This window comes from Syntrophaceae bacterium (genome assembly GCA_013177825.1).
Taxonomy (GTDB): Bacteria; Desulfobacterota; Syntrophia; order Syntrophales; family PHBD01; genus PHBD01.
Genome location: JABLXX010000012.1, coordinates 1 through 52,549, shown reverse-complemented (window position 1 = coordinate 52,549; position 52,549 = coordinate 1). Strand labels below are relative to the sequence as shown.

General features: G+C 55.1%; 60 protein-coding genes, 1 tRNA gene and 1 pseudogene. 25 read left to right on the top strand and 37 right to left on the bottom strand.

Going from position 1 to position 52,549, the window contains the following annotated elements; all coding sequences use genetic code 11:
- The 6 genes from HPY65_18080 to HPY65_18055 form a co-directional block, all read left to right on the top strand.
- Nucleotides 1-188, top strand: a 188-nt coding sequence (locus tag HPY65_18080; protein NPU86390.1) for an HAD family hydrolase, incomplete at its 5' end; no start/stop codon positions are given.
- Between the two features lie 129 nt (nt 189-317).
- A complete protein-coding gene (locus HPY65_18075) occupies nt 318-845 on the top strand; it encodes a YeeE/YedE family protein (protein ID NPU86389.1) in 528 nt (175 codons plus the stop codon).
- Between the two features lie 92 nt (nt 846-937).
- On the top strand, nt 938-1,510 hold the full coding sequence (locus tag HPY65_18070; protein ID NPU86388.1) for a hypothetical protein: 573 nt from the start codon (nt 938-940) through the stop codon (nt 1,508-1,510).
- 166 nt (nt 1,511-1,676) lie between these two features.
- A complete protein-coding gene (locus HPY65_18065; protein ID NPU86387.1) occupies nt 1,677-2,081 on the top strand; it encodes a DUF2177 family protein in 405 nt (134 codons plus the stop codon).
- A 27-nt stretch (nt 2,082-2,108) separates the two neighbouring features.
- Entirely contained in the window at nt 2,109-2,864 is a 756-nt protein-coding gene (locus tag HPY65_18060; protein NPU86386.1) for a 1-acyl-sn-glycerol-3-phosphate acyltransferase, read from the top strand.
- Between the two features lie 60 nt (nt 2,865-2,924).
- Nucleotides 2,925-3,704, top strand: a complete 780-nt coding sequence (locus HPY65_18055) for a DUF1295 domain-containing protein (protein ID NPU86385.1) — start codon at nt 2,925-2,927, stop codon at nt 3,702-3,704.
- Nucleotides 3,705-3,862: 158 nt separating this feature from the next.
- Here the strand turns inward: HPY65_18055 and HPY65_18050 are convergent.
- The 5 genes from HPY65_18050 to HPY65_18030 form a co-directional block, all read right to left on the bottom strand.
- Nucleotides 3,863-3,939, bottom strand: a tRNA-Arg gene (locus HPY65_18050).
- Between the two features lie 2 nt (nt 3,940-3,941).
- Nucleotides 3,942-5,012: a tyrosine-type recombinase/integrase gene (locus tag HPY65_18045; GenBank protein ID NPU86384.1), complete on the bottom strand. Its 1,071-nt coding sequence runs from the start codon at nt 5,010-5,012 to the stop codon at nt 3,942-3,944.
- A gap of 88 nt (nt 5,013-5,100) precedes the next feature.
- Nucleotides 5,101-5,550 (bottom strand): hypothetical protein, encoded by a 450-nt coding sequence (locus tag HPY65_18040; protein NPU86383.1) that lies wholly within the window; start codon nt 5,548-5,550, stop codon nt 5,101-5,103.
- Nucleotides 5,547-5,963 carry a hypothetical protein gene (locus HPY65_18035; GenBank protein NPU86382.1) on the bottom strand — a complete coding sequence of 139 codons (417 nt, stop codon included), beginning with the start codon at nt 5,961-5,963 and terminating at the stop codon, nt 5,547-5,549. Before HPY65_18035 ends, HPY65_18040 begins: the two co-directional genes overlap by 4 nt.
- Nucleotides 5,953-6,219 carry a hypothetical protein gene (locus tag HPY65_18030; GenBank protein NPU86381.1) on the bottom strand — a complete coding sequence of 89 codons (267 nt, stop codon included), beginning with the start codon at nt 6,217-6,219 and terminating at the stop codon, nt 5,953-5,955. Before HPY65_18030 ends, HPY65_18035 begins: the two co-directional genes overlap by 11 nt.
- Nucleotides 6,220-6,699: 480 nt before the next feature.
- Between HPY65_18030 and HPY65_18025 the strand changes: the two genes are divergently transcribed.
- The 6 genes and pseudogenes from HPY65_18025 (at nt 6,700) to HPY65_18000 (ending at nt 12,625) form a co-directional block, all read left to right on the top strand.
- Complete coding sequence (locus HPY65_18025; GenBank protein ID NPU86380.1) at nt 6,700-8,487, top strand: AAA family ATPase; 1,788 nt, start codon at nt 6,700-6,702, stop codon at nt 8,485-8,487.
- A gap of 29 nt (nt 8,488-8,516) precedes the next feature.
- Nucleotides 8,517-9,014: a hypothetical protein gene (locus HPY65_18020; protein ID NPU86379.1), complete on the top strand. Its 498-nt coding sequence runs from the start codon at nt 8,517-8,519 to the stop codon at nt 9,012-9,014.
- A gap of 187 nt (nt 9,015-9,201) precedes the next feature.
- Entirely contained in the window at nt 9,202-9,666 is a 465-nt protein-coding gene (locus HPY65_18015; protein NPU86378.1) for a hypothetical protein, read from the top strand.
- A gap of 13 nt (nt 9,667-9,679) precedes the next feature.
- Nucleotides 9,680-9,751, top strand: a pseudogene (locus HPY65_18010) (nucleic acid-binding protein).
- A gap of 829 nt (nt 9,752-10,580) precedes the next feature.
- Complete coding sequence (locus tag HPY65_18005) at nt 10,581-11,855, top strand: NgoFVII family restriction endonuclease (GenBank protein ID NPU86377.1); 1,275 nt, start codon at nt 10,581-10,583, stop codon at nt 11,853-11,855.
- Nucleotides 11,856-11,878: 23 nt separating this feature from the next.
- Entirely contained in the window at nt 11,879-12,625 is a 747-nt protein-coding gene (locus HPY65_18000; GenBank protein NPU86376.1) for a hypothetical protein, read from the top strand.
- 71 nt (nt 12,626-12,696) lie between these two features.
- Here the strand turns inward: HPY65_18000 and HPY65_17995 are convergent, their stop codons facing one another.
- The 5 genes from HPY65_17995 to HPY65_17975 form a co-directional block, all read right to left on the bottom strand.
- Nucleotides 12,697-12,924, bottom strand: a complete 228-nt coding sequence (locus HPY65_17995) for a hypothetical protein (protein ID NPU86375.1) — start codon at nt 12,922-12,924, stop codon at nt 12,697-12,699.
- 472 nt (nt 12,925-13,396) lie between these two features.
- Complete coding sequence (locus tag HPY65_17990; protein ID NPU86374.1) at nt 13,397-13,993, bottom strand: hypothetical protein; 597 nt, start codon at nt 13,991-13,993, stop codon at nt 13,397-13,399.
- Nucleotides 13,994-14,036: 43 nt separating this feature from the next.
- On the bottom strand, nt 14,037-15,299 hold the full coding sequence (sppA, locus tag HPY65_17985; GenBank protein NPU86373.1) for a signal peptide peptidase SppA: 1,263 nt from the start codon (nt 15,297-15,299) through the stop codon (nt 14,037-14,039).
- A gap of 11 nt (nt 15,300-15,310) precedes the next feature.
- Nucleotides 15,311-15,550 (bottom strand): hypothetical protein, encoded by a 240-nt coding sequence (locus HPY65_17980; GenBank protein ID NPU86372.1) that lies wholly within the window; start codon nt 15,548-15,550, stop codon nt 15,311-15,313.
- A gap of 14 nt (nt 15,551-15,564) precedes the next feature.
- Entirely contained in the window at nt 15,565-15,903 is a 339-nt protein-coding gene (locus HPY65_17975; protein NPU86371.1) for a hypothetical protein, read from the bottom strand.
- A gap of 291 nt (nt 15,904-16,194) precedes the next feature.
- Here HPY65_17975 and HPY65_17970 point away from each other — a divergent pair, with 291 nt between their 5' ends.
- On the top strand, nt 16,195-17,073 hold the full coding sequence (locus HPY65_17970) for a hypothetical protein (protein NPU86370.1): 879 nt from the start codon (nt 16,195-16,197) through the stop codon (nt 17,071-17,073).
- A 323-nt stretch (nt 17,074-17,396) separates the two neighbouring features.
- Here HPY65_17970 and HPY65_17965 read toward each other — a convergent pair whose 3' ends face one another.
- From HPY65_17965 to HPY65_17895, 15 genes are all read right to left on the bottom strand, one after another.
- The gene (locus HPY65_17965; protein NPU86369.1) at nt 17,397-17,612 is read right to left on the bottom strand and encodes a helix-turn-helix domain-containing protein; all 216 of its coding nucleotides are present in this window, start codon (nt 17,610-17,612) and stop codon (nt 17,397-17,399) included.
- Entirely contained in the window at nt 17,609-18,307 is a 699-nt protein-coding gene (locus HPY65_17960) for a hypothetical protein (GenBank protein ID NPU86368.1), read from the bottom strand. The genes HPY65_17965 and HPY65_17960 overlap by 4 nt, the downstream gene beginning before the upstream one ends.
- Before the next feature lie 118 nt (nt 18,308-18,425).
- Nucleotides 18,426-19,205, bottom strand: coding sequence for a hypothetical protein (locus HPY65_17955; protein NPU86367.1), 780 nt, complete (start codon nt 19,203-19,205; stop codon nt 18,426-18,428).
- A complete protein-coding gene (locus HPY65_17950) occupies nt 19,159-19,482 on the bottom strand; it encodes a hypothetical protein (protein NPU86366.1) in 324 nt (107 codons plus the stop codon). The genes HPY65_17955 and HPY65_17950 overlap by 47 nt, the downstream gene beginning before the upstream one ends.
- Entirely contained in the window at nt 19,476-20,159 is a 684-nt protein-coding gene (locus tag HPY65_17945; GenBank protein ID NPU86365.1) for a hypothetical protein, read from the bottom strand. Before HPY65_17945 ends, HPY65_17950 begins: the two co-directional genes overlap by 7 nt.
- Complete coding sequence (locus HPY65_17940; protein NPU86364.1) at nt 20,156-20,356, bottom strand: hypothetical protein; 201 nt, start codon at nt 20,354-20,356, stop codon at nt 20,156-20,158. Before HPY65_17940 ends, HPY65_17945 begins: the two co-directional genes overlap by 4 nt.
- Nucleotides 20,349-20,570 carry a hypothetical protein gene (locus tag HPY65_17935; protein ID NPU86363.1) on the bottom strand — a complete coding sequence of 74 codons (222 nt, stop codon included), beginning with the start codon at nt 20,568-20,570 and terminating at the stop codon, nt 20,349-20,351. Before HPY65_17935 ends, HPY65_17940 begins: the two co-directional genes overlap by 8 nt.
- A 526-nt stretch (nt 20,571-21,096) precedes the next feature.
- Nucleotides 21,097-22,026 (bottom strand): MerR family transcriptional regulator, encoded by a 930-nt coding sequence (locus tag HPY65_17930; protein NPU86362.1) that lies wholly within the window; start codon nt 22,024-22,026, stop codon nt 21,097-21,099.
- A 661-nt stretch (nt 22,027-22,687) separates the two neighbouring features.
- Nucleotides 22,688-24,586, bottom strand: a complete 1,899-nt coding sequence (locus HPY65_17925) for a sigma 54-interacting transcriptional regulator (GenBank protein ID NPU86361.1) — start codon at nt 24,584-24,586, stop codon at nt 22,688-22,690.
- Between the two features lie 207 nt (nt 24,587-24,793).
- Nucleotides 24,794-25,402: an electron transfer flavoprotein subunit alpha/FixB family protein gene (locus HPY65_17920; protein NPU86360.1), complete on the bottom strand. Its 609-nt coding sequence runs from the start codon at nt 25,400-25,402 to the stop codon at nt 24,794-24,796.
- The gene (locus HPY65_17915; GenBank protein ID NPU86359.1) at nt 25,399-25,758 is read right to left on the bottom strand and encodes a hypothetical protein; all 360 of its coding nucleotides are present in this window, start codon (nt 25,756-25,758) and stop codon (nt 25,399-25,401) included. Before HPY65_17915 ends, HPY65_17920 begins: the two co-directional genes overlap by 4 nt.
- Before the next feature lie 110 nt (nt 25,759-25,868).
- Nucleotides 25,869-27,014: an acyl-CoA dehydrogenase gene (locus HPY65_17910; protein NPU86358.1), complete on the bottom strand. Its 1,146-nt coding sequence runs from the start codon at nt 27,012-27,014 to the stop codon at nt 25,869-25,871.
- A gap of 61 nt (nt 27,015-27,075) precedes the next feature.
- Nucleotides 27,076-27,516 carry a 3-aminobutyryl-CoA ammonia lyase gene (locus tag HPY65_17905; GenBank protein ID NPU86357.1) on the bottom strand — a complete coding sequence of 147 codons (441 nt, stop codon included), beginning with the start codon at nt 27,514-27,516 and terminating at the stop codon, nt 27,076-27,078.
- A 27-nt stretch (nt 27,517-27,543) separates the two neighbouring features.
- A complete protein-coding gene (locus HPY65_17900; protein NPU86356.1) occupies nt 27,544-29,415 on the bottom strand; it encodes an acyl-CoA synthetase in 1,872 nt (623 codons plus the stop codon).
- A gap of 81 nt (nt 29,416-29,496) precedes the next feature.
- A complete protein-coding gene (locus tag HPY65_17895) occupies nt 29,497-29,664 on the bottom strand; it encodes a hypothetical protein (protein ID NPU86355.1) in 168 nt (55 codons plus the stop codon).
- 286 nt (nt 29,665-29,950) lie between these two features.
- Between HPY65_17895 and HPY65_17890 the strand changes: the two genes are divergently transcribed.
- Nucleotides 29,951-30,520, top strand: a complete 570-nt coding sequence (locus HPY65_17890) for a DUF4337 domain-containing protein (GenBank protein NPU86354.1) — start codon at nt 29,951-29,953, stop codon at nt 30,518-30,520.
- A 204-nt stretch (nt 30,521-30,724) separates the two neighbouring features.
- Here HPY65_17890 and HPY65_17885 read toward each other — a convergent pair whose 3' ends face one another.
- From HPY65_17885 to metF, 5 genes are all read right to left on the bottom strand, one after another.
- The gene (locus tag HPY65_17885; GenBank protein ID NPU86353.1) at nt 30,725-30,898 is read right to left on the bottom strand and encodes a hypothetical protein; all 174 of its coding nucleotides are present in this window, start codon (nt 30,896-30,898) and stop codon (nt 30,725-30,727) included.
- 198 nt (nt 30,899-31,096) lie between these two features.
- A complete protein-coding gene (locus tag HPY65_17880; GenBank protein ID NPU86352.1) occupies nt 31,097-31,693 on the bottom strand; it encodes a hypothetical protein in 597 nt (198 codons plus the stop codon).
- Nucleotides 31,690-31,893 carry a helix-turn-helix transcriptional regulator gene (locus tag HPY65_17875; GenBank protein ID NPU86351.1) on the bottom strand — a complete coding sequence of 68 codons (204 nt, stop codon included), beginning with the start codon at nt 31,891-31,893 and terminating at the stop codon, nt 31,690-31,692. The genes HPY65_17880 and HPY65_17875 overlap by 4 nt, the downstream gene beginning before the upstream one ends.
- 249 nt (nt 31,894-32,142) lie before the next feature.
- Nucleotides 32,143-33,603: a coniferyl aldehyde dehydrogenase gene (locus HPY65_17870; GenBank protein NPU86350.1), complete on the bottom strand. Its 1,461-nt coding sequence runs from the start codon at nt 33,601-33,603 to the stop codon at nt 32,143-32,145.
- Between the two features lie 644 nt (nt 33,604-34,247).
- A complete protein-coding gene (gene metF, locus HPY65_17865; protein NPU86349.1) occupies nt 34,248-35,165 on the bottom strand; it encodes a methylenetetrahydrofolate reductase [NAD(P)H] in 918 nt (305 codons plus the stop codon).
- A 168-nt stretch (nt 35,166-35,333) separates the two neighbouring features.
- On the opposite strand from metF, the gene HPY65_17860 reads away from it, so the two are divergent.
- Genes HPY65_17860 through HPY65_17850 form a run of 3 tightly spaced genes read left to right on the top strand, consistent with a single transcriptional unit; the run spans nt 35,334 to nt 38,337 of the window.
- The gene (locus tag HPY65_17860) at nt 35,334-37,073 is read left to right on the top strand and encodes a LysM peptidoglycan-binding domain-containing protein (protein ID NPU86348.1); all 1,740 of its coding nucleotides are present in this window, start codon (nt 35,334-35,336) and stop codon (nt 37,071-37,073) included.
- An 8-nt stretch (nt 37,074-37,081) separates the two neighbouring features.
- A complete protein-coding gene (locus tag HPY65_17855) occupies nt 37,082-37,651 on the top strand; it encodes a hypothetical protein (protein ID NPU86347.1) in 570 nt (189 codons plus the stop codon).
- 41 nt (nt 37,652-37,692) lie between these two features.
- Nucleotides 37,693-38,337, top strand: a complete 645-nt coding sequence (locus HPY65_17850) for an MBL fold metallo-hydrolase (protein ID NPU86346.1) — start codon at nt 37,693-37,695, stop codon at nt 38,335-38,337.
- A gap of 3 nt (nt 38,338-38,340) precedes the next feature.
- Here the strand turns inward: HPY65_17850 and HPY65_17845 are convergent, their stop codons facing one another.
- The 7 genes from HPY65_17845 to HPY65_17815 all read right to left on the bottom strand — a co-directional run bounded on the left by HPY65_17845 (nt 38,341) and on the right by HPY65_17815 (nt 45,882).
- On the bottom strand, nt 38,341-38,856 hold the full coding sequence (locus tag HPY65_17845) for a hypothetical protein (protein NPU86345.1): 516 nt from the start codon (nt 38,854-38,856) through the stop codon (nt 38,341-38,343).
- Between the two features lie 116 nt (nt 38,857-38,972).
- The gene (locus HPY65_17840) at nt 38,973-40,607 is read right to left on the bottom strand and encodes a peptide-binding protein (protein ID NPU86344.1); all 1,635 of its coding nucleotides are present in this window, start codon (nt 40,605-40,607) and stop codon (nt 38,973-38,975) included.
- 51 nt (nt 40,608-40,658) lie between these two features.
- The gene (locus HPY65_17835; GenBank protein NPU86343.1) at nt 40,659-41,831 is read right to left on the bottom strand and encodes an FtsX-like permease family protein; all 1,173 of its coding nucleotides are present in this window, start codon (nt 41,829-41,831) and stop codon (nt 40,659-40,661) included.
- Between the two features lie 78 nt (nt 41,832-41,909).
- Nucleotides 41,910-42,566 carry an ABC transporter ATP-binding protein gene (locus tag HPY65_17830; GenBank protein NPU86342.1) on the bottom strand — a complete coding sequence of 219 codons (657 nt, stop codon included), beginning with the start codon at nt 42,564-42,566 and terminating at the stop codon, nt 41,910-41,912.
- 26 nt (nt 42,567-42,592) lie between these two features.
- On the bottom strand, nt 42,593-43,807 hold the full coding sequence (locus tag HPY65_17825; protein NPU86341.1) for an efflux RND transporter periplasmic adaptor subunit: 1,215 nt from the start codon (nt 43,805-43,807) through the stop codon (nt 42,593-42,595).
- Nucleotides 43,808-43,818: 11 nt separating this feature from the next.
- Nucleotides 43,819-45,111, bottom strand: a complete 1,293-nt coding sequence (locus HPY65_17820) for a TolC family protein (protein ID NPU86340.1) — start codon at nt 45,109-45,111, stop codon at nt 43,819-43,821.
- A 390-nt stretch (nt 45,112-45,501) separates the two neighbouring features.
- Nucleotides 45,502-45,882 (bottom strand): DUF2845 domain-containing protein, encoded by a 381-nt coding sequence (locus tag HPY65_17815; protein ID NPU86339.1) that lies wholly within the window; start codon nt 45,880-45,882, stop codon nt 45,502-45,504.
- Between the two features lie 151 nt (nt 45,883-46,033).
- On the opposite strand from HPY65_17815, the gene HPY65_17810 reads away from it, so the two are divergent.
- The 8 genes from HPY65_17810 to HPY65_17775 form a co-directional block, all read left to right on the top strand.
- Nucleotides 46,034-46,636, top strand: a complete 603-nt coding sequence (locus tag HPY65_17810; protein NPU86338.1) for a TetR/AcrR family transcriptional regulator — start codon at nt 46,034-46,036, stop codon at nt 46,634-46,636.
- Nucleotides 46,637-46,754: 118 nt separating this feature from the next.
- On the top strand, nt 46,755-47,360 hold the full coding sequence (locus tag HPY65_17805; protein NPU86337.1) for a hypothetical protein: 606 nt from the start codon (nt 46,755-46,757) through the stop codon (nt 47,358-47,360).
- A gap of 96 nt (nt 47,361-47,456) precedes the next feature.
- Nucleotides 47,457-48,602: a thiolase family protein gene (locus tag HPY65_17800; protein NPU86336.1), complete on the top strand. Its 1,146-nt coding sequence runs from the start codon at nt 47,457-47,459 to the stop codon at nt 48,600-48,602.
- A gap of 12 nt (nt 48,603-48,614) precedes the next feature.
- Nucleotides 48,615-49,811, top strand: coding sequence for a hypothetical protein (locus HPY65_17795; GenBank protein ID NPU86335.1), 1,197 nt, complete (start codon nt 48,615-48,617; stop codon nt 49,809-49,811).
- Nucleotides 49,812-49,821: 10 nt separating this feature from the next.
- Nucleotides 49,822-50,991, top strand: a complete 1,170-nt coding sequence (locus tag HPY65_17790) for a hypothetical protein (protein NPU86334.1) — start codon at nt 49,822-49,824, stop codon at nt 50,989-50,991.
- An 18-nt stretch (nt 50,992-51,009) separates the two neighbouring features.
- On the top strand, nt 51,010-51,474 hold the full coding sequence (locus HPY65_17785; GenBank protein ID NPU86333.1) for a Zn-ribbon domain-containing OB-fold protein: 465 nt from the start codon (nt 51,010-51,012) through the stop codon (nt 51,472-51,474).
- A 62-nt stretch (nt 51,475-51,536) separates the two neighbouring features.
- The gene (locus HPY65_17780) at nt 51,537-52,406 is read left to right on the top strand and encodes a 3-keto-5-aminohexanoate cleavage protein (protein NPU86332.1); all 870 of its coding nucleotides are present in this window, start codon (nt 51,537-51,539) and stop codon (nt 52,404-52,406) included.
- 16 nt (nt 52,407-52,422) lie between these two features.
- Nucleotides 52,423-52,549: acyl-CoA dehydrogenase (locus tag HPY65_17775; protein ID NPU86331.1), on the top strand; the 127-nt coding region annotated here is incomplete at its 3' end.

Sequence of the window (52,549 nt, the reverse complement as noted above, 5' to 3'; positions counted from 1 at the left end):
GGGTCCTGGTCGGATCCGCCGTGATGGTGGTCCTCCAGATGCTGTTTACCTACACACCCGTCATGAACCGGCTCTTCCAGACGGCTCCCATTTCCGCCCGTGACTGGGGGATGATCCTTCTCATCTCATTCGGGATTTACCTGGCGATCGGCCTCGAAAAGAAGGCAAGAAACGCAGCGCGTTCCTGACGCGGAATCCCGGGGAAGTGATAGATTAGAGCGGCAACGAAAGCGTCTCGGCATCATGTGGGAACCGAGCCGAAGACAGGCTTGGAATGTAGCTTTTGGAACCGGACAACGACGAGGAGGTGAGTGACGATGAACGAACTGTTGACAGGAGCCGTCACGGGCCTCCGTTTCGGGTTCATCATGCAGAAGGCCCAGGTCATCCGTTACGATAAACAGTTGGAGGCCATGCGCCTGAAGGACATGACCATCGTGAAGTTCATGTTAAGCGCCATCCTGGTTGCAATGGTCGGGATTTACCTACTCCTGGACCTGGGTATGGTAAAACTTTCCATCAAGACCACAATCCTGGGGGCAAACATACTGGGCGGGCTGATCTTCGGCATCGGCTGGGCCATAGTAGGTTACTGTCCCACCACGGGCGCAGCCGCCCTCGGCGAGGGGCGCTACGACAGCCTTTTCGGCCTGGCGGGAATGGTCCTCGGGGCGGCTATTTATGCAGAGGCCTTTCCATTCCTCAAGGAAACGGTCCTGACGTGGGGCAATTATGGAAAGATCACGGTCCCGGGCGTCCTGGGAATCAGCCACTGGATCGTCATCATTGTCTTGATCGCCGCCTTCCTTGGAATGTTCGGCCTGTTCGAGAAGAAAGGGCTTTAAAGATCCGGAAGATGGCCGCACGTTCCTGCCTGCATTCGAGTTGGCTTTGCCGGCAAAGACAATTGGTCCGACACTCACTGACGAGGATGGTCATGAAAAGACTCAATCACATCGTTGCAGGGTCTGTTGCCAAGAAGATAATCGGCGCACTCCTGGCAGCACTATTTCTCTCAGGTTGCAGTGCCAAACTCACGCCGATTAAGGCCGTGACATACGTCGACATAAATCGCTTCATGGGCGACTGGTATGTCATTGCGAGCATTCCAACCATTATTGAAGAAGGGGCTCACAACGCAGTGGAGAGCTATAAGCTCGACCCGGACGGAACCATTGCCACAACGTTCACGTTCCGTCAGGATTCGTTTGAAGGCCAGTTGAAAACATACAGGCCGCGGGGGTTCATCCATGACAAGGCAAGCAACGCCGTTTGGGGGATGCAGTTCTTATGGCCAATCAAGGCAGAATATCTGATTACTTACCTCGATGAAGGATATACCCGTACAATCATCAGTCGCACCAAACGGGATTACGTGTGGATCATGGCGCGGAAACCAGCGATTCCCGACGAGGATTACAAGAGGCTTGTGGAGGAGGTGTCCCTTCAGGGTTACAATATCGACAAGTTGAAGAAAGTGCCGCAGCGCTGGCCGGATACCGGCAGATGACGCGGGTGTATTTATCCTGTTCGCATGGGTGCCGAATGGCGGCGCACTCAACATAGGCATACGGGTCCGTGAAACCCGGAAAGATCGAAAACTCCATATGTAGCGGTTATCTGCATTACCTGCTGCAAATCACGGATATTTCATGGCCGGGAACGGGGAGGAAGCGATGAAAAACCTGATATACCTCTATCTGCTGACAGTGCCGGTTTTTTTTGCAATTGACATGATTTGGCTGGGGTTCGTGGCCAAGGGCTTCTACCGCAACAATCTGGGCCACCTTCTTCGCCCGGATGTCAACTGGGTGGCAGCCTTTCTCTTTTACCTCCTGTACATCGCAGGCATCCTGATCTTTGCGACCATGCCGGCCCTTGAAAAAAGCTCCCTGAGACAGGCGATTGTGTCGGGAGGTCTTTTCGGTCTTTTCACCTATGCCACGTATGACCTTACCAACCTGGCGACATTGAAGGACTGGCCTCTCAACGTCGTATTCGTGGACATCGCCTGGGGCATCGTGCTCACCGCCACCGTCGCCGCGGCAAGCTTCTTCATCGGAAAGTGGGTTATGGCGTGAGCCCCCCGTCCTCCGGAGGAGTGCCCCATGATGAACGGAAGAGTCCTCCGCATCCTTTACCAGCCCTACAAGTGGCTTGTTTACCTGCCGCTTTTCGTCATTTCGACGGTCTCTTTCATCCTCCTGGGCATGCCGATCATCGCCCTGTTCGGTCCGGACGCTGGAAATCGTATCGCCGGCCGCGGATGGGCACGATTCAACGGTTTCATAACCCCCATGCGGGTCACCCTCGTCGGCAGGGAGAACATCCAAAAAGGTCAGTCCTATGTGGTCGTTGCGAATCACCAGAGCTCCTATGACATTTTTGTCCTCTGGGGTTATCTGGGAATCGATGCCCGCTGGGTCATCAAGAAGGAACTGCGCAGGATACCTCTGTTCGGCCTCGCCGGGAAGTTGGGCGGCAACATCTACATTGACCGGAGCGAAGGGAGGTCGGCCCACGAAAGCCTGGCGGGGGCAGGAAAAATCCTGAAGAATGGTGTTTCCGTGATCATGCTTCCCGAGGGCACGAGAAGCCGCGACGGAAAATTGCGGGAGTTCAAGAAAGGCGCCTTTGCCATGTCTTTGGCCCTCGGAATCCCGGTGCTTCCGGTTTCCATCGTCGACACGAGGCACATCCTGCCACCCGGAACGCTGAACCTTTTTCCCGGCCGTGTCACGCTGGTCGTCCACAAACCCTTGTCCGGCGATGAATACGGGGAAGACCGCCTTGACGATTTCATCCTGCACGTGAGGGGCGTCATCCAGCAGGGTATCGACCGTCATGCCCGGTTCGAAGCGTGACGTTGCTTACCTGCCGCCCGTGAAACTGCATCGCGTTCGGCCTGTGCACAAGGAAACGAAATGGAAATCGCAGAAACCATCCGATTCGCGGCCTTGCTTGTATTCATCTACATGACCGCACTCTTTTTCGTGGCCTTAAAACGCCATGACAACAGCATCGCCGATGTGGCGTGGGGCATGGGTTTTGTCCTTGTGTCCTGGACAACGCTCCTGCTCTTCGGTGAGTTCACGAATCGGCAGGTGATCGCCAACGTATTTGTCCTGATTTGGGGAGTGAGGCTCTCCAGCCGCATTTATTTCCGAAACCACGGGAAGGGGGAAGACGTTCGATACCGACGATGGAGGGAAGAATGGGGCCGTTCCTTTATCGTGCGGAGCTATTTCCAGGTATTCATTCTGCAGGGATTCCTGATGCTTCTGAACCTTTCCTCCGTGCTCTTCATCAATGCGGGTGATGCGGCTACCCTGACACTCATGGATGGATTCGGCGTGCTTGTCTGGGTGGTGGGTTTCTGTTTCGAAGCTGTCGCGGATTGGCAATTGGACCGATTCATGAAGGATCCCTGCAATAGGGGGATCATTATGGACCGCGGCCTGTGGCGTTATTCGAGGCACCCCAACTATTTCGGTGAGGTCGTTATGTGGTGGGGCATTTACATGATTGCACTGTCGGCGCCTTGGGGATGGATATCCTTCTTTGGTCCTGTAACGATCACTTTCCTGATCATCTTTGTCTCGGGCATACCAATGACAGAAAAACTGATGGAGAAAAATCCTTCATTTGCAGAATATCGAAAAAGGACCAGCGTATTCATTCCCTGGTTTCCTAAAGATTCTTGACCTGTTATGAATTCTTAAAAGTTAGCATTCATCAAGAAGACCGATTCAGCCTTTCTCTCAGAAGATATGTTCAAACTTCAGATCAGAAGGGAGCTTTAGTATTTTTCAAACAAAAAACAAGGGATCAGACGGAACGTCTAACCCCTCGTTTTTATTAGTGGTGGGCGATCCGCGACTCGAACGCGGGGCCTTTGGTTCCGGAGACCAACGCTCTATCCACCTGAGCTAATCGCCCTTTTAATCTTTTCGGATACTTACGACCTTCCTGTTTTCCCCGTCAGATGCCCTGGTGTGAAAATTGGTGTGACTCGATCCCAAAATTTCGACGGCCTTCATTTTGTGCTCAGAAGTGGGGTGTGAATACCGCATGGTCATCGAAATGTCCCTGTGCCCCATGAGCTCCTGGATGGTCTTGATGTCCACCCCGGCCATCCCCAGGCGCGATCCGAAAGTATGCCGGAGATCATGGAACCGAAAGTTGTCAATACCCGCCTTCCGGAGGGCCGCCCACCAACCCGTCTTGACATCTCCGTAGGGCTTTCCATCCTCCGAGAATACGTAATCAAAACGGGAACCGCTTTTGACATTTTTCAGAACCGTTGTCAACCGCTTATTCATGGGGATTCTGCGGATCTCCCCGTTCTTCGTGTGCTCTACGGTGATCACCCGGTTATTCAAATCGACGTTGTCCCATTTCAGGTTCAGGATCTCGCTTTTCCGCATGCCGGTGTTTAGGGCCGTAATGATGATCGCCTCGAGGTGCTTTGACTTCGCGCCGGTCCGGACCACTTCCAACAGCCGTTCCTCTTCCTCGGCCGAGAGGATCCGATCCGCCTCTTTGGGCTCCTTCAGGAACTTCACCTGCCGGACCGGGTTGCCCTGGGCTTTACCCCACTTCTCGGCCATGGTGAACATATGCCGCATGCACCCCATTTCCCGGTTGATCGTTGCCTCCATCGCACCTTCCCTCTTCCGGTCCATCTTGTACTTCTCAAGCAGGAACGGGCTTATCTCGGACAGCTTTTTCCCCGAGAAATACCGGCTCAGGTGCTTCATGGAAGATTCATCCCGGAGGGACGAGGAGGGTTTTTTATTGTCCTTGGAGAACTTCAGGTACTGCTCGCTGAACTTGTCGAACGGGACCTTGAGGGGCTTCGGCTTGTACTTGCCCCGGATAACCTGTTCCCTGATGAGCGTCAGCTTTTCCTTGGCAATCGTCTTGTTGACGGGGCCGACGCTTTCTTTGTACCTCTGGCCATCATAGACGAAATCGACGTACCAGCTTTTCCCTCGCTTGTAGACGCCCATGCGGTCACCTCATATCTCTTCGGTTCGTTTCTGCAGGGCCAGGGAGCGGGCTTGTCACACACCCCCTGGCCTTCAGAATCAGCCGTGGTTAAACGATCTGCCCGCGGAACGATACTTCATCTGTACCGGCGTTGGCAACCCCTTGCACCTGGAATGCCGACAACTCTGCCTTCATGGCGCGGATCTGTAAGGCCAACAGGGAATCCATTACCCTGGGCGCGTTCATGATCAGATATTCCAGCATGGCGAACATCTGTTCACAGAAGGCGAAGTCCGGTGACTTCTTCGGGTCCTCGCCCCTGGGCACCATGCCCGCCTTCTTCATCTCCGCGAACAGGTGGCCAAGCTCTTCCATTCTCTCGCCGTGCATCACGTCTTGGAGGGCGTAGGGTTTCCCGTACCATGCCCCGCCGAAGTTCCGGGCCTCCACCATGTCGTCGACTGTCCGGCTCTTTTCCTCGGCCAATTCCGCCTTCAGTTCCCGGACTCTCCGCGCCAGTTTCCCCACCGGCATTTCCCGCTTCGTTTTCTGCATCATTTTGCCCTCACCTCCTTCGACATGACCGATCCTTCATCCTGGGGGGAGAAAATCTCTAGCGTATGACAATTTGTCATGCGCGGGAGCAAACAAGGGGTATTCTGACGCTTCGCATTGAGCACCTTTTGCATCCGATCTCTCATTGCTTGACGTCGCTCCTCTGAAATCTCCCGTTTCGGTTTCTCCTCTTGGGACTCTCGATAGGGCATGAAGGGGTGAAGGGGGCAACGGGTCACCCGGCAGTCTTCCTTGCCGTCTACAAAGCGCCCGCAGCAGTCGTAACACTTGGCTAAGATGGCTTCCCTCGCGGTCAGCCTGTCGCCGTCCAGGTGCCTGATCAATTCCTTTCTGCCCTGGGCGGACTTTCCATGTTCCCTGATTTCCTCGGCCGGTGACAGCTTGTCATTTCGCATCGCCGTCACCTCCTCCGTCCAGTACGTTCAGGAGGTTTTCAATCTGCTCGTCAACCTCCTTCTCCCATTCCCGGACCGATTCGATCAGCCGTTCCAAGGCCTCCGGATCAACCTCCACTTCCAGATCCGCAAGCTCTTCATCGGTGACCGCCGGGAATTTCCCGATCACGTCTTCCAGGTCGTCCAGCTTCTTCCCTACCGCTGCTAACGCCTGATCCTGCAACACCTCCAACCGCTCTTGTTTCTGTTCTAGCATTGAGGTCCCCCATAAACGAAAAATGCTCGTGGAATTGCTAAGGCTTCATCAAGCCCCCCGGCTCTTGCGAGTGACGGATTCCACGAGCAAATTTGTGTTTATGGCAAAAACAGAAATAGCCATTAACGGATGGCCTTCCGGATGAAATTTTAGCACCAGCAGGATACCAAAGCGGCAGAGAATGTCAAGGGGGAGTTGGAGGGGTGAGATTACCTGGATGGATATAGACCATCCTCGTAGTATGCTAATGACAAAACACTTGACTATGCCGGAGATTTTTGTTTCCGTTCATGCGGTAATCAGCCTTGTCATAGGGGGGAACCGTGGTAAAGGCGACAATCCGTCAGGTCTTTTCTTCTTCCTGTTGTCAGGCTCCTCTAAACTCTATTATCTCCCGATTCTTAAACATTGCTACTGGAAAGGAATGGATTTTGGTAATGTTATAGTTCAAAGGTTCATTCCTGCCAAAAGGAGAGAACAATGAAGATCCGAGAGGTAATTATTCAAAACTGGCGTTCTATTGGAAACATAAAACTTTCTGTCCAAGATTTAATGATATTCATTGGTCAGAATAACCATGGGAAGTCTAATATTTTATCAGCTTTGTTATTCTTCTTCGGTGAAATAGGGCTAGATGACCTCGATTTTAAAAAAGACACCAAAGAGTTGTTTGTTGAAGTCTTATTTGGTGACCTTGATAATTCAGACAGAACAACTTTTAAGAAATATGTGACGGCCAACAATACAATCAGAGTTCAAAAGGTTGCAACCAAAGAACAAATTTCCTCTTATCATGGCTACACAGAAACTCCAATGGAAGATTGGCTTAAAGAAGCCAACATTGCTGCATATGCGAAGCGTGAAGATGCAGAAAAGTTGCCATTGGCTCAACTACTTCCCGGAGGGGGCCGTATTACAAAGGATATTTTCAGGGAAGCACAAGAAAGATATATTGAGAATAACCGGGATAATTTGATATTTTCGTATGAGCTTGAACAAGGTCCTTTTCTTGGAGCCAAAAATGTAGCTAAAGGTATTTTTGGAGAGGTTTATTTTGTGCCGTCAGTGAAGAAGGCTGAAGAAGATCTCAGCACAAGAGGAAGGTCCGTTTTCAGTGCACTCTATGCAAGAGTTATAAATAAAATGTCAGAGACAAACAAAGAATTTAGCGATGCCAAAGAAAGAATAGCATCACTCATGAGAATACTAAACAGAGTCAACGAAGATGGTACAGAGAATGAGGCTAGACCGATTGAGTTAACATCATTTGAGAAATCTCTTGCCGATGAATTACGTAACTGGGCCGCAACAATAGATGTAGAAATAACTCCACCGGATCTTGATGACATATTTAAAGTCGGTGCGACAGTTTGGGTTGACGATGGAATTAGAACTAATGTCGGGCGAAAAGGACAGGGCCTACAGCGGGCGTTAATCTTTGCTCTCGTTCGATCTCTTGCAAAACTAGCGATTCAGGAGGAAGATCGGGAAGATTCACAAGAAGAGAACAAGGATGGGGGAACTTCTCGTAAGGCGTCCAGATCCTCATATTTCATTTTAGAAGAACCAGAACTTTATCTTCACCCACAAGCACAGAGAGAACTCTTTGATTCCGTAGTTGAACTATCCAAGGCTGAAAGCCAGGTCTTAATCTGCACCCATTCAAGTTCTTTTATTAATCTTGATCGTTATCGTTCAATCTGCATCGTTAGAAAGAATAGTGTTGAGGAAGGAACAACTACTTTTCAATGCGTAGAAGAACTTTTTCCCGACCCCAAAGAGAAAGATTTATTCAACATTGCCTATTGGATCAATCCTGATCGCGGAGAGCTATTCTTTGCTCGAAAGGTTATTCTTCTTGAAGGTCCAACAGATAAAACAGTCCTCCCTTTGCTGGCCCACAGGCTGGGTATATTTAGACATGACTACACGCTTATAGACTGTGGATCGAAAGACTCAATGCCAAACTATATCCAGCTTCTCAATAAGTTTAATCTCCCTTACATTGTTGTTTACGACAAAGATCACCAACCGGGCAAGTCAGCTGATGCAATAGCAGCAGCGGATAAAGTATCGAAACGGATCAATTCACAGATCGACAAAACATTGGGCCAATGTATCGAATTGATAAACGATATAGAGGAGGAACTTGGAATTGCAGATCCCAGCAAAAAGAACAAGCCATATGCAACTCTTACACATGTTGAAACAGAGGGATTCTCTATAGAGAATTCCCTCCGAGATAAAATTAATACAATCTATGCGTAGTCGATAACCGTTACAGTTCGCATTATACAATGAAACAGAAAGACAAGCTTGAATATCATGCCGTTATCAACTTTGTTAAGATATACAACTGTAAGCACAAAAGGTTACTGCATTTTATTCGTCAATGCCAACCGCCATTTCCTGACACCATTTGTCGACTCAATAACAAAGAAATTGGAATTGAAGTGGCACATAGCTATGGAACGGGTGTGGAAGCGGCCGTGCGTCTAGGGAATCGCAAGATGAAAGACTTCCCTGAAAAATTACATCAAATGCGTCGGTTAACACACTTAGATGTGCGCGCACTGGGTTCTCTTAATAATATTCTCGCAGGAAAATCGTCAAAGACTTATCAGTTTTCACCTACATGGTTAATTGTACGAAATGCCTTTATGTTATGGTCACTGACTGACTATCGAAAACACAAGAAACAAATTGTTATTCCCAATGTGAATCCATTTAAACAAATATGGCTCTTATGTGATGAGAACTCGATTGCCCCACAGGGCATTATGAGGCTTCAATAAATACTATGCCCTTCAGCACTTCCATGAAAGCCCGGCAGGCCCTTGGCCTGAAGAATGATGATCTGATCGGTGAGCCAGGGCAGGACGCCAAGAGCTTCAACGAGTGGTACTGCCACCTGATCACCTTGGATAGGCATTCCGAATGTCAGAACACCTGAAATACTCGTCAATATCGGAGGAAGACTAGATGAAAAAAAAGAGTGTTCTAGGCATTATTTATATTTGTATGCTTTGCCTGCTTGGTACACAGGCATGGTCAGAAAATATTCTGAATTCTGATTCAGACTACAGTATAAAAATAGCGGTCACAATTAATGAAGACGACTTCATTATGGGGAAATTAGAGTATTCCAACAAATCTCTTCAATTAGTAACATTTAATCCGATTGTCGGCATCATTCATGTTGAACCATATCTATTTATAGTTCTTGAAAAGGCCATAGTTTCGAGAAATGTACACAGAATTAAATGCCGTCCTCTTAATGATAAATATGGAAGCTCGGAGATTACAGGAGTTATTGATTTTAGCAATGAGCTAAAACCAAGAATACATTTAGTTAATGCAAGTGGGTATACTTATGTCAGTAATATGTCTGATGTTGGTAAAAGAAATCACGAGAAGTACATACCAAATGTTTGGTTGGGACATTGATTATTAAGTAATTATGACTAAAATTGGAAGAAATAAACCTTGCCCTTGTGGAAGTGGACTTAAATATAAGAAATGCTGTCTTGATAGAAAACCGCGGGCACGAACGATAATTATAGGTTCACCTGAACCTCTTCATGGATTTTATTACGATAAAGATAAAATGGAGTTAACTGGATTAACTTATGATGATCAATTGATAAAGCCTTCTGTTACATATTCTCAAATTCATTATGAATCGAGTTCAGGAAAGGAGAAGGTAACTTCACGAATCCAAGACAAAGTCATTCCTAATGAAGCCGATCTTATGAGACATCTGTCCTCGATGGAAATGATCATATCAATCGACACGAACACCCGAGAAATTGGAAGTGACAGAATATCAGTAGCTGGAATCGTTCATTGCATAGTTCGCCCCACATCCGAAAATAACCGTTTCTTTGCAGATTTTCAGTGGCAGGGTGCAATTATATTTCGTAATTGTCCGAATGAGTTGTCACCTGAAAAATTCAGTTGGATAAACGCAATAGCAAGAATCAACAATCAGCCATCTAACAGGCCGAAAAAATATGCCCTTGTGTCGGATCATGATCTTGACAATCACACATTATATAACAACAAAGAAAGAGCTTTATTTCGTGATGTTTACTTGCCAGACAACTTTTCGCTTATGTATGGAAGAGGGGATGGTGCAACGGAGAACATCTTAAATTATCTGGTGAAGATGTGTGATAAAAAGTCGACTGATGTACTCAAGCAGATTAATGAAACAGGGTATTTTCAAAACGGTAATGATAGATTATTAATCAGTCAAATCCCTGTGCCTCGTTTATAACAGTAGGACTATATCAATCAGGATGATTATCTGATTGGTGAGCCAGGGCAGGACTGAATAAATAATAAGGAAGGCTTCTGTAATGAATTTACGAATCTACACTAACAATAAGTTACGCAGTGATTTCATTTTTAATGGAATTGATAATCTAATGCGTAAGACCGATACAATTAATATTGCCGTTGCATTTCTCACTGACACAGACATCTTAAAAGAATTAAACAAAAGAGGTTGTAATATTAGAATAATTGTGAGACTTGGATACCCAACATTACCATATGCTTTGGAAAATTTATTAAAAATGGAACGTGTTGAAGCACGATTCTATTCTGATAGAACCTTTCATCCTAAGCTATACATATTTGGATCGTCGGGAGCTTTGGTTGGTTCAGCGAATTTGACAAAATCGGCGATGTTCACTAACCAAGAAATCATGATACAAATAGATCCCGAAGATAATGTATTCAGTCAACTTCTAGATGTTTTTTCTGAATATTGGGCAGAGGCAAATGTTCTAACCAAAGACATCGTTAAGAAATATGATGATATATATAACCAATATAAATCATTAAATGGTGATGAATCGAGGCTTGAAGAAAAGGTTCAAAAATACATAGGAAAGGTAATATTTTCAAATATAACGAGGGATAAAGAAAATAAAACAAAAGAGAATATATTTATCGAAGATTACAGAAAAACATATCAAGAAACGGTTAATGCATTCCGCGCCGTGCGTTCTGTATATGAGAATGTGGGTGCAAGGAAAGTAGATGAAAAACATATACCATTAAGATTAGAGATCGATTCTTTTATTAGCTTTGTAAGGGAAGCACATGCCAAAAAAGACAAGTGGGAAACAACACCCATTATATCGGGAGAAAAGCAAATAAAACAAATTAGAGAACTGATAGAAGAATGGCACGAAACTCCTAGGCTATATTTTGAAAATACAATTGTTAATGAAAATTATCCGAGATTATTATCAGTGTTCGATTCAGAAGACTCTATATGTAAGTCCACACCGGATGAGATGTTTCATGCTCTGTGCACGTTACATTCATTTCATGATCGTTTAAGATATTTTGATGGAGGTTTAGATACACTTAAGAATGAGTTTCTTGGAAAGAATAAAATTGATAAAATTAAGAGCAGTCTATCTTATCTGGTTTTTGGTAAAGAAGATGTAATCGAAAGAATGGCAAAGTTAATATTTGATATTGAATATAAACTTAATGTATTTGGACAAGCAAATGTCCAAGAATTGATCGGATGGCAAAATAAAGAAGAATTACCTGTGGTGAATTCTCGTACTACAAAGGTATTGAGATATTTGGGATTTGATGTTCGTCAATTATGACTAGGTAATGAGGAAAGTTCATAATGAAGGAATTAAAATTTACATTTGCCTATCAATTTATCGCCCGCATTGCTTCAATGGTTGATGACAACAAATCAGAAGAATATATCGAAGATTATTTTGATCCTTCGAGTTTGGAATTTCTCGACAGGATTGCTTTACCGAAAAAGAAGACTTTATTGCACACCTTTATAACGGAGGTGGGTTGTAATGATTGGGAGTGGATTATGCGTCATACAGGAGAAGAAAATATCGAACAATTTAGAAAAATGTGCCGTGATGCTGAGGTAGATATACCGTCTTGGCTTAACGAGAACGAGTTTCATGATCATAGGGATGATGCTTATGAACTACTTGAGATAATAATGGAAAGAATCGCGGAACCGGCATTTCATATTCTGTTCTCGGATCATGAATGTCTTTTTAGGTTTCAGATGATAGTATCTAGCGTGGTAAAGAAAATGAAGAAAGAAGACAACCCTAAAATATTTAAGAAAGATGGGGTATTGTCGCGTCTTAATTATTTGCCAAAATGGTTGACAAATGCTGTATATCATAGAGATAAAGGTCATTGCCAAATATGTAGAAGGGATTTGACAGGATTATTGACCCCAATGTCGCAACATGGATTACATTATGATCACATAATTCCATTACATCAAGGAGGCACAAATGATCCTACAAACTTCCAATTGACATGCGAAAAATGTAATACAAGTAAAAAAGCGGCAATATCTATGCCCAAACCGGTAACTTTTACCTATTGGTAATAACGGGATAAATGAAAATTCTTATTGGTCTGTGCATCAAGAAGTGACATACGCATCAGAATAAATGAGAATTACTTGTTCAACATCGTTGTCAAATTCGTCTTTCCATAAATCCTCGACACCATTTCCCGCAAATCCTCTGGTTCACGCCCCAGAATCTCCGCCATATGGTCAAAAATCCCGCCCCGTTCCTGAACGAACCTCCGGGCCAACTCCTGATCCTCGCGGTCCTGGCAGGTCCGGGGTTCCTTCTGTAGGGTCTCGATCACGTCCAGGAGCAGATAAAGCCACAGGCCCACCTCTCCATGCAGGGAAGGTTCCCTACGGATAATCTCTGGGAGTTCCGCCTTTGTGATCATGGGTCGCTTGGATCGGTGATGTTGACGTGAGGGGTGTTTCATTGATCGACAAGTAGGGGTGTTGGGTGGGAGTTATCCGGCCTAGAATTGATTTTCTCCCCCTGGGATGACTCTACACCCGTCCGGGAAGAGAAAACCATTTCTAGCGTCCGAAATGGCCGTCCATGCTCCTGGTCCATGACAAAATTTTAACGGGCACCTTCGTTGATGCACCTTGACTGAAATGCCGGTTTCAGTTTCAATTGATTCGGATCCGTTTCGCCTGGACGTACCTCCTTCATGGTCCCGGTCTCCCTTTCTGAAACGCGATCCAGAAAGCCCGGCCATGCAGGGAACATGGTCCGGGCTTTCGCTTTTCTTGCCGCCTCTGTTGCATCGGTAAGCATGCATCCGCGGGAATCCCCAGGGGGGATCAATACGGCGGGATATGAGCCCTGGCTTTTGTGGGTGTTAACAGTAGCAAGGAACAGTGGTTGGCAACGTCGCCATTCGTTCTGCTTGCCTTGTCTACGGCCCAACAGGCCCGATCCCACGCCTGAAGTTCCGCCCAAACCGATTCTTTCATGATTTGGTCCAGGCGTGCCTTAACTTCGGCTTTGATGGCAGAAACCTTCGGCGAGACGAGATGGGAAATTTTATTACGGGCTTCTTCGCGATCCTGTTCCAGGCGGAGCAGGGCATCTTCCAAGTCTTCCACAATCCGCTTATACCCGCCAGCGCGCGAGGCGATTTCACCTTCCCGTGAAGCGGCTTCCGCGTACTCCTGTTCGCTGTCACCCTCGATGATCGCATCCAAGTTGTATGTCCGGATCTGATCCAGCTTCTTCTTCTCCGCCGTATGCCGTTCCTTGCATGCCGAGATTTTCTCTCTGCACCTCGCTATCCTGTTTTCGACCATTTCAAGCTCAGCGATAGCGGCCTTGACATCGTCGTCAAAGGTGCCGAGCATCTGCTGTAGAAGCTGTTCCGTCCGCTGCTTAATCAAGGTTTCCATGTCCATCGTTTTCATACCCATTGACTGCCCCTTTCTTCTCGGTAGTGGCATTTGATGATCACACATTGACTTTCCGGAGGTATGCCTTGTGGGCCTCCGGGTTCGCCTTGATGACCTGCTTCATGGCCTCCGTCCGGCTGCAATTTGTGGCGACAACGGTTTCCGCAACCAGGGTTATGAAATCTTTTCCACCCTGTTCCGTTCTCGACTCCTTCAGCGCGGCCAGCATTCTTGCCATTGTCCTATCCTCTTCGGTCTGGGCAGAAGCAGCTGGTGTCGGGGTGGCCTGCCGAACCGTCGCGTACTGTTCGACGGTGACGCCGGACTCCACAAGGATCTTGAACCTCTTTCCGTCCTCCTCGCCTAAATGGTGCATTGCCAGCCCCATGATCCGCTGCCGTTCGGTCTTGCCCGCTTCGGTACCGGTGATCGATGTTTCCACTGCCCGCTCCACCTTGGTTGAGATTCCCCCCTTGCTGCCGCTCCCTGCGGCAAAGACAAGGGCCGTATTGACAGCCGCTTCGATGTTGCCGGTCCGATCCGCCAACCCGACATCAACGGCCTGTTTCCCGATGAACACCCGCCCGTCCGCCATGCCTTCCAGGACCGCCTGCACATCGGTCTTTCGGTTCCTGGCCACGGCATCCACGAAAAGGCTGTAATAGTGGTTTAGCTGCGCCTCGATCTCGTCCCTGGCTTCCCGCGAAAGCGGTTCGGCATCGTTGCCCATGGCCTTGTAACGACCTGCGGCAACAAAGGTCCTCTTCAGCCCCATCTTCCGGTCATTCTCCGACCAGTCGTAATGGACCATCAGGACTCCGATGCTTCCCACCTGGGCCGTGTTCTCCACGATCACCGACCGGGCCGCGCTCCCGATCCAGTAGGCCGCGCTCGCCATCATGCCGTTGCCGAAGGCCACGACCGGCTTGACAGCATCGGCGTTCCGGACCGCTTCTTCCAGGGATTCAACACTGCTGACGGTTCCCCCGGGGGAGTCGATAGACAGGACGACGGCCTTCACTTCCGGGTCCGCCTGGGCGGTCTTGAGGGAATGGATGATTCCTGCAGCCGATGCACCGCCGTAGATCATGGACATGAAGGACGCCCGTTTCGTGATTGTGCCGTTGACGGGGATTACCGCCGCCCCGTTCAACATCGTGTAAGGCTTCTCTTCAGTACTCGGCCCGGAAGCGATGTACCGGGCCGCCTCGGCGGGTAAATCCTTGCGGTCCCGAATGTCGAGGTAACTCCGAATGAGTATTTCCAGGTTGTCCGGAAGGATTCCCCAAATCTGACCATTGCTGAAATCGGTGGCTTCCATTGTCGTTCCTGTCACGCTCCTTCGCTGAGGCGGATCAACTCTGCCCAGATGTCGATACACGGCTTTGTATTCAACCAGCTAAAGCGTCCCGGGGGGGAGAGCTCGAGCATTTCAACTTTCAATTCCGCCAGCCGCCGGTAATCATCCTCGGTGAGAAACGGCTTCGTCCGGATCCGCTTTACTTCATCCAAAATCTCCCGGGTTCGTGTGACGGGACCTCGGAGAAGTTCGGCAACGTCGTTGTTGATCATGGCTGTGGACCTCCTCACCGGTTAAGATCGAACCGGACATGCTCACCGTTCCTCAGGCGGAGCAGGTACTTCTGGTATGCCTCCGGATGGCTCTGCATTGCAGCCTTCACCGAGTCCGCTTTGCTCTTGCCGGTCTGGTAGTGGCTGCTGACGGCCTGTTCGAACGTTGTTTCTTTTCCCTCGATGCCCAGGGCCGCGAAATAATCAGGCCCGCCCGCTTTCATCCTGGCCGAGAATTCCAGGAAAAGGTCGGGGTAGCTGTCCCGCGCCTCTTCCATCGCGGAAACTTTGTTCTTCCCTGTTCGGCCCATAATCAGCGCCACGGCTACTTCAAACGTCTTCGGTCGATCCATTTTGCACCTCCGTTTAGTTCGTTTCCCCTGGGGGTCCCAGCCGGCGGGGGCATCAACCGGCCAGGACCCGAAAGGAGATCAGATAATCACGGCAGGAAGGATACAGGGGAGGGTGGGAAGATGTCGAATCACCCAGGCACACCCAGGCACACGTGGACACAAAATATTGACAACGTCCGCTTCCTACTGTAATCAGAAATTAATTCTGAGATACATTTTCGAGAAATAACGATAATCATAATCGCTACTGAATACAAAATACCTCAATTTATATTTCTGAAATAAATCATTATGAATCAGAAATTGTTTATAAAAATCTATGAAACTGCCAGAAATGAAAGATACCGCTTTTTGTTTTGGGGATTTACATTTGGATTTGTTATTAGCTTATCTATTAAAGAATCCATGTTTCTTTGGGTTGTCTTTGGAGCTTTCTTAAGCGTAGTGTTTTCTATTATATATGAATTTACGATCCCATGGGCAAAAAAGATATACTTATCCGCAAAATTAAGTAAATTGCTAGGCCCCATGTTTGAATCAAGAGACGAGTGCATAATATTTATTACAGAATTCAAGAGAGATATTACTGAAAAAAGCCTGCAGGACTACAAGGGGCATTATGTTGTCGCTACAAGTCGTTTGATTGGATCAGGTGATGCAGAAGCTCTACCATATTTATATAATTTGTTGCTCAAAGCAAGAAAACCATATGACAAGATTAGGCTTGTTAGATCTTTTGAAAATGTGAACGATTACTATACTAGTAACTTTATATCAATTGGAGGATTAACTAATAGAGTTACAAGATCTCTGATGGAAAGTCATAGAGATGTATTTGACTACTATTTTTCAAAAAATGGCAGAGCTATAATTAAGAAATATGACTCTTACTATAAGTATATAGAAAATTCTCCTCGGTATGACTATGGAATAATTACGAAAGTTTCAAATCTGAACCATCAAGGTAGGGTAATTATCATCGTAGCAGGAATTAGTGATATGGGTACAGCTGGGGCAGCATTCCATTTGTTCGATAACTGTGAAAAAATCGTTGATGAATATGGTGAAAGTGATTTCTCAATAGTTGTTCAAGTATCAAAGGAAATTGGTGCTAAATCTGCAAGGGAGTTTAATTTTGAAAAAGAATCTAGAGAATGTGTGGAGGAATAGAAATGTATGGAGAAAGCGGTCATAAATGTAGGATATGTGGTTCTAATATGGAATGGGTAGAGAATATACCAACGCCTACTACATCTTCTGAAGCAAGTGGTGAAGTTCATGTTACTAGCACTATAGATGGCTCTTTATACAATCAATCAATAGCGAGCGGATCTTCTTATTGTGTTGATGACAGTGGATATGATGGTTCCGCTGGAAGATACCTAAAGGGAGCAAAACAGACGTACAGATGCCCTAAATGTCGAAATGAAATAGATGTCTTGATCAATTATTAGATGTATGATTGCGGAATGCATAATAATATCTTGTTTTGATTAATTGCTTGACGTAGTCGACAAATCTATCGCATTATCTTCTTGGTACTTTTCAATTTGTCGGCACCGATACGAATTTAAGCTTTCATGGGTTATCCTGAGGCAGGATCTAACCTTAAACCCGACCAACTCGCCGGTCATCAAAAGACGATAAACTGTTCTTCTACTTGTCCCAAGAACATCTGCGGCTTCATCAATCCGAAAATTTCGCTTCATCGTTTTCGCATCTCCTTTCTGGCCTTCTTCCCCTGGATGTTTCTTGATGGCTGCGGCGTCCATCGGCCTGTCCGGGAAAATCTGCTTAACAGGTAATAAACTTCATCCCGCAGAACGGTGCCTATCTCCCGCTTGTCTCGACCGTGCAACAACGGCGGTAATTTGTTCGCCCAGGCCAGAAGGGCGGTTTTCAGTTCGATGTTCCGGGCGGACCATTCCATCTGGACCTCGTCACGGGAAATGAGCTCACCCTGTTCTCTGGCAAGATTCATTTCTGCAGAAGTCGCCTTGGCAAGACGAAAGCGAAGATCCGCAGCCGCCTTTTGCTCACCCAGGCTGCCCGGCTCTTCCGTCTTCCGGCCATACTTCTCGAGGAACCGATCAAGTTCCGATCGGTCAAAGCTCCCGTCCGGATTCTGCCGAAGGTGTCCCTTCTTGATGTGATAGCTCAACATGCGCCTGGAACTGCCGACATAGAGGGCAGCCGCTTGCATTCCATCGATCCGCTCCGGCGGTTTCTCCCCTTCACCGTCGACCGGCGAGGGGCTTAATTCCCTTTCCAAGCGTTCCATGAGCTTCATTTCTGAGGGCTTCAGCGGCTTGCCTGCGCGAATCATCTCAATCAAATTCTGATAAGCCCGCACCCTGGCCACCTTCCCGGCCTTCATGAGGCGATTAATCACGTTTTCGTCCATTTGCTGCTCCGGTGAAAATTTAAGTTACAATGAATTTTCAACTTTGAACGCAGGGGATCAACGGGCTGTCTTGACCCCTATCATCGGTCGTTCTGGGAAGGACCCGCTGGCATGCAGGTCATGCCGCCACCTCGACCAGATAACCGTTGACTTTCTTAAGCTCGATCACACGTTCCATAACTCCTGTGCGCCTGTGGAACTCCACCCTTGCCCTGGCCCGTGCTTCGCCCTTCTCCGGTGTTCTCTTGACCATGATGCAGCAATCGGATTCCTGAGAGATGAACGATGAATCCCGGATTGATTCGTAGGACAAACCGGCATCATGCTTTCCCTTGGTTGTATGGCAGAGCAGGAAGATCACCAGATTGTTCGACACAGCCAGCGTCTTGAGCCTGCGGATGATGGCGCCGATCTCGATGTCAAATTTCTTCTGCTTGGCAAGGTCTACGAGGTAGTGGAGGTGATCGACAAAAATAACGCGGCTTCCATACTTCACCATGCCTTCCATGACACGCTCTTCGAACCAATCCAGAGCTCGAGGCTTGAGCTTTGCGGGCATGTAGATCATGGGGATCTGCGGGAACTGTGACAGGAACTGACGGGCGGGCACCTCGAAGGAAAACCACAGCGGGAATGTGGCGGTCCGCGCCATGTTGGCCGTGATTGTCTGAGCGAGCAGAGTCTTGCCGTTCTTCGTTGGGCCAGAGATCACGACGAGTTCCCCATCCTGGAAACCCTGGCATGCCCGATCAATTCCGGGGATACCGCTCATTGCATTGACATAGAGGGCTTCTTTCTCCCGGGACAGGTGCACCCATAGCTCACGACTGGAAACGATCCGGTCTTCCCCGTCATACTCGGCAAGATTTTTTCTCGGCTCTGATCTTCTCGACTGCATTTGATGCGTCCTCCATCATGGCATCCGCGATACGGATGAAATAATCGCAAAACTGAATGATCCGGCCTTCCTTGCGGAACGCTGTCTTGATCCGTGACAGGGCCCCGATCTCTGCCGCCTGGAAAGTGATCTCCTCCATGTGACTCTTAATCATCAGCGTATAGTGCAGGGCGACGGGATCAATGTCCTCCGGCTTCTGGTGTTCCTGCACCTTTGCCGCTGTCATGCGGTCGTATCTTTCGACGTCTTTCCATTCCTGGGCGGTCAGCATCACCATGAGGCCCTGTTCTCTTCAGGCATCTTCGCCCGCAGCTGATCGAATTGTTTCCGCAGCTTGCTTGTTGAGAGAATGTTCTTTTGCCAGAAGGGATCTGACCGGCACCATTCGATGACACGCCTGATGTCTTCGGGGCTCCGGTTGTCGACGCGGATCATCATGTCGATGTCCCTGGCCCATCGCTGAAGGTCTGGCTGTTTAAAACCGGGAAGTAGGGAAAGAATTTTCTGGTGAAGAAGCTCTGCAAGTCGGAGCTCGGCAGAGTCCGACGAAAAAGATTTTACTTCTTTTGTGTTTGTATGTTGTTCTTTGTTTGTTAGTGGTTTGTTGCTTTGCGTGTTGCTTTCAAGGATGTCAGATTGGTAAGTATTCCAATTTATAATGGTAATTATCGAATATTTGTTTGTTGATTTGATTGTTAAATTTTCGGTCCTCTTCAGGAAGTCAATAATAGTGCGGATTTCCTGTATGCTGAGCCCCGTTTCCATCGATGCTTTCTTCAATCCGAAGATGAACTGACCCGGCATCAGGTGGACGACCTGCAAGCCCACAATGGCGTCGAACTCCTTGTGGGATGCCTTCAGAAGGCACCACGTCCAGAAGGCCCATAGCTTGTGGTTCCTGATCCAGCCTGCATCGAGGGACTTACGCCACAGGCGGACATAGCCCCGGTTCACAGACTGTACCTCCTGGGATTAGGAAATCTGACCGACATGAGACGTGCGATCTCCTCTTCCGGACATGGTCCGTCCATGACAACCTCTCCATTCTCATTGGCAAGCTCACACAACATCAGGAGCATGTTCGCGGCCTGGGGATCCTTTTTGAACATGCGGTCGTAATCCCGCCTGAACTTCCGGTTCGGTTTAAACATGGCTTTCTCCTCCCTCCCTCTTGAAGAGTCGTCGGATCCACCCGAAGTGATCCTGCTTGGTCAGGCGGCACAGGGCCTTTTCCAAGGTTTGGTGCTCGAGATCTGTGTTGGAATAGAAGAAGACCCCGCGTAGGAATCCCGACCGACTGAAGGATAGGTAAATGCCCAGGCTGTCGTCATGGTTCTTCCCCTGCATTCGATTCTTCCTGCTCATTGACGTCGCTCCCTTCTCGCTTTCAATTCTGCGGCGGTTATCCCGGGTGAGTCCTGGACCCATGAAATGATTTCGTCCTCAACGAACATCAGCCTTCCGCCGACCTTCCTGAACGGGATTCCTCTTCGGAGGACCAAATTTCGGACTGCCCCCGGAGAACGATCTAGGAATGCAGACGTCTGTTGAATGTTCCACAACACGATCTTCCCGTTGTTCATGCCACCCCCAGAAAAACAAAAAGCCGAAACCCCCCATACTTTGAGATGGGGCATTTCGGCTGGCTGGCTGCCGGTTAGAACAGATTCGCCTTGGCTGGCTTGCCGATTTATTTACTTGTTCAGTTGATACTTACCGGCTTGTGTTCTTGTAAGCCGATATTCGCTCTTTTTCCCTTTTCCTATAATTATTAGCTTTTTAGGGAATTTGCCCGACTCAGACAAGATGATCTTGTCTTCTTCAATGCATTCCGTTATTAATAATTGCTTGTCTATTTGATTCATTTCCCGCACCTAATTCCTACAATTACTTAGTCAAATTTCTTCAGGTACACATTAAGGTACATATCAAGATTTGCTAATCCACTACACATTTTAACCCAAGGGACGAAAGCGCAATTTCCTTTCAGGAAATTATCAATAAAATCTTCCGTATTGGGATAGATGTCATGAATGGCTTCTTCATATCTTTTGAAATCCCGTTTTGTATTAACATTATTAAGAAACCCGAGATAATCTGAAAGGGAAAAGCCAAACCAATTCAGCATAGACCTTTTCATGTAATTGATTGACTCTATGGAATATCTGATATTATCGACTTCAGGCCAATATACATATTTGTCTAAATTGCGCTGATGTTGATTAAATAATGAGGCCAAGAAATCTATGTTAAAGTCATCTCTAACAAGACCTATACAGGGGATCAATTGTATATAATAGTGTTGCTTATCATAATATTGTTTTCCCTTATAGATCTCAGTAGGCTGGAATATGCCTTTTTCCTCCAATCCAACAATGACTTCTCTCGGAAGTTTTGGAAGAGCCAACTTGCGGATTGACCAAATACTACTTTTTGAATGAATAGCATCCCAAACATCGACAAAGTGCATATATCGATCTTCAACAGAATCCATCTCTCGATAATATTTACCGTTTACCTCAATATATTTTGATAGTTTATGGCGTTGATCAACGATTGCATTTTCCCATTTTTCGGAGGTGATTGTTTTCTGAATGTCGGCAAGTTTATAACCTTTGGCTTTCAATTCATAAATCCGGCTAATCGCCGAAAGAGCTTCTTCAGGTTCAGGGAAAATGAGGGACACGCCGTGGAGGTACGTTCCCTTCTTGATTGGCTCCGGTAACAGACCCATTTCCAGATAGTGCCGGATTGTCCTCGCGGTGACCTTGTAACCGCGGGCCGTCATTTCCTGAACAATTCCTTTGATTGTGATGCCCATGAATCAATCCAATATGAAAGATGCCACATCAATCTAATTTTGTCGTATCTATACTTATGACATACACCAATGTCAAGAGAATTTTGTGATCCATTCCAAGGCATAAGAAGGGGTGGTGTGAAAATGGTGTTCAGATTTGACCGAGCATCTGCTTCTGCATCCAACGCTCTATACAGCCATTTTCCTGGTGTGAAATCTGGTGTGACTCGGTAGGCGAAAAATGACTTTTGTGTACTTTTTGGTGATGTTTTGTGACAGAGAAAAATCAGTGGAAAAACCAAAGAAAATGGATAGATAGCGAAAACGACAAAACAAAAAAGCGTTGGCCCGGATTGAATCCGGAGACCAACGCTCTATCCACCTGAGCTAATCGCCCTTGTTGTCATTCCGGTCGCTTTCAACAAGCGCTCAATGCCTGCCGTCCGAAGCGCCGATCATCCGACGGTTCCGGGTCCCGCTCGGGGTCCCCCTCTCCGGCCGGACATGCTCAAAGAAGGAACCGCTTTTGCCATTTTTCAGAACCGTTGTCAACCGCTTATTCATGGCAATCCCGCGGATCTCCCCGTTCTTCGTGCGTTTTACGGGAATGAACCGGTTTTCAGGCTGACATTGTCCCGCGTCAGGTTATAAGGCATCGGGAGGCATGCCGCCGCTTCACCATTCAGATCGGGTCTTTCCTGAACTGCTGGATATCGTCCAGGAGTCCGTATTCACTGATGCGCCGGTACAGGGTGGTGCGGCCGATTTTGAGGGCCTGGGCGGCCTGCCGGATGTTGCCTTCGTAGTGCTTCAGCGCGGCGATGATCTCGTTCTTCTCCACCTCGTCCAGGGTGTTGATGAAATTCCCGGAGCAGCTTCGTCTTGCGGCCTGCAACTCGCGGCCGGAGACGATCGGTTCGGGCAGATGCGCCCTTTCGATCATCATGCCTTCCGCAAGGTGCACGGCATGCTCGATGACGTTTTCCAGCTCGCGCACGTTTCCCGGCCAGGGATAGGCACAGAGCAGATCGTAGGCCTCGTCGCTGACGATGCGGACATCCTTGTGCAGCAGCGTGCGAAAACGCTCCAGGAAGAAGGGGACCAGGATCGGGATGTCGTCGAGGCGCTCCCGGAGCGGTGGAATCATGATCTCCACCACGTTCAGGCGATAGAAAAGATCCGAACGGAAACGTCCCCGCCGGACAAGCTCCTCCAGACTGACATTGGTGGACGAGATGATCCGGATGTTGAGCTTGATCGGGCGGCCGCCCCCCACCGGCGTGATCTGCCTCTCCTGCAGGACCCTGAGCAGCTTGGGCTGGACTTCCAGGGGCATGTCGCCGATCTCGTCCAGCAGAATGGTCCCGCCCTGGGCCTGAACGAACTTGCCTTTCATGCCCTTCGCTCGTGCCCCGGTAAAGGCGCCCGCCTCGTAGCCGAAGAGCTCGCTCTCGATCAGCTCCCTGGGAATGGCCGAACAGTTGATGTCGACGAAGGGCTCCCCCCTTCGCGAACCGGCCTGATGAATCGCCTGGGCGAAGATCTCCTTGCCGGTGCCGCTCTCGCCGCAGATGAGCACGGTGGAGGAGCTTTCGGCCACGACCTTGGCGATGTTCACGCACCGCCTGAACTCCCTGTTCTCACCGATCAGCGACAGGAAATCGTAGCGCAGGCCGGTGCGTGCCGCCGACGGGAAGGAAGTCAGTTCCACAATCCAGCCGGCGTTGCGTTTGTTCGGCAGAACGACCTCGGTGATTTCGGCCCGGGCCTGGATGGTGGGGGTGTTGATTGCGAGCGTTTCTTTTCGCGCGAGCTGCTTGGACTGCCGGTGGAGAAAATCGTTCCATTCCGGCAGCAGGGTCTCCACAAGATGATCCCGCCGGCTCGTGTCGGTGAGCGCGATGTGAAGCATCCGCTGTGCGGCGGGGGTGGCATGCAGAATCCACCCGTTGGGTCCCACGGCGAAGATGGCCTTCTCGTCGCTGAGGCGCTCGATATAGGCCCTGAGGACCCACAGTTCGGAGTGTTCCCGCCGCGACTCGATCTCCTGGGAGGCGTTGGCGGCCATCAGCAGGATAAATCGCTCCATCCACTCCTGCGTCGTGCCGAAATCGCCTTCGAGCGGGCTGATGTACCCGATGGCGGCATCGATCCGGTCGTCGCACTTGACGGGTGCGGCAAAGAAGTGCCTGTCCCGGAACAGGGCCAGGTAGTTTTCCTCTCCCCGGGTCGTAAACGGAACGCCGTGCCGGAGGGCAAGGCCGAAGGCGTTGGTGCCGCACAGATCAAGAGAGAGGGATTCCACCCGCTGGATCCGCTTCTGCGTCGCCCCCTGGGCGCCGATCACGGTCAGGACGGTGCCGTGGGCGTCGGTGGCGATGAGATTGAACGGCAGATCGGCCGGTACGCTCTGCTTCAGGAGCTCTTCGAGACAGTAGAATATGTCCGCTGTTGAATAGATTGCATTGGCGGAGGCCGGAACGTTTCTCAGGCCGCAGTCCAGGCCGGTCTGCCCGGCCTCTTTTAACGATTCTGCGATGAACCGCTGCTTCTCCTCGGACGGGAAATGCGCTGGTCGCACGGACGCCTCTCTTTTGCAAAGAATCCAACATCAGCAACCATTTGATTTGTTTCGACGAACATCGGAACAGCCGTGATGTCGCGGGACGGATCATACCCTATTATCCACCGGCATTCCAAAGCAATTAGCCATATTTTGCATTCTGTACACGAATCCATCCGGATACCGGCTTTTCCCTTGACACCTGCCTTGATGGCGGCGGTGCAGTTAAAGACCCTTGCCAATCGCTTCCTTGAGCTGACACAGTACCTCCTTCAGGTCCGAGACGAGGATGTAGTCGCTCATCTGACACATCGGGGCGTTTTCATCGGTATTCACGGCCACGATGGTCTTGGCGTCCCGGATGCCCACGGTGAACTGCACCTGGCCCGAAATGCCCATGACCAGGGCGAGTTCTGGTCTGCAGAGCTTGCCGGACAGACCGATGACCCTCTCCTCGCTCAGCCACTTGCGGTCCGTCGCCACGGGCTTGGAGCAGGCCAGCACACCGCCGAGCCCCCGGGCCACCTCGTCCGCCAGGGCCAGCGCGGCTTCGTCGGACAGCCCCTGGCCCACGGCCAGGATGACCCCGGCCGCCTCGATGTCGATGTTGTCTTTTCCAAGTTTTCTGCTTTCTTTGACGGTCATTCGGGTCGGCGGCGCCGATACGGCCACGGGGCGGACGGAACCGCCCGAACCGGCCTCCGCCTGCGCATAGGCCTTGGGACTCACCGTCACGACCTTCTTCGCGCTCGTGACGGCCTGCGTGGCTTCCGTCGCCCCGCCCAGGGTGTTGCGTACGGCGCGAAGCTCGCCGCCGGACCGTTCGACGGTCACCTCCCGATGCGGCCTTCCGCCTTAAGGGCGGCAATCAGTTCCGGCACGTCCTTGACGACGATGCGCTTTCGATCCTGCTCCGGCGCCAGGTTGCCCAGGGTCCTGACCGGTGAGGGAGCGACCGCTTCTCCGGAAAACGCGTCCCGGCCGTAAAGCGTTTTGGGCTTTCGGCCCGCCTTCAGGATTCTGGTCACGCTGGGGATGCTCGGCTCGTTGATGTCGGCCAGCATGCCGACCACGGCAGGCAGCCCGATGTCGCCGAAGGTCAGCGGAACGTCTTCCAGCACGGGTTCACGGTTCCGGATGCGGATCTGCTTCAGGTCCGGCACCTGTTTCATGGCTACAACGATATTCATGATCGGTCGTCTCCTTGTGTGTTCATACCTTATCCCTTCGCCGTCCTTCATCCGAACCGGTATTGCACGCCGGCCTCCGCCGGGAGCCGGACCGGCCGCACAACCTCCGGTTAACGCATGCCGGCCAGGATGGTGCCGGCCACGACGATCTTCTGCAGGTCGGTCACGCCTTCGACTTCCTTCATCATGATGGCGTCCCGATAGATGCGCTGCGCCTTGTAGTCCATCATGAGGCCATAGGAGCCGTGGATGTCCATCATGACCCGGGCCGCCTCCACGTGGTTCGTGCCGGCGACGGCCTTGGCCAGGGCGGCCTCCTTGCGGTAGTTGACGATGTCCTTGGGATTGTTGGCCAGCTGTCCCAGGCGGTAGCAGATCCACCGCGTCTGGTCGTAGAGCATGACCAGCTGGGCGATGGCCATCTGCACGGTCTGGAACTTGGCGATGGGCGCCCCGCGGTGCAGCTTCTCCGTGGCGTACTTCAGGCCCTCGTCGTAGGCGGACAGAATCCCGCCCAGGGAGCACGCTCCCGAACCGAGCTTGCCGAAGGCAATGCCGGTCTGAAGGATGTCGAACCCCTGCCCGGCCTCGCCCAGGAGGTTTTCCCGGGGAATGCGGTATTCCTTGAGGTACACGTCCAGCAGCGGCCCGCCGTGCAGGCCGAGCTTCTTCCAGGGCTCCGAGATGGAATAGCCGTCGATCCACTTCTCGCCGATGAAGGCCGACACCTTGCCGGTCTCGCTCTCCTTCGCAAAAACCACCATGGGACCCTTGAAATTGGCGTTGGAGATGAAGCGCTTCGTTCCGTTGAGCACGTAGTGGTCGCCGTCGGCGGTGTAGGTGGTGGTGAGCTGCTTGGGATCCGACCCGGTGCCCGGCTCGGTGAAGGCAAAAGAGGAGATCTGTTCGCCCCGGCAGCAGGGCGGCAGGAACCGCCGCTTCTGGTCTCCGCTGCCCAGGTAGTGGATGGTTTCCAGGGCGACCGTGCCGGCCGAGACGATCATGGACACGCCCTGGGAGACCCGGGCAAGCTGCTCGATCACGATCACGAAGCTTTCCTTGTCGGCCCCCGCCCCGTCATACTCTTCCGGGAAGGACAGGCCGAAGACGTCCAGATCGGCCAGCCCCCTGAGGACATTCTCCGGTACCTCGTTGGTCTGGTCGATCTGCTCTGCGATCGGCTCGATGTTCTTTACGGCAAACTCCCGGGTGCTCCTCTGAATCAGCTCCTGTTCCTTGGTAAAATTGAAGTTCATCTCGTTCTCCTTCTGAAACGGTCATGCAGGGGCGTCTCTGACTGCGGCGCCTGGGAAAAGGTTACTCGTCCGTCTCGATCGAGTGTTCATCCACGAAAGGATATTCCTCCCGCTCGATCTGCATCCCCCGGTCGCGCACCTTGGTGACCACCCCGATCAGCGTCGCCCGCGCCACCAGCAGGGGCGGGTTGAGGATATCGGACGCCGACGGGCTGCCGTCGATCGCCTCGATGACCTTGTGGACCCGGAGCTCCACCTGCCGGGAGGTATTGCCGATCCGCGAGAACCAGCCCGTGACCTCGATGTAGTCGCCGGAATAAACCGTGTGAAAGAACTCAACGTTCTTGTAGCCCGCCAGGAATCCTTCGTCGCCGCTGTCCATGATGCTCAGCTCCAGCCCGGCATCCTCCATGAGCTGCATGATCGTAGCGCCGCTGACCATCCCGTTGCGGTAGTGCCTGTCCTTTTCGCTGATGCGAACGCGAATGCGTGCCTTCTTCATCTTCGTCTCCCCCTCACGGTCTTTGTGTCATTCCGCACGCGTCCATCTAATCTCGTACGGAACGGTGTATCCTCCCAGGATCCGATTGATTTCGGCCTCGATCCGGCCGCGTTCATCCCTGTCCTGCAGACTGATGACGGCCAGGTTGCCGTGCTTCCTGTCCGGTATGACCTGTATGTCCGCCGTTGCTCCGATATCCGCCAGGGCCTCCTGGAAAACCCGCCTGGTCTGGTCTGCCCTGAGCTCCGGTTTGAAGATCTTGCCGATCACTGTCATGGGCATCGCTTCGAGGATGATTACGTCCTTGGGAACGGCCGGAGGGTCGGCGATGTTCGCGGCGGCAAACGCACGGATCTCGTCGGCGTCGGCCGTCTTGCCCGGCTTGAGAGTCACGTAGGCCACCGGCAGCTCGCCCGCATAGGTGTCGGGCCGCCCCACGGCCGCGCATTGCAGAACGGCCGGATGCCGTTCGATGGCCTCTTCGATGACGCCCGAATCGATGCTGTGGCCGCTGCGGTTGATCATGTCCTTGGTGCGGCCGGTGATGTAAAGCTCCCCGTCCTCGTCCAGGTAGCCCATGTCGCCGGTCTTGAACCAGCCGCCTTCGATGAGCGCCTCGGCATCCTTGGACGAGTCGGTGTAGCCGGCAAAGATTCCGGGCCCACGCAGTAGCACGGCTCCGGTTTCGTTGGTTCCGCACGGGGCCCCCAGGCTGCCGTCGGCGTTGAGGTGACGGACCGCGAGCTCCTCGTAGGGCGGCCGCATTCCCAGGCACCCGAGCTTGACCGGGGCTCCGACGGGATTCATGGCCCCCAGGGCGGTCGACTCCGTCATCCCGTACATCTTATAGACCGGAATGCCGAACGTATCCCGGTAATACCGCTCGGTCTCCACCGGCAGGGCCGCACCGCCGGTATAGAAGGCGCGGATCGAGCTCAAGTCCTCGCCCTGCGGGGGCACGCCCGAGATGGCCACCATGTTGGCAGGCACGCCGCCGACGTGGGTGGGCCGGTAGCGGGCGACCATCTTCCAGTGATTGGCCAGGGCCTTGGGGTTCCGGAAGCCGCCCGCCGTGGGGATGATGATCTGGGCCCCGGAACACAGGGGCGACAGGCCCAGGATTACGGAACCCGCCACGTGGAACAGGGGCAGCGGATTGACGCCGATTGCATCCGGTGTATAGCCGTACATCTGGGCGATGGCCCAGACGGCATAAACCATGTTTCCCTGGGTCAGGCGGGCGAGCTTGGGCGAACCGGTGGTCCCGCCGGTGTGGAAATAGGTGCAGACGTCCCGGCGCGAGAACGTTCGTTTCGAGGTCAGGGCATCGCCGGGCTGCTCGTCGAGTTTTTCATCGAAATTCCAGATATTCCGGGAGGGATCGCTTTTCGCTCCCACCAGGAGAAGCGCCTTCAGGCCCGGGACCAGGTCGCGCACGGCCAGGGCCTTCTCCAGCATTCCCGGCATGGCGGGGGACCCGAAGACCACCGCGACCTTGACACCGGCAGCGTTCATCAGCTCGGCGATCTGTTCGGGGTTGAGCAGAAAATTGATGGGGCAGGCGATCCCGGCGGTCTGGGCCCCCCACAGGGCGAAGTGGGTCTGCGGCATGCCGGGCATCAGGATACCCACGGCATCGACGGGACCGACGCCGAGGGCATGGAAGGCGTTAGCCGCCTGCGTGATGCGGGCGAAAAGCTGCCTGTGGGAGATGCGTACGGCTTCATCCTTGTCCTCTCCGGTGGGCAGGAAGGTGATTGCCACCTTGTCGGGGAACTGGCTTGCCGCATCGCGAAAAAGCTCGTAGGTGCTCTGCGCGGAGAGTACGTCCTCCCAGGGTACCTTCTCCAGCGCTTCGATGTCCTTCATGCCGCCGATCGGTGTTACGGAAAAAACCATGTCCTTCTCCCCTTTCTTCCCCGGCGCCGGCCGGAATATCCGGCTCGGTGCCTTGGCGCTTTGTGGTTGAAAACAGCCGGTTCAGATCACCTTTTCCTCCGCCAGGGCTTGCAGATCCGCCTCTCCCAGTCCGATTCCGGCATAAATCGAAGCATTGTGCTCGCCCGGCTCCGGGACTGACGATTCAACGGCGCCCGGAGTGTCGCTGTCCTTTTGCTCCCGAATGCGGACCCTGCCGGGCGCACGCATCCGGGTATCCGGCCGGTTCTGATGCATCGGCCGTTCCAATAAACATAACATATTGAAAAAACGTTTGTATTTGCACTATGGCCGTTCGCGGGCCGTTGTTATCATGTTCCGACACGGAACACACCCTCCCACGACGTCGTCCTATCCACTTGTTTACGTTGGTTTTCCCATTCTGGAACATGCCCTCCCGGGGCGTCCCGGAGCCAGGTTTCTTTTGACATGCAGAGCCGGTTTGCTTTATATACCGCCGCCGTTAGGATCTCTTTTCGATCATTGGAGGAACGTAATGTCTGGACATGGTATTGAGCACGTGGATCCGGCCAACAAAAAGATTGCATTGCTGATAGCGGTCCTGGCCCTTTTCCTTGCCTTGAGCGAGACAATGGCTAAAAGCGCCCAGACTTCGGCATTGAACTACAACATAGAAGCGTCCAACCTCTGGGCGTTCTTTCAGGCGAAGACCATCCGCATGACGACGCTGCGCACCGCGGCCGATGCGGCGGAGACGGAATGGAAGCACGAGAGGAATCCCGCGAAGGCAGAAGCGCTTCAGAAGCAGATGGAGGGCTGGCGGAAGGTTGCAGCCACGTATGATTCAGAGCCTGATAAGGGTGAGGGCCGCAAGGAATTGTCCGCTCGTGCCAAAGCGGCCGAGGCAAAACGTGCTCACTCCATGGCGGCGTACCACTACTACGAACTGTCTTCGGCAGCCCTGCAAATCGCCATCGTCCTGGCATCGGCTGAGATCATTACGGGAGTGGTGGCCCTGGTCTGGATATCCGGGGGACTGGGGGTTGTCGCTGTAGCTCTCGGCGCCATAGGAATGTTCGCACCGATGGCGATTCATCTTTTCTGAGTTCCCGTAAAAAAATGTCCTGACTTCGTCATTCCCGATCGCCTTCAGACGGTCCTTCCTGAACGCGAAGGCGGTACGGCAGTTCCCGCGCCCCGCGTCTCCGCCCTTTCCTTACGTCCGGTTCGGCACCGGATGTCGCAAAAGAACGGCCGTTCGAAGACAACCCAATGGATTAAGATGGTATTCCGGGACATACATGTCTCCTCAGAGCTTCGCGGCAGGCATCCGTTTTGTTCCGCCGCCGCCTGTTTCCATTCCGCTGTCCTCCGCATCGCAAAGCAGATCCCGTTGTGCAATTGCACGCCCAATATCCGCCGTCAGCAAAATACTCATCAAATGCTTCAACAAGCATATTGACATATGTGCCAAGATTTGCATAATGCCCTCAGATTCGTTCCGGAAGTTCTCTCTATTCCCTGTTGTGTTCTACTACTCCGGGGCGCAATTCAGAAAGCCCGGCCATGCGGGAACATGGTCCGGGCTTTCGCTTTTCCAGGATATTTTTTTGCTTCGGCGGTTCATCCGGCCGATGGTGCGAAACCGGCGCGGATGACGCATGAACCGGCAAATGCCGTATTATCGCATGAGTCGCCGCATCGAAGAATTGTAGGAAACAATTTGCAGAAGGATGAGCACCAGCATGATCGCTTCGCTTGAAACGGGCAGTCCCCGGTACGAGAAAATGTTTTCCCGCTGAAGCGCATCGGAAGCCAGCTCCTGTTTGTCCGCCTCGAACAGATGGAAACCGATCCCCAGGGAAATCATCCCCGTCTTGCCGTCAACAGCCCGATCCGGCGGGACACGGTAAACCGACACCTGAATGCAGGAGAGGAAAAACAGGAAAATCAGCATGGCCAGCGTGATCAGAAACGTCGTCTTGGTCGCCTTTCCCGTCAGGATGGACTCGCGTTCGTCCCGCTCCCGCATGAAGGTGATCCTGGAGATGACCTGATCCCTCAGTGCTTCTGAGACGGTCAACCGAAAACAGAGATAAAGGGAAATCACCATCCAGGCCGCGATAAACAATCCGGAAACGGCATTCACGAGGCTGACAGGGGCGTTGTTCCGATCCAGCAATCCCTGGCTGTAGCAATAGCCGAATACGGCGAACACGACGCCGACTGGAAGCCCGTATAAAAAAACCTTCAGCAGGACCGTATCGAAGCGTTTCATCTTTCCTCCTCCGCAATCGAGAAAATGGAATGTATGTCCGTCTTGAAATACCGGGCGATGCGAAACGCCAGCTCGAGAGACGGATTGTACCCCCCGCCCTCAATGGCTAGGATCGTCGCCCGGGTCACACCGACTTCTTTCGCGAGCTGTTCCTGGGTCATCCTCTGCTCCGCCCGAAGAACATGCAGGCGATTCACGATCTTGAGCTGTGGCTGGGATTTTGACATGCCGGGCACCCTCATGTTTCGTGGTTGGTGCCCGCATGTAAACCATACATTACATATTGTCAAGTTAATTTTACTTAGCGGGGAAGGTTCCATCCCACAAAGCGATTCGGAGAGCCCGGCCATGGGGGAATGGAATAAATCGGCGATCCGCTTTTGAATGCGCGGGTCTGACTGCGCCGAAGATCGGATATCAGGGCTTACGGAAGCAGGGCGATTCCGCGTTTACAGCTTCAACCGGTTGATCATTGCAAACATCGTTTCATGGAACTTTCCGTAAGGCGGATAGAACATGTCCGGTTTGGAAATTCCCGGAAAGGAAAATACCGGTTTCATTTTGCTGAATTCCAGAAACCCCTCGTAACCGTGATACTGTCCCATCCCGCTGGCACCGATGCCGCCGAACGGCATGTCGTGCTGCACCGCATGAAACATGCAGTGGTTCAGCGTGACACCGCCCGAGATCGTACCGAAGAGTATTCTTTCCTGAACGGCGGAATCATGGGTGAACAGATACAGGGCAAGCGGGCGGTCCTTGCCGTTGATATAATCCACGACGTCGTCCAGATTTCGATAGGTCATCACCGGCAGCAGCGGCCCGAATATCTCCTCCTGCATGATGCGCATATCCTCCGTCACGTCCAGCATGACATGGGGCGGAAATTTTCGTAATGCATCATTGAATTCGCCGTCGACCAATTTGAATGCGCGTGCGCCTCGGGTCGTGGCATCCAGAAACGTTTCCCGCAAACGGCGGTAGGAACGATCGTCGATGATCGAGGTATAATCGCCACCGTTTATATCGGCGTATCGCCGGCTGACGATTTCCCTGGCAAGATCCGCGAATTTTTCCGCTTTCTGTTCCGGTACGAACAGGTAATCGGGCGCAATGCAGGTCTGCCCCGCATTGATGAACTTTCCGTACAGAATCCGCAAGGCGGCTTCCCTTAAATCGAAATCGTCACAGATGATGGTCGGACTCTTGCCGCCGAGTTCCAGCGTAACCGGGCAGAGATTGTCGGAGGCGCTGCGCATGACGACTCTGCCGGAGTCGGCCGAACCGGTGAAGATCAGGTGATCGAAGGGCAACGACGAGAACTCGGCCCCTGTCACATCCGGCAGGATGGTCACAAGGTTCTGCGGGAACTTCTTCTTGAACAATTCATGCATCAGCCGGCAGAGATTGCGGGAGTTGGCCGCCATTTTGATCATGCAGCGATTGCCGGCGGCCAGTGCGCTGGTAAGGGGACTGCACATCAAAAACAGCGGGTAGTTCCAGGGGACCACAATCCCCACGACGCCTTTCGGTTGTGGAATCACCCTGTTTTTCCCCGTCATGAACAGCACGGAGACATGGCGGTTCTGGCGTTTCATCCAGCGCTTCAAATGCCGAATCGTATAGCGAATGCCGGACAGCGAGCCGTATCCCTCCAGCAGTTTGGTCTCGATCGGGCTGCGATTTCCAAAGTCCGCCGAAACGGCCTCCGCAATGGCTTCGATGTTCTCTGAAATCAGTGCCTCGAGCGTCCGCAGGCTCGCAACCCTGCTTTCATATGTTGGAAACGGCTCGTTGCTGTACGCCTGCCTCTGAAAAAGATATGCCCGCTGCGCCTCCGTATACGGTTCAGAGAATCCGGATTTCTGTGCCGTTTGCCCCATATTGCCCCCCATTTCTTTCCTGATCATCGACCTTCAGACGTTTTCCTGAATCACCGGGACATTCGGTCCTGTCATTCCACCGCATGCCCGACCTGCTGCTTCTCCATACCCGCCGATCTTCGTTTGAGAACCCGCAACATCCGCGACGGCCGTCCTGCACCGTATCCGTGTCCAGGTGACCGCGGATTGCCTTGTCACTGGCTATCTTATTGTAATCATTTAGTTGTTCACAGCATATGCCATAAATGACATAATCGATCGGGCATCGCGTGTCAAACCATTTCCATGGCTTTCTCCACATGAATCGACCGGTCTTATGGAAATAATATTCTTTGGACAGGATCGGAGCACGGTTCTATACGACCGATGCTCGATACGGACATCTTCCCGTTATGCAATGCGCTGTGACACGGGAAGTGAAAATGGACTCTTTGCGTACTTGTGGTGGCGTTTTGCGACGCGCAAACGGAGAAGGTACAAAAGGAAATGGATGGAACGCGAATATCGGAAAGCGGAAGAACGCCGCCCCGGATTGAAGCCGGACGACAACGCTCCATTTACCTGAAGGAACGGCCTGCTTTCCCGAATGGTCCCGGTTTCTGGTTTCTCCGGAGACCGCATCTTCAGCCGATATCTTTTTCCCGACTCCTTCAGACAGCCGTAGACAGCCGTCAAGGTCTGATCCGCCCGGGTTCCGCAACTCCCGGATCTTCCACTTTCTCTCTTGGAATGCTCACGGCTCCCAGGATTGCCCGGACGGGCTCGCTCCGGTTCATGCAGTAGATGTGCAGGCCCTCGACTCCGTTCCGGATCAGCTCTTCCGCCTGCCGGACCGCATGTTCGAGGCCGTATTTTTCGACCTCCCCGGGCCGGTCCATGACGCGGTCCAGCTTCTCGCCCAGGCCGGAGGGGATTGTGGCGCCGCAGAGGCAGACGATCCGCTTGATCTGGTTGTAGTTCAGGATGGGCCACAGCCCCGGCAGGATGGGGACCTGGATCTTCATGGCCCGCGCCCGGTCGCGGAATCGGAAGAAGAACTCGCTGTTGAAGAAGAGCTGGGTGACGATGAAATCCGCCCCGGCATCGATCTTCTTCTTGAGGTTCTTCAGGTCGTCGTCGAGGGAGGCGGCCTCGGGATGGCCTTCCGGATATCCCGCCACGCCGATGCAGAAAGGCCACCTCCGGTGGATGAACTCCACCAGGTCGCTGGCGAAGTTGAAGCCTCCCGGCGTGGGCGTGAATGTTTCCTGGCCCGTCGGCGGATCCCCCCGGAGGGCAAGGATGTTCTCGATATTCCGTTCCTGGAAGGCGTCCAGCGTCCGGGCGATGTCGTCCCGGGTGGCCTCGACGCAGGTCAGGTGGGCCAGCACCTCACGGCTGAAATCGTTCTTCACCTTCGAGGCGATCTCCAGCGTCTTGTCCCGGGTGCTTCCGCCGGCTCCATAGGTGACGGAGATGAAGTGGGGATCGAACGTGCCCAGTTCCCCGATCGTCGAAAAGAGGCTCTCCAGGTTGCCCTCCCGCTTGGGCGGGAAGACCTCGAAAGAGAGACAGAACCGGTTTTCCTTCAGGATCTTCTTGATTTCCATGCACTAACTCCCTTAAAGGCCGGTATTCATGTCATTTTGGCCGTTTCTTGTCAACCCCATTTCGTGAAACTGATTGATTTTCCTGCAAGATACTGGTAAACGGCAGCCATGTTGGTGCTGCATTCCAGGATCCATCTGTTCTTGCGGGCCGCCACGGCGGTCATCCCCTTGCTGCTGCTCATTTCCGCCTCTGCCTTTGCCGGCGGGGAAATCCAAAATGTCCGCCACTGGACGGCACCGGACCAGACCCGAGTCGTCTTTGACGTCAGCGACGGAATCGTCTTCACCGTCCACAAGGAGGCCGGACGGGTTTTCATCGATTTCCAGGATACGACCCTCAAGGATTCTCTCCCCTCCACCATCGACATGAAGAAGCCGTCCATCGAGAAGATCGTTCTGGGACGGGGCCCCGAGGATATCCTCCGGGCGGAGCTCCACCTCCCGGAGGGCGCCGAGTCGAAGGTGTTCCGCCTGAAACGTTTTCAGGACCGGCCCGAGCGGGTGGTGGTGGACCTCCGGCTGCCCGCCCTGGAAAAAAAGGAGAGCGAGACCCGCCAGGCCGTCAAGAAAGACCGGAGGGAACGGATCATCATTATCGATCCCGGCCACGGAGGAGACGACCCCGGGGCGCTCGGACGCCACGGCACGAAAGAAAAGGACGTGGTCCTCCAGATCGGCAGGAAGCTCCGCGACGAGTTGAACGGCCGGGAAGGTTACCGGGCCTTCCTGACCCGGAACGGCGACTACTACGTGCCGTTCCGAAAACGCGTCACCATTGCGAAGGAATACGGCGCGGACCTCTTCGTCAGCATCCATGCCGACGCCGTGAAGGGAACCCATGCCCGGGGCAGTTCCGTCTACGCCCTGTCCCTGAGCGGGGCGTCCAACGAGGCGGCCCGCCTCCTGGCAACCAACGAAAACCTGTCGGACATTATCGGCGGCGTCTCCGAGGAGGAGAGCGGCGAAGAGACCGACGCGATCCTGCTCAACATGTTTCAGACGAACACCATCAACCGCTCCATGCTCTTCGGATCGACCGTCCTGAACCGCCTGGGGGACGTGGGAAACATCAAGTTCGCCAGCGTCCAGCACGCCCCCTTCCGGGTCCTGAAGCTGCCGGACATCCCGTCCGTCCTGGTGGAAACAGCCTATATCTCCAACCCGGAGGAGGAAAAACTCCTCAAGCACCGCCTGCACCAGCAGAAGATCGCCGGGGCCATCACCGATGCCATCACAGAGTTTCTGCCGGCGGAAGAGACCGGCGAGCCGGACGGGAAGATCGTAAGAAGAGGCCGGAGCGGACGGGAAGACCGGACGGCCGTGGCCCCGTACCTCGTCAAACGGGGCGAGACCCTTGCCGGAATCGCGAAGAAACACGACACGACCCTGGCGGTCCTGTTGAAGCTGAACGACATGAAGATCGACGACCCGCTCCTGTGGGGGCGCAAAATCAAGATCCCCGCCGCCGATTCCGGGGAAGAAACGGTGCAGCCGAAGAAAGCGGCAGGAGGACGGGAGCCTGCTCCGAAGAGGCGCGTCCTCACCTACCGGGTAAAAAAAGGGGAATCGCTGGGATGGATCGCCCGGGAAAAGCAGGTTTCCCTCCAGGTGCTGCTGGAGGCCAACAACATGAAGAGGGACGATCCCCTCTTCGTGGGACGCCTTCTGAAAATCCCCGTCGCCGATGCGGATTCCGATGCAGCCAAGGCAGGTGAAAAGCCGAAAAAGGTGGCGGGCAAGCGCGAGAAAACGGTTTATTACCGGGTGAAAAGGGGCGACAATCTGACGGAGATTGCCCGGCGCCACCATACCTCGGTCGAGAATCTGATGAGCCTGAATTCCCTCAAGCGCAACGATCCCCTCTATGTGAACAAGCGTCTCCGGGTCCCGTCTCCCTCCGCCCCGTGAGAACAGTCATGAAACAGATCCTTCTGAACGCCCTGTTGATCCTGCTGGCCGTCCTCGGGTCCGCCGCGGAGGCATGCGCCGGGGCACGCCCGGATGCGGCACCGTGGAGCATTTCCGTTGCGGGCCTGGCACCCGATGCCGTCCCGGCCTTTCCTCACCCGGCGCAGCCTTCCGGGGAAGAGAACCGGAACGGGAATCCCCCCCCTGCAGAGACTCCTTCTATCCGGGAGGAGGCCCGACACTATGTCGACGAGGCGATGCCCGTCCTTTCGCCTTCCTGGGCAAAGAGGGAAAAATACTGGTCGGACTTCGGGCGAGTTGCTTCCCACCCTTGGGAAGGAAGCAACGGCGAAGCCTGGAACGAATTATACTTCCGGCACTTCCGCCTGTCCCTGTCGACCATGCCCGATGAGGAGACCCACCTGAAAAACCTGGTCCCCGGGCAGAAAGAGGAAAGCCAGCGCTGGGAAAGGTTCCGGACTCTTCAAGACCGGCTTCGGGCCGGCTCCTACCGGGAGGCCGCCGAATCCCTGGGCGTTGTCGTCGAGCCCCGGATCCGCCTGGGAATCGAGTTCTGATTGTGCTATAGCGCCGCAGACGAATGAATGGAGGACCGATCATGAAAGTAACCGACGGCGTCCACGCCTTCCTGTGGCAGAGCTACTCGGAAAACAACTGCAACGCCTATCTGCTCGAGGGGGAGAAGAAAATCCTCGTGGATCCGGGCCATCGGCACCTGCTGGCTCACGTGGACCAGGGATTGAAGGAACTTGGGCTTTCCCGCGAGGGGATCGACGCCGTGCTGATCACCCATGCCCACCCGGATCATCTGGAGGCGATCGGCGAATTCTCTCCGCCGGCTCTCTTTGCCATGAATCAGCGGGAATATGAGCTCTTCAACCAGTACGCCGCGGGTTACATGACCCTTCCGGAGCCTGATTTCTTTCTTGCGGAGGGGGATCTCGAGATCGGGGACATCCGGCTCGAGGTCATCCTGGCGCCGGGACACTCGCCCGCCTCGGTGTGCCTCTACTGGCCGGAAAAGAAGGTGCTCATTACGGGGGACGTGGTCTTCGACCAGGGAATCGGAAGGACCGACATGCCCGGGGGAAGCGGGAAGGCGTTGATGCAGAGCATCCGCCGCATCGCCGCCCTGGACGTGGAATACCTCCTGACGGGCCACGGCGGGATCATTGCGGGCCGCGACGCCGTCAGGAAAAACTTCGCCGGGATCGAGAAGAACTGGTTTCCCTATCTTCGCTGAGATTCAGGCGGCAAGCCGCTCCCGGAGCCGCTCCTGAAAGGCCGCTCTTCCCCCCCGGAGCCGTTCCATAAGAGCCCGGTCCCGATTGGGATTCGGAATGACCGCCGCTCCGGAGACACCCTTCCGCCGCAGGGCCTCCCGCTCCGCTTCCAGCCCCTCCAGCACGATCCGGGACAATTCCTCCCGGCAGGCCAGGGCCAGCTCGCGTACCGGCTCCGTCTTCATTTTCAGGACCTTTTCCATGAGTTCGAAGACGGCCCCGTTCTCACCCGCGGGCTCCACGTGCTCCAGGAGGGCCGACCGGAAGATTTGCTCCGCATCCGGAAACGTCTTCTTCTCCTCGGTAAATTCCTTTTTCAGGTCCCGGAGGGTCGCCAGGCCGTCCCGGTATCGCTGAATCCAGCCCTTGACCTTTCCCTCGGCCTCCCGCCTCCGGATGGCCGTCTTTTCTTCCTCCGACAAAGAGAGATTCTTCGTCCTCTCCATGATCAGATCGATGGTGCTTTTGATCTCCGCCATGATTCCATACCCGCCTGTCATCCGGCTTGCCGCCGGATTGGTTTGCTGCCGGGAGTCTTACCAGCCCGGACACATTTGGGCAACGGGAAATCCGCCCGCCGCTCCGGATTCCGGCATCACCGGACCATCACGAGCTTCTGTTCCTCCTTCGGAACGTACCACTTGATGAAGTTGTAGGTGATCCCGAGCGGTGCCGGCTCGATGCCGCGGACCCGGGCGGAGACGATGGGCAGGGCGTCGGGGACATAGAGGAACAGGTAGGGCTGCTCGTCCGCCAGGATCTCCTGGAGGCGGTCGTAGGCCTTCTTGCGCTCTTTCTGGTCAAAGGTCCCCCTGCCCTTCTCGATGAGGGCGTCCACCTCCGGATTCCGGTAGGAGATGAAGTTCAGCTCCTGGGGCCCCGTCCTGGAAGAGTGCCACACGTCGTAGACGTCCGGATCCAGCGGAATCGTCCAGCCCAGGATGGTGGCGTCGAACTTGCGCTTGTTGATGAAGTCGTTCACGAAAGCGGCCCATTCGACGATCCGGATCTTCACGCGGATACCCACCTCCGCCAGGCGGCGCTGGATGATCTCGGCGCACTTGGCCCGCACCTCGTTGCCCTGGTTCGACAGGATCTCGAAGACGAAGGGCTTCCCGTCCCGGTCCAGGACGCCGTCCCCGTCGGTGTCCCGCCAGCCCGCCTCGGCCAGGAGGTCCCGGGCTTTCTGCGGATCATAGGGATACTTCCGGACGTTGGGATTGTAGGCCCAGGTCCCCGGCTTGTAAGGCCCCGTCGCTTCCCGCCCCAGCCCCAGAAGAACTCCGCGGATGATCTCCTCCTTGTCCACGGCATAGGCGATGGCCTGGCGGACCCGTTTGTCGGCGAACAGGGGGTTCAGCAGGTTGTAGCCCACGTAGGTGTAGGAGAAGGAGAGATAGCGGTACTTGTTGAAATCCCGTTGGAACAGGGGGCTCTCCGTCTGCCGGGTGTACTGGAGGGGCGTGAGGCCCATCCGGTCGATCCCCCCGGCCCGCAGTTCCAGGAACATGGTGGCTGTGTCGGGAATGATCCGCATGATGTAGCCGTCCAGGTACGGCCGGCCTTCGAAATAGTCGGGATTCGAGGCCAGGACGAGCTTCTGTCCCGTCACCCACTCCTTGAAGAGATAAGGCCCCGTCCCCACGGGCTTCCGGGCCAGCGGAGTGGACTTGATGTCCTTCCCCTCCAGGAGGTGCCTCGGCAGGACCGAGGCGCCCCAGCTCATGAGGGCCGGCGCGAAGGGCCTGTCGTAGGTGACCCGGAAGGTTTGCGGGTCCAGGACCTCCGCCTTTTTCACCTTCAGGAAGTCCCCCGCGTAGGCCGTGGGTGTCTTCGGATCGATGGTGAGGCGGTAGGTGAAGAGCACGTCCTCCGCCGTGAAGGGCCGCCCGTCGTGCCAGCGGACGCCCTTCCGCAGGTGGAAGGTGATGACCAGCCCGTCCTTCGAGACGTCCCAGGACTCGGCCAGGTCGCCGACCACGTTCATGTCCTTGTCGTACTTGACGAGGCCGTTGAAGACGAGGCCCGATATATCGTGGGAGGCGCTGTCGGAGGCGAGGATCGGGATGAGGTTGCTGGCGTCGCCGATGGAGCCGTCCACCAGGATGTCGCCGTAGGCGGGCGGGGCGTCGACGGCGCCCTTCCGTCGCGCGTCCTCTTCCGGTCGCGAGCAGGCAGCTGCCAGCACGAGCAGGAGGGAAACGCAAATCAGGATCCGGGAGGTCTTCATGGCCCGGAACGGTACCCCAAGGGCCGGGACCCTTGCAACGGAATTCTGCCGCTATTCGTGCCGCAGGGCGTCGATGGGATGAAGGAGCGAGGCCTTGTAGGCAGGGTAGAAGCCGAAGAAGATCCCCACGAGGGCTGAAAAACCGAAGGCCAGGAAGATCGAGAGAATGGAGACCTCGGTTGACCAGCCGGCCAGCGCCGACAGGATTCCTGATACGGTAACCCCCAGGAGGATGCCGGCGATACCTCCGATGAGCGAGAGGGTCAGGGCCTCGATGATGAACTGGAGCCGGATGTCCCGGGCCTTGGCGCCCACGGCCATGCGGATGCCGATCTCCCGGGTGCGCTCCGTGACCGAGACGAGCATGATGTTCATGATGCCGATGCCGCCCACCAGGAGCGACACCGAGGCGATGGCCCCCAGGAGAAGGGTCATCACCTTCGTGGACTGCTCCGCCACCTGGAGCATGGACGTCAGGTTCCGAACCGTGAAGTCGTCGTCCCGGCCCGGGCCGATCCGGTGGCGCTGCCGGAGAAGCTCCGTCACCTGCCGCTCCGCCTCGGGAAGGGCCTCGGTGCTGACGGCCTTCACCATGATGGAGCCGATCGTGCCGCCATGATACATGCCGAAGACCTTCTTCAGGGCCGTCGTGATGGGGATGAACACCACATCGTCCTGGTCCTGCCCGATGGGCGACTGTCCCTTCCGGTCCAGGACCCCGATCACCACAAAGGGGATTTTCCGGATCCGGACGATCTGGCCGACGGGGTCCATGCTCCCGAACAGGTTGTCCGCCACCGTCTGCCCCAGGAGACAGACCTTCGTGGCGTTCCGGACATCCTGCTCCGAGAAGTTCCGCCCGTCCACGAGGCCCCAGTCCCGAACCTCCAGGGCACCGGGCTCCAGGCCCTGGATCGCCGTGGCCCAGTTCTGGTTTCCGTAGACCACCTGGGCAGCCCGGCGTAGCTCCGCAGAGACGGCCTGTACAGCCGGGCATTCCCTGCCGATCGCCTCGGCATCCTCCCGGTTCAGGGTGGATTGGGCCCCCGCTCCCAGGCGCACTCCTCCCTGGGTCATGCTCCCGGGGATTACAATGATCAGGTTGCTCCCGATGGAGGCGATCTGCTGGGAAATTTTCCGGCTCGCCCCGGTGCCCACCGCCAGCATGGCAATGACGGCTCCCACGCCGATGATGATCCCCAGCATGGTCAGGGAGGACCGCATCTTATTGACCCAGAGGGCCCGGATGGAAATCTTGAGGGTCGACGGAATGCTGATCAATTCCCTTTTCCTCTCATATTCCTAAGCCGCCACATCGCTGACCACGCGGCCGTCCAGAAAACGGATGATCCGCCGGCTGAAGGCGGCAACGTCGGGATCGTGGGTCACCACCACCATGGTGATGCCCGATTCGCGGTTGAGCCGGACGAAGAGCTCCATGATCTCAACGCTCGTTTTGGCATCCAGGTTTCCTGTCGGCTCGTCGGCAAAGACGATGGGGGCGTCGTTCACCAGGGCCCGGGCGATGGCCACGCGCTGCTGCTGCCCGCCGGAGAGCTGATTGGGCCGGTGGTGCTCCCGCCCCTCCAGGCCGAGCAGCCGGAGGGAATCCAGGGCCCGTCTTTTCCGCTCTCCGGCGGGGATGGAGCTGTAGAGCATCGGCAGCTCGGCGTTCTCCAGCGCCGTCGAGCGGGAGAGCAGGTTGAATCCCTGGAAGACGAAACCGATCTTCCGGTTCCGGATCTCCGCCAGCTCGTCCGGACCGAGGCGGCTCACGTCCATCCCGTCGAAGCGGTATTCGCCGCTGGTGGGCCAGTCGAGGCACCCAATGACGTTCATGAAGGTGGACTTGCCGGACCCGGATGGCCCCATGACGGCCACGAACTCCCCCCGGTCGATCGTGATGGAGACGCCGTCCAGTGCGTGGACGGGACTGTCCCCCACGTCGTAGATCTTCATCAGGTCGACCGTCTCGATCAGGGCCGTCACCGGAAAAACCTCGGGCTCATCTGCTGTTGCTGCTTGCTGTTACCGGCGCCCGCGGCCTCGACGATCACATCCTGCCCTTCCTTCAGATCCCCCGAGACGATTTCCGTGACCTGCCCGTCGCTGATCCCGGCGGCGACGGCGATCCGCTTCGGCGTCCTGCCCTCCAGAACCCAGACCGCCTGCCCCCGGCCCGCTTCCCGGCCCTCTTTTCCTTCCTTTGTCCGGGCAGCCGTCGATGCCGCCCCCTTGCCCTCCCTGTCTGCGGGCCGGAAACGGAGGGCTGCGTTGGGCACCTTCAGGGCCGCCGTCCGGCGGTCGATGATGATGGACACGTTGGCGGTCATGCCCGGCTTGAGCTTCAGATCCGGATTGGCCACCTTGACCACCACGTCGTAGGTCACCACGTTCTGTACCGTGATGGGTGCGTTGCGGATTTCCGAGACCTCGCCCTGGAAGGGGGATTCCGGATAGGCGTCGACGGTGAACGTCACGGGATGTCCGACTTTGACCTTTCCGATGTCCGCCTCGTCCACGTTCGTATCGATCTGCATCCGGGTCAGGTCCTGGGCAATGTTGAAAAGCGTGGGTGTCTGGAAGCTCGCTGCCACGGTCTGGCCGACATCGATGCTCCGGGAGATGACGGTGCCGTCCACGGGGGAGAGGATCCGCGTGTTGCGGAGGTTGGTGTCCGCCAGGGTCAGGGCCGCCCTGCTCTGCTGGACCTGGGCCCGGGCGGCGTTGAGCGAGGCGGCGTTCGCCGAGGCGTTTGTCTCGGCCGTGTCCAGATCGCTCCGGGCGATGAAGTTCGACGCGAAAAGGGTCTTGTTGCGCTCGAAGGTCCGTTTGGCGTCCCGGGCGGCCGCATCGGCCTTTTCCACGTTCGCTTCCGCCAGCCGGAGATTCGCCCTTGCCTGATCCACCTGGGCCTGGAAGGAAACCGGGTCGATCTGGGCGAGGACCTGCCCCTTCTTCACCGGCGAGTTGTAATCCACGTAGAGTTGCTTGATCGTCCCGGATACCTGGGTCCCCACCAGCACGGTGGTAACGGCATTGACCGTGCCCGTGGCGGTTACGGCGGCCTGGAGTTCTCCCCGGACGGCCTTGGCCGTCTTGAAGGAGGGGCCGTTGTTCCCGTGAAGAAAGAACCAGGCGGCCGCCACCGCAACGAGGACGGCGATGCCGGCAACAACGAAGATCTTTTTTCTGTCCATTCCGATGATTTTCATTTCTCCCCGGTTGCCTTCTCCAGGCCTGCCTGGGCAAGCCGGTAATCGTAAAGGGCCGTCGTATGGGCCGTCTTGGCGTTGAGATCCGCCAGCATGGCGTCGGTCACTTCGATGGGACTGCCTACGCCCGCGCCGTAGCGTCCCCGGGCCAGTTCAAGGTTTTCGGCGGCCTGCCGTACTTCCAGCTCCGCCACGGCGATGCGGTCGCGGGCCTCCTGAAGGTTCAGCAGGGCCTGTTGAATTTCCAGATGAGCGGTCTGGCGGACCAGGTCCTCATTCGCCTTCAGGACTTCCAGGTTCGCCCGGGCCTCGTCGGTCTGGTATTTTGTGGAGAGACCGCTGAACAGCGGAACCGACAGGGTCGCGCCGACGTTCCAACCCCGTTCGAGAGGAAGATCCTCGCCGGACCATCCATAGCCGGCGCTCCCGGTCAGGACGGGGAAGTATCCTTTCTTCGCCAGGTCGATGGAGGACTCCGCCGCCTCCCGCTTCGACCGGACCGACCTCAGGTCGGGCCTTTGCTCATACCCTTTCTTCAGCGCCTCGTCGAGCGAGGCCGAATAGGGCTGAAAGGCCAGGATGTCCTGCACATCGAAGGGAGGCGCGCCCGTTAGTCCCATGGCGTTTCCGAGGGTCAGGCGGGCCAGGTTCAGGGCGTTCTCCGCCTTCAGCAGGTTCAGGCGGGCATTGCTCAGATCGACCTCCGCCTTGGTCACGTCGAACTTCGGCTTTACACCGACCTCGAAGAATTTCTTCGCCTGCGCCAGATGCTGCTGATAGGAAGCCACCGTTTCCGCGTTGGCGTCCCTGAGACGCCGGGCCTGAAGAATCCCGTAATAGGCCTTCTTGACGTCGTAGGCGACCTGGCTCACCGCCTGCTCCAGGTCTGCGCGGGAGGAGTCCGCCCCGAGACGCTGGATTTTTACCTGGGTGGACGTCTTGAAGAAATCGAAAAGGGTCTGGTTGACGCTGAGACCGGTGGCATAATTATCATAGACGGTTCCGCTCGTCCTGGACGAGGTACCGCCGACGGCGGTGCGGTCGTACTCTGCCGAAGCGCTGATCTGCGGATAGTAGCCCGCCCGGGCCTGGCCGACCCGGCTCTCGCTGGCCCTCAGGCCGCCGGCTGCGCCGAGGATGCTCGGGTGGCGTTCCAGAGCGATGGCGATGCAGCGCTTCAGGTCCAGCGTCTCGCCGGGACGGATCGCCTCCCCCGGATGCGCCGGCGCCGGGACAAGCAGAAACATGCAGAAAACCGCAAACAATACATGAGCAATCCGTTTCTTCATGGCCGGTCTATATGCTACGGATGAGGGGGCCTGTCAAGGCGAAGCCCCGGGAGTCGCCGGGGATTTCCTGCTCGATCCGGACTTCCGGAAAGCATCCCCTGTAACGGGTGGCTGGCAAGGATCGTACCCGATCGGGTATCAACTTCCAACATATGGGAATGATGGAATGAACCTGGAGAGAAGCGACAAGACCGTCATAGATGCACGAAAAAGCGGATACTATCTATCCAGCCTGGTGCATGCAGATGGATATAATATATCCAGGGATTGATCCAGCGATGGACGGAAGGACGAATTCGGGGGCGTCACCCTTGATTCATGCAGGTGTCCCGGCAAAAGGAGAGGACTCTTGCCACAGATGGACATGCCGACGGATATGCATACATTCTCTCAGAACGTGCATCGGGAAGGACCGTTCCCCCGGCCGGCCGTCTCCTCCGCGATCATGACGTCTCCCTCGAAGGTCAGAACATACAGAAAATCGTTATCCCCGCAGTTGTAGTACCATTTCTCGACGGCCAGCGTTTCTTCGGCATAGATTCCGCCCCGGCTCCTGCCGGTGTTCGGGTCCTCGCCTCCCAGAAAGCGGCCCCTTGTGACGGACTTCACCTTCTCGACGCTGTCGGGTTTTCCGCATTCGATCCGGACGCGTGCCTTGCTGTCGCCGCTGCTGACAAGCCCCTTGCCCTGATTGCACCGGAATGCGGAAGCCTCGTTTCCGAAACAGAAAAAAAGCATCGCCACGACCAGGATCGTCATCATCTTTTTCATGCTCCCCGCCTTCTCCTTCAGGAGGTTCGTTCGGCTTGCCTTGCAATATTGCCTTTATAATTCATGATCTTGGATCAAACGGCCGTTTCCTGGTTCCTGCAACGGCAAATACCGATTGACATGTCAATCAACATTTGTTAAGCGGTGCTTCATGGAAAAAGTAGCCAGTGAAAAAATCATCGTCGAAGCGGCCCTGAAGGTCTTCAGCACGAAAGGCTTCGCCGAAGCCCGCATGGCCGATATTGCCAAAGAAGCCAACCTCTCGTACGGACTCATCTATCACTATTTCGAAAACAAGGAAAAACTTTTCGATGCCATTGTCGAGAACTGGTGGAAGACCTTTTACGACGAGCTGGAAATGCTCAAGAAGAGCACCGCGGCCACCAAGGAAAAACTCGTGGACATCATCAAGTTCATGATGAACGCGTATACCGCAACACCGAGCCAGATGTCCATTTTTGTGGCCGAGGTCTCCCGGGGATTCATCTATCACTCGAGCCCTCGGGGCAAGGACAAATTCCGGAAACTCTTCAACCTCTGTGAAGACATCATCCGCGAAGGCCAGACCCGGGGAACCCTGCGAGCCGATATCCAGTCCAACTACCTGACCTATGTATTTCTCGGCGCCATCGACACGTTCCTGTCGGTCATGATCCTGGGCAATGAAACGCTGAGCAAGGCCAGGGAGAAGCGGATCATCGAAAGCCTCACCTCCGTTTTTCTTCATGGGGCGGAGGCGGAAGCAGAGCATTAGGAAGGATCCCTCCGGCGGACCTGCGGGACATTCCACCACAGACGGCAATGGCAGACAACCGGAGACGGAAAGCCGGAAACGAAGCGGACAGGCAGTATTCAGCAAACGACAGGCAGTGATGATTCTCAAGGGACAGCTTCACACGCACACGACTTTCTCCGACGGAGCCCTGACGCCCCAGGAGACGGCCGACACCTATGCACGCCTCGGATACGACTTCATCGCCATTACGGACCACGATCACCTGCTGAAGCCCTCCTACGGAGACGCCATCGGCAGGATCGATACACGCCTGCTCGTCTTCACGGGAATCGAGCTGACGGTCCACTGCCGCAAGGGCTACGTCCACGTCAGCCGCATCGAGGGGGATAAGGAAGTCCTTCACATCTTCAATCACCCCGCCGACGTCGACGTCAGCCTGAAAGACTGCATCCGCATCATCGGGGAAGTGGCCGAGCAATATCCGATCGACGCCGTGGAGATCACGACCCACGGCTTCTACACGCCCCAGTTCGACATCCCGGAAATTCCCTATCCCAAGGTGGCGGCCGACGATTCCCACACCCTCCTGGGGTGCGGACGCGGATGGATCGAACTGGAGGCCCCGCTGGACCGGGATGAAATCATCCGGGCCGTCAAGCAGGGGCGATTCATGAACTGTTTTGCGGGCGACAAGGCCCGCCGAAAGTCCGCCGCGGATCTGCGGCTGATCCGATTTGCCTGAAACTGCAGCCGGGGCGGCGCCCGACCGGATGGTCCGGCCGGGACAGATCCCCGAAGAAAATGCGATTCAGATTCAATTTAAGGAAGGAGACGTTCTATGGCCACAAAGCGGGTAGCGATTTGTGCGGTTGCCCAGCACAAGAACGAACCGGATCTCTGGTACAGGCGATTCCAGAACATGCTTCTGGACGTGCTGGAGGACCTCCAGGAGAAGACGGGCTTCACGTACGGGGAAAACGGCGTGGAAATGATCGTCAGCACCTCCGACGATTTCTTCGACGCCCGGACCATCTCGAACAACGGCGTCACGGACGTCATCGGGGGCCAGTACCTGGCGGAAGAGAAAATGGCCCAGGAAGGCCTCAACGCCATCGGCTATGCCAACTCCATCATCCTCTCCGGGCACAAGGACCTTGTCCTGATCATGGGACACTGCAAGGAATCCCAGGGAGAAAGCCGCAACATGATCACGAACTGCGGTTTCGATCCCTTCTACGGCCGCGCCACGGGGCTTGACTACCTGAACGCCGCCGGGCTCCAGGCCCAGGCCTACATGAGGAAGAGCAGCCTCACGGACGACCAGCTCGCCGAGATCGTGGTCCGGAGCCGCCAGTGGGCCGCCAAGAACCCCTATGCCAACGCACGGGAAGCCGTGCCGGCGGGGAAAGTCAAGGCATCCCCCATGCTGTGCGATCCCATCCGCCAGCTTCATGCCTATCCCGTCTCCGACGGAGCCGTTGGGCTGCTCCTGGCCTCGGAGGAGCGGGCAAAGGAATTCACCGACAAGCCCGTCTGGATCACGGGCTTCGCCAACTGCATGGATACCTTCTTCTTCGGGGACCGGGATCTGACCAGCAACTTCGCCCTCAAGAAAGCCACCGCGAACGCCTGCCGGAGGGCCGGCATCCAGGATCTGAAAAAGGCCGCCGACGTAGTCGAGGTCATGGACTGCTACGCCTACCAGCAGCCCATGTGGATGGAAGGATTGGGATTCTGCGGAGACGGAGAAGGCGGACGCTTCGTCGCGGAAGGTGGTCCCGGGAAGTACCGGGTAAACCTCTCCGGCGGTACCCTGGCAGGGAACCCGCTGATCATTTCCGGTCTCTATCGGGCCGCCGAGGCGACCCTCCAGCTTCAGGGCGGCGCGGGAGACCGCCAGGTTCCTGACGCGAAGTGCGCCGTGGCCCACTCGACAAACGGGCCCGCCGGCCAGTTCCACTCCGTTCTCATTCTTGAAGCGTAAGGAGCAGGAATCATGAAAAAACACGAGAAAAACAGAAACGTAGCCATTATCGGGATCGGCCAGACGACCCTCTCCAGTCACAAGGAAGACCAGAATCAGGTGGAAATGGTCGCCGAGGCCGTGCGTAACGTCCTGGCGGACGCCAATATGACCCTCGACGACATCGACTGCATCGTACACGGCAACATGGAGCTCTTCGAGATGCAGTTCCAGCCTGACATGTGGCACGCCCTGGGCTGCGGATCCTACGGAAAGGAAGAGTACCGGATCACCACGGGCGGCACCGTCGGGGCAACCCTGGTCTGCGCATCAGACAGCCTCGTGGCCTCCGGCCAGTACGACACCGTCCTGTGCCTCGGCTTCGAGAAACTCCAGGAAGGAAACACCACGGGCGGCATCACGAACATGGCCGACCCCCTCTGGTTCCGCAACCTCCAGACAGGAGCCCTCACATCCACCACGGCCACCGAGATGATCAAGGAGTTCGGGAAGGATCGGGTTCTCCGGGCCGCCATGAAGTACCGGATCATGATGGACAAGCACGCCATGCTGAACGAGCGGGCGCACCGACGCCTCGGCCTCGAGTACGACCAGCTGGAGACCCTGATGGAGACGTCTCCCCAGCTCGTCGGCGAGCTCAGGCTGATCCACATGTGCTCCCAGTCCGACGGGGCCTGCGCCATGATCCTCACCCACGAGGACCGGGTGAAGAAGGGAACCGCCAAGCCGCCCGTCTGGATCCGGGACCATGAGACCTCCCACCGGGGGGAAAACATGTCCAACCTGTACGGCGCGCAGAAACCCAAGAGCACCCATCGCGACTGTGCGGAAAGACTGTTCAAGCGGAACGGCATCACGAACCCGCTCGAATACTTCGACGTTTTCGAGATGTACGATCCGTCCGCCTACTGGGGCCTCGACTGGCTCCGGGAATTCCTGCTCCTCAAGGATGACGCGGTTCTCAAGCTCATGGAGGCGGGAGAATTCGACCTGGACGGCAAGCTCCCCGTCAACCCCTCGGGAGGCGTCATTGCCAGCAATCCCATCGGCGCCACGGCCATGCTCCGTCCCGCCGAGGCGGCACTCCAGATCCGGGGGGACGCCGGCGGGCACCAGATCAAGAAGGAGGTCCGCCATGCCCTGGCCTCCGGGTTCGGCGGCACCTTGTGGACCGTTATGCTCATGCTCGAAAAAGAATTGAACTGGTAGGAGGTTGACCATGGCTGAATTCTTCGGAACCACCGTTGCGGATATCTTCAATACGATGCCCAAACGCTTCAAGCCCGAGGCGTCCAAGGGCGTGGACGTTGTCATCGGGTACGATTGCGGCGGCGAGGGCGGGGGCAAGTGGAAGCTCACCGTCAAGGACCAGGTTGCCAAGGTCGAGACCGTCGAGGGCGACCTCGGCCCTTGCACGGCCACGATCATCGCCTCCGATGCGGAGACGTTCATCGGCGTCACCCTGCAGAAGATCGGCGCCATCGACGCCCTCTCCCAGGGAAAGATGAAGGTCGTCGGCGACACACGGATGCTGATGACACTCCTGCCACAGATCTTCGTGCAATACACCGTGCCGGAGAAAAAGACGGAAGTCACCGCCCGGGGAATCCTCTCCGCCATCGGGGAGCGTTTCCGTCCCGACAAGGCGGCGGGCGTGACGCTGAAATACGGGTACGATCTCACGGGCGAGGGCGGCGGCCAGTTCACCATCACCATCGCCGACGGGACCTGCACCCTGAAGGAAGGCCTCGATTCGGACCTGGCCGTAAAAATGACCATGGAGGCCGTCACCTATGTCGGCATGATGACCGGCACGATCGACGGCGCAGCCGCCTTCACCTCCGGAAAAGTCAGGATCGACGGCGACATGATGGCCGCCGCCGCCACCGGCAAGTATTTCGACAAGTATGTGGATCCCAACGCCGAGGAGGCGGAGGAACTGCTTTCCCTGAAGGTGGTCACCTCCATTAACCAGCGCTTCGCCACGGGCCCCGTCATGGGCAAGTGGTTCGCCGGACTTCGCGAGAAGAAGTTCCTCGCCAGCGTCTGCCCCCTCTGCAAGCGGACCCTGATCCTCCCCCAGGAGATCTGCCAGTTCTGCCACGTGCGAACCAAGGAGTACGTGGAGCTGGGACCGGAAGGATATGTCACGAATTTCGACCTGGTCTACTTTGCCAGCCCCGATCCCCTCTCCGGCGAAGTGCGGGACACCCCCTATGCCTGCGCCTGGATCATGCTGGAGGGCGCCACGCCGGAGGAAGGCTTCGCTTTCGAAATCAAGAGGGAGGACCTTCCCAAGCTCAAGATCGGATCGAGGGTGCGGCCCGTCTGGGCGGAAAAGCCCTCGGGCAGTTTCCGGGACATCCTCCATTTTGAAATCATCGACTAGGGAGAGGAGAATCGAACCATGACATGCAAATGTGAAGACATAAAAGATTGCTTCGTCATCGAGGCCAGGATGGCCCTGCCCAACCAGTTTTTTGTGGGACGGATCGGCTCGAAGTGGATCATCGCCATGAGGGACAAGAAGAAGCTCACGGGCCTCAAGTGCGACAAATGCAGCATCACCTATGTCCCGCCTCGGGAACACTGCAACAAGTGCGGGGCCAGGATCGCCGACAACTGGGTGGACGTGGGATCGACGGGGGAACTCGTCAACTACACCATCGTCAACTACAACGACAAGCATCTTCCCCGGAAAGCGCCGTACATCCTGGGGCAGATCAAGCTGGACGGGGCCGACACGCCGCTCACCCACATCGTGGCCGACGTGGATCCCGATGAAGTTGCCATCGGCATGAAGGTGAAGGCCGTCTTCGCCGAGGGACCCGTCAACACCCTGATGCAGCTGGATCACTTCGAGCCCGTCTGAGACGCGGCCGGAAGGATCTGCCGAAATGAACAAACAAATTTTCCCGTAAGGAGGATTTCACCATGGCCAAGGAAAACAAGAAGGTCATCATTACCGCGGCCCTCACCGGGGCCGCCACCATGAAGAACAACAACCCCAGCGTTCCCTACACCATTGAGGAGTTCGCCGAAGAGGCGTACAAGTGCTACCAGTCCGGAGCCGCCATGGTCCACGTCCATGCGAGAATGGACGACGGCCAGCCGACCCACGAGATCGACCGGATCCAGGCCGTACATGACGCCATCAAGGCCCGCTGCCCCGAGTTGCTCATCTGCCTCAGCTCCGCCGTCGGCATCTACAAGACGCCGGAACAGCGGCTGGCCCAGATCGTGGCGGTCAAGCCGGAGATGGCCTCATACAACACCAACAGCATGAACTTCAGCATCGTCGACCGCGGCACCGGGCAGATCTTCTTCGACTACGTCTTCGACAACACCTTCACGATGCTCCAGGACTTCGGCAAAGCCTTCGAGTCCAACGGCGTGAAGCCGGAGATCGAGTGCTACGACATCGGCGGCATCGACAATACCCTCCTGATCGCCAAGCAGGGCTTCTTCACGGAGCCCATGAACTTCAACTTCGTCTGGGGCGTCGTCGGCGGCCAGAAGTTCCGTCCCGACGTGTTCATTTCCATGGTCAACGCCATTCCGGCAACGGCCAATTTCACGACCTGCGCCGTGGGCAACGAGCAGTTCCCGGCCAACGTCATGTCCTGCCTCATGGGCGGCAACATGCGGGTCGGCATGGAGGACAACACCCGGATGCCCGACGGCGAGCTGGCCAAGGGCAGCTGGGAGCAGGTCGAGTGGGCCGTGAAGGCCGCTTCGTCCCTGAACCGCACGCCCGCCACGCCGGCGGAAGCCCGGGAGATGATGGGCATCCGCAAGGCTTAAGAGGAGGAACGATTCGATGGATTTCACATTCAACGACGAGCAGCGGATGTTTCGCGATACGATCTACCGTTACTGCAAGGAGGAGGTAGCGCCTCTCTGCGAGGCGGCGGACCGGGAGGGTGAGTTCAGCATGGAGGTATGGA

Coding starts and splice junctions, on each gene's coding strand:
- HPY65_17805 (NPU86337.1), top strand. CDS start 46,755: ATGATTCTCAAGGGACAGCTTCACACGCACACGACTTTCTCCGACGGA.
- HPY65_18055 (NPU86385.1), top strand. CDS start 2,925: ATGGAAATCGCAGAAACCATCCGATTCGCGGCCTTGCTTGTATTCATC.
- HPY65_17950 (NPU86366.1), bottom strand. CDS start 19,482: ATGGTGATGCTGACCGCCCAGGAATGGAAAGACGTCGAAAGATACGAC.
- HPY65_17790 (NPU86334.1), top strand. CDS start 49,822: ATGGCTGAATTCTTCGGAACCACCGTTGCGGATATCTTCAATACGATG.
- HPY65_17830 (NPU86342.1), bottom strand. CDS start 42,566: ATGAAGATCTACGACGTGGGGGACAGTCCCGTCCACGCACTGGACGGC.
- HPY65_17915 (NPU86359.1), bottom strand. CDS start 25,758: ATGAATATCGTTGTAGCCATGAAACAGGTGCCGGACCTGAAGCAGATC.
- HPY65_18000 (NPU86376.1), top strand. CDS start 11,879: ATGAAGGAATTAAAATTTACATTTGCCTATCAATTTATCGCCCGCATT.
- HPY65_17815 (NPU86339.1), bottom strand. CDS start 45,882: ATGAAAAAGATGATGACGATCCTGGTCGTGGCGATGCTTTTTTTCTGT.
- HPY65_17965 (NPU86369.1), bottom strand. CDS start 17,612: ATGAAGCGAAATTTTCGGATTGATGAAGCCGCAGATGTTCTTGGGACA.
- HPY65_17980 (NPU86372.1), bottom strand. CDS start 15,550: ATGATCAACAACGACGTTGCCGAACTTCTCCGAGGTCCCGTCACACGA.
- HPY65_17905 (NPU86357.1), bottom strand. CDS start 27,516: ATGAAGAAGGCACGCATTCGCGTTCGCATCAGCGAAAAGGACAGGCAC.
- HPY65_18030 (NPU86381.1), bottom strand. CDS start 6,219: ATGCTAGAACAGAAACAAGAGCGGTTGGAGGTGTTGCAGGATCAGGCG.
- HPY65_17810 (NPU86338.1), top strand. CDS start 46,034: ATGGAAAAAGTAGCCAGTGAAAAAATCATCGTCGAAGCGGCCCTGAAG.
- HPY65_18045 (NPU86384.1), bottom strand. CDS start 5,012: ATGGGCGTCTACAAGCGAGGGAAAAGCTGGTACGTCGATTTCGTCTAT.
- HPY65_18070 (NPU86388.1), top strand. CDS start 938: ATGAAAAGACTCAATCACATCGTTGCAGGGTCTGTTGCCAAGAAGATA.
- HPY65_17910 (NPU86358.1), bottom strand. CDS start 27,014: ATGAACTTCAATTTTACCAAGGAACAGGAGCTGATTCAGAGGAGCACC.
- HPY65_17955 (NPU86367.1), bottom strand. CDS start 19,205: ATGCAGTCGAGAAGATCAGAGCCGAGAAAAAATCTTGCCGAGTATGAC.
- HPY65_17890 (NPU86354.1), top strand. CDS start 29,951: ATGTCTGGACATGGTATTGAGCACGTGGATCCGGCCAACAAAAAGATT.
- HPY65_17880 (NPU86352.1), bottom strand. CDS start 31,693: ATGAAACGCTTCGATACGGTCCTGCTGAAGGTTTTTTTATACGGGCTT.
- HPY65_18065 (NPU86387.1), top strand. CDS start 1,677: ATGAAAAACCTGATATACCTCTATCTGCTGACAGTGCCGGTTTTTTTT.
- HPY65_18075 (NPU86389.1), top strand. CDS start 318: ATGAACGAACTGTTGACAGGAGCCGTCACGGGCCTCCGTTTCGGGTTC.
- HPY65_17975 (NPU86371.1), bottom strand. CDS start 15,903: ATGGATCGACCGAAGACGTTTGAAGTAGCCGTGGCGCTGATTATGGGC.
- HPY65_17935 (NPU86363.1), bottom strand. CDS start 20,570: ATGAGCAGGAAGAATCGAATGCAGGGGAAGAACCATGACGACAGCCTG.
- HPY65_17785 (NPU86333.1), top strand. CDS start 51,010: ATGACATGCAAATGTGAAGACATAAAAGATTGCTTCGTCATCGAGGCC.
- HPY65_17970 (NPU86370.1), top strand. CDS start 16,195: ATGAATCAGAAATTGTTTATAAAAATCTATGAAACTGCCAGAAATGAA.
- HPY65_18035 (NPU86382.1), bottom strand. CDS start 5,963: ATGCGAAATGACAAGCTGTCACCGGCCGAGGAAATCAGGGAACATGGA.
- HPY65_17820 (NPU86340.1), bottom strand. CDS start 45,111: ATGAAGAAACGGATTGCTCATGTATTGTTTGCGGTTTTCTGCATGTTT.
- HPY65_18005 (NPU86377.1), top strand. CDS start 10,581: ATGAATTTACGAATCTACACTAACAATAAGTTACGCAGTGATTTCATT.
- HPY65_18025 (NPU86380.1), top strand. CDS start 6,700: ATGAAGATCCGAGAGGTAATTATTCAAAACTGGCGTTCTATTGGAAAC.
- sppA (NPU86373.1), bottom strand. CDS start 15,299: ATGGAAGCCACCGATTTCAGCAATGGTCAGATTTGGGGAATCCTTCCG.
- HPY65_17850 (NPU86346.1), top strand. CDS start 37,693: ATGAAAGTAACCGACGGCGTCCACGCCTTCCTGTGGCAGAGCTACTCG.
- HPY65_17900 (NPU86356.1), bottom strand. CDS start 29,415: ATGGTTTTTTCCGTAACACCGATCGGCGGCATGAAGGACATCGAAGCG.
- HPY65_18020 (NPU86379.1), top strand. CDS start 8,517: ATGAAACAGAAAGACAAGCTTGAATATCATGCCGTTATCAACTTTGTT.
- HPY65_17990 (NPU86374.1), bottom strand. CDS start 13,993: ATGAAAACGATGGACATGGAAACCTTGATTAAGCAGCGGACGGAACAG.
- HPY65_17940 (NPU86364.1), bottom strand. CDS start 20,356: ATGTTTAAACCGAACCGGAAGTTCAGGCGGGATTACGACCGCATGTTC.
- HPY65_17960 (NPU86368.1), bottom strand. CDS start 18,307: ATGGACGAAAACGTGATTAATCGCCTCATGAAGGCCGGGAAGGTGGCC.
- metF (NPU86349.1), bottom strand. CDS start 35,165: ATGGAAATCAAGAAGATCCTGAAGGAAAACCGGTTCTGTCTCTCTTTC.
- HPY65_17870 (NPU86350.1), bottom strand. CDS start 33,603: ATGATCAGGAAAGAAATGGGGGGCAATATGGGGCAAACGGCACAGAAA.
- HPY65_18060 (NPU86386.1), top strand. CDS start 2,109: ATGATGAACGGAAGAGTCCTCCGCATCCTTTACCAGCCCTACAAGTGG.
- HPY65_17895 (NPU86355.1), bottom strand. CDS start 29,664: ATGCGTGCGCCCGGCAGGGTCCGCATTCGGGAGCAAAAGGACAGCGAC.
- HPY65_17795 (NPU86335.1), top strand. CDS start 48,615: ATGAAAAAACACGAGAAAAACAGAAACGTAGCCATTATCGGGATCGGC.
- HPY65_17800 (NPU86336.1), top strand. CDS start 47,457: ATGGCCACAAAGCGGGTAGCGATTTGTGCGGTTGCCCAGCACAAGAAC.
- HPY65_17825 (NPU86341.1), bottom strand. CDS start 43,807: ATGGACAGAAAAAAGATCTTCGTTGTTGCCGGCATCGCCGTCCTCGTT.
- HPY65_17840 (NPU86344.1), bottom strand. CDS start 40,607: ATGAAGACCTCCCGGATCCTGATTTGCGTTTCCCTCCTGCTCGTGCTG.
- HPY65_18015 (NPU86378.1), top strand. CDS start 9,202: ATGAAAAAAAAGAGTGTTCTAGGCATTATTTATATTTGTATGCTTTGC.
- HPY65_17835 (NPU86343.1), bottom strand. CDS start 41,831: ATGCGGTCCTCCCTGACCATGCTGGGGATCATCATCGGCGTGGGAGCC.
- HPY65_17855 (NPU86347.1), top strand. CDS start 37,082: ATGAAACAGATCCTTCTGAACGCCCTGTTGATCCTGCTGGCCGTCCTC.
- HPY65_17885 (NPU86353.1), bottom strand. CDS start 30,898: ATGCAAATCTTGGCACATATGTCAATATGCTTGTTGAAGCATTTGATG.
- HPY65_17780 (NPU86332.1), top strand. CDS start 51,537: ATGGCCAAGGAAAACAAGAAGGTCATCATTACCGCGGCCCTCACCGGG.
- HPY65_17930 (NPU86362.1), bottom strand. CDS start 22,026: ATGGGCATCACAATCAAAGGAATTGTTCAGGAAATGACGGCCCGCGGT.
- HPY65_17845 (NPU86345.1), bottom strand. CDS start 38,856: ATGGCGGAGATCAAAAGCACCATCGATCTGATCATGGAGAGGACGAAG.
- HPY65_18040 (NPU86383.1), bottom strand. CDS start 5,550: ATGATGCAGAAAACGAAGCGGGAAATGCCGGTGGGGAAACTGGCGCGG.